The 53,153-nt window shown below is 31.4% G+C and carries 51 protein-coding genes and 1 riboswitch; of the genes, 38 read left to right on the top strand and 13 right to left on the bottom strand.

The features are described 5' to 3' along the window. Positions 1 to 52: 52 nt before the first annotated feature. The gene (locus tag HMPREF3186_RS01485) at positions 53 to 370 is read right to left on the bottom strand and encodes a DUF1904 family protein (protein WP_060913601.1); all 318 of its coding nucleotides are present in this window, start codon (positions 368 to 370) and stop codon (positions 53 to 55) included. Positions 371 to 670: 300 nt separating this feature from the next. Between HMPREF3186_RS01485 and HMPREF3186_RS01480 the strand changes: the two genes are divergently transcribed. The 3 genes from HMPREF3186_RS01480 (at position 671) to HMPREF3186_RS01470 (ending at position 2,121) form a co-directional block, all read left to right on the top strand. Continuing rightward, complete coding sequence (locus HMPREF3186_RS01480) at positions 671 to 1,078, top strand: VanZ family protein (RefSeq protein WP_331709131.1); 408 nt, start codon at positions 671 to 673, stop codon at positions 1,076 to 1,078. Positions 1,079 to 1,172: 94 nt separating this feature from the next. Then, positions 1,173 to 1,847: a response regulator transcription factor gene (locus HMPREF3186_RS01475; protein ID WP_060913599.1), complete on the top strand. Its 675-nt coding sequence runs from the start codon at positions 1,173 to 1,175 to the stop codon at positions 1,845 to 1,847. A gap of 7 nt (positions 1,848 to 1,854) precedes the next feature. Continuing rightward, the gene (locus tag HMPREF3186_RS01470) at positions 1,855 to 2,121 is read left to right on the top strand and encodes a UPF0223 family protein (RefSeq protein ID WP_060913598.1); all 267 of its coding nucleotides are present in this window, start codon (positions 1,855 to 1,857) and stop codon (positions 2,119 to 2,121) included. 3 nt (positions 2,122 to 2,124) lie between these two features. On the opposite strand, the gene HMPREF3186_RS01465 is transcribed toward HMPREF3186_RS01470, so the two are convergent. Together HMPREF3186_RS01465 and HMPREF3186_RS01460 are read right to left on the bottom strand one after the other, a co-directional pair. Then, positions 2,125 to 2,895 carry a class I SAM-dependent methyltransferase gene (locus HMPREF3186_RS01465; protein WP_060913597.1) on the bottom strand — a complete coding sequence of 257 codons (771 nt, stop codon included), beginning with the start codon at positions 2,893 to 2,895 and terminating at the stop codon, positions 2,125 to 2,127. Then, the gene (locus tag HMPREF3186_RS01460) at positions 2,870 to 3,436 is read right to left on the bottom strand and encodes a 5-formyltetrahydrofolate cyclo-ligase (protein ID WP_060913596.1); all 567 of its coding nucleotides are present in this window, start codon (positions 3,434 to 3,436) and stop codon (positions 2,870 to 2,872) included. The genes HMPREF3186_RS01465 and HMPREF3186_RS01460 overlap by 26 nt, the downstream gene beginning before the upstream one ends. A 496-nt stretch (positions 3,437 to 3,932) precedes the next feature. Between HMPREF3186_RS01460 and HMPREF3186_RS01455 the strand changes: the two genes are divergently transcribed. The 8 genes from HMPREF3186_RS01455 to guaB all read left to right on the top strand — a co-directional run bounded on the left by HMPREF3186_RS01455 (position 3,933) and on the right by guaB (position 11,963). Next, complete coding sequence (locus HMPREF3186_RS01455) at positions 3,933 to 5,150, top strand: ABC transporter ATP-binding protein (protein ID WP_060913595.1); 1,218 nt, start codon at positions 3,933 to 3,935, stop codon at positions 5,148 to 5,150. Beyond that, positions 5,150 to 5,971, top strand: coding sequence for an ABC transporter permease (locus HMPREF3186_RS01450; protein ID WP_060913594.1), 822 nt, complete (start codon positions 5,150 to 5,152; stop codon positions 5,969 to 5,971). Before HMPREF3186_RS01455 ends, HMPREF3186_RS01450 begins: the two co-directional genes overlap by 1 nt. 28 nt (positions 5,972 to 5,999) lie before the next feature. Next, positions 6,000 to 7,178, top strand: coding sequence for a helix-turn-helix transcriptional regulator (locus tag HMPREF3186_RS01445; protein ID WP_060913593.1), 1,179 nt, complete (start codon positions 6,000 to 6,002; stop codon positions 7,176 to 7,178). 163 nt (positions 7,179 to 7,341) lie between these two features. Next, positions 7,342 to 8,115, top strand: coding sequence for a type III pantothenate kinase (locus tag HMPREF3186_RS01440; RefSeq protein ID WP_060913592.1), 774 nt, complete (start codon positions 7,342 to 7,344; stop codon positions 8,113 to 8,115). A 120-nt stretch (positions 8,116 to 8,235) separates the two neighbouring features. Continuing rightward, a complete protein-coding gene (locus HMPREF3186_RS01435; protein WP_060913591.1) occupies positions 8,236 to 8,781 on the top strand; it encodes an LOG family protein in 546 nt (181 codons plus the stop codon). Positions 8,782 to 8,907: 126 nt separating this feature from the next. Next, positions 8,908 to 9,783, top strand: a complete 876-nt coding sequence (gene hslO, locus HMPREF3186_RS01430; protein WP_060913590.1) for an Hsp33 family molecular chaperone HslO — start codon at positions 8,908 to 8,910, stop codon at positions 9,781 to 9,783. Between the two features lie 108 nt (positions 9,784 to 9,891). Further along, complete coding sequence (locus HMPREF3186_RS01425) at positions 9,892 to 10,482, top strand: xanthine phosphoribosyltransferase (protein ID WP_060913589.1); 591 nt, start codon at positions 9,892 to 9,894, stop codon at positions 10,480 to 10,482. A gap of 17 nt (positions 10,483 to 10,499) precedes the next feature. Continuing rightward, on the top strand, positions 10,500 to 11,963 hold the full coding sequence (gene guaB, locus HMPREF3186_RS01420; protein WP_060913588.1) for an IMP dehydrogenase: 1,464 nt from the start codon (positions 10,500 to 10,502) through the stop codon (positions 11,961 to 11,963). Between the two features lie 60 nt (positions 11,964 to 12,023). Here the strand turns inward: guaB and ribE are convergent, their stop codons facing one another. The 6 genes from ribE to aldA all read right to left on the bottom strand — a co-directional run bounded on the left by ribE (position 12,024) and on the right by aldA (position 19,019). Further along, positions 12,024 to 12,485 carry a 6,7-dimethyl-8-ribityllumazine synthase gene (gene ribE, locus HMPREF3186_RS01415; protein ID WP_004263049.1) on the bottom strand — a complete coding sequence of 154 codons (462 nt, stop codon included), beginning with the start codon at positions 12,483 to 12,485 and terminating at the stop codon, positions 12,024 to 12,026. A gap of 13 nt (positions 12,486 to 12,498) precedes the next feature. Continuing rightward, a complete protein-coding gene (locus HMPREF3186_RS01410) occupies positions 12,499 to 13,674 on the bottom strand; it encodes a bifunctional 3,4-dihydroxy-2-butanone-4-phosphate synthase/GTP cyclohydrolase II (RefSeq protein ID WP_060913587.1) in 1,176 nt (391 codons plus the stop codon). Continuing rightward, complete coding sequence (locus HMPREF3186_RS01405) at positions 13,667 to 14,278, bottom strand: riboflavin synthase (protein WP_004263116.1); 612 nt, start codon at positions 14,276 to 14,278, stop codon at positions 13,667 to 13,669. Before HMPREF3186_RS01405 ends, HMPREF3186_RS01410 begins: the two co-directional genes overlap by 8 nt. Beyond that, complete coding sequence (gene ribD, locus HMPREF3186_RS01400; protein WP_060913586.1) at positions 14,263 to 15,333, bottom strand: bifunctional diaminohydroxyphosphoribosylaminopyrimidine deaminase/5-amino-6-(5-phosphoribosylamino)uracil reductase RibD; 1,071 nt, start codon at positions 15,331 to 15,333, stop codon at positions 14,263 to 14,265. The genes HMPREF3186_RS01405 and ribD overlap by 16 nt, the downstream gene beginning before the upstream one ends. 172 nt (positions 15,334 to 15,505) lie before the next feature. After that, positions 15,506 to 15,630, bottom strand: a riboswitch (FMN riboswitch). Between the two features lie 107 nt (positions 15,631 to 15,737). Beyond that, entirely contained in the window at positions 15,738 to 17,081 is a 1,344-nt protein-coding gene (locus HMPREF3186_RS01395) for a sodium-dependent transporter (RefSeq protein WP_060913585.1), read from the bottom strand. Between the two features lie 486 nt (positions 17,082 to 17,567). Continuing rightward, on the bottom strand, positions 17,568 to 19,019 hold the full coding sequence (gene aldA / locus HMPREF3186_RS01390; RefSeq protein ID WP_060913584.1) for an aldehyde dehydrogenase: 1,452 nt from the start codon (positions 19,017 to 19,019) through the stop codon (positions 17,568 to 17,570). A gap of 445 nt (positions 19,020 to 19,464) precedes the next feature. Here aldA and gnd point away from each other — a divergent pair, with 445 nt between their 5' ends. From gnd to HMPREF3186_RS01290, 20 genes are all read left to right on the top strand, one after another. Then, positions 19,465 to 20,877 carry a decarboxylating NADP(+)-dependent phosphogluconate dehydrogenase gene (gene gnd, locus HMPREF3186_RS01385; RefSeq protein WP_060913583.1) on the top strand — a complete coding sequence of 471 codons (1,413 nt, stop codon included), beginning with the start codon at positions 19,465 to 19,467 and terminating at the stop codon, positions 20,875 to 20,877. Further along, positions 20,849 to 22,240 (top strand): glucose-6-phosphate dehydrogenase, encoded by a 1,392-nt coding sequence (gene zwf / locus HMPREF3186_RS01380; RefSeq protein WP_084812627.1) that lies wholly within the window; start codon positions 20,849 to 20,851, stop codon positions 22,238 to 22,240. Before gnd ends, zwf begins: the two co-directional genes overlap by 29 nt. 155 nt (positions 22,241 to 22,395) lie before the next feature. Continuing rightward, on the top strand, positions 22,396 to 22,971 hold the full coding sequence (locus HMPREF3186_RS01375; protein WP_060913582.1) for a beta-class carbonic anhydrase: 576 nt from the start codon (positions 22,396 to 22,398) through the stop codon (positions 22,969 to 22,971). A gap of 15 nt (positions 22,972 to 22,986) precedes the next feature. Continuing rightward, positions 22,987 to 23,949: an asparaginase gene (locus HMPREF3186_RS01370; protein WP_060913581.1), complete on the top strand. Its 963-nt coding sequence runs from the start codon at positions 22,987 to 22,989 to the stop codon at positions 23,947 to 23,949. Between the two features lie 99 nt (positions 23,950 to 24,048). Continuing rightward, complete coding sequence (locus tag HMPREF3186_RS01365; RefSeq protein WP_060913580.1) at positions 24,049 to 24,675, top strand: hypothetical protein; 627 nt, start codon at positions 24,049 to 24,051, stop codon at positions 24,673 to 24,675. Between the two features lie 219 nt (positions 24,676 to 24,894). Beyond that, positions 24,895 to 25,893 (top strand): sugar-binding transcriptional regulator, encoded by a 999-nt coding sequence (locus HMPREF3186_RS01360; protein WP_231724137.1) that lies wholly within the window; start codon positions 24,895 to 24,897, stop codon positions 25,891 to 25,893. A gap of 13 nt (positions 25,894 to 25,906) precedes the next feature. Then, on the top strand, positions 25,907 to 26,914 hold the full coding sequence (gap, locus tag HMPREF3186_RS01355; protein WP_060913578.1) for a type I glyceraldehyde-3-phosphate dehydrogenase: 1,008 nt from the start codon (positions 25,907 to 25,909) through the stop codon (positions 26,912 to 26,914). A gap of 96 nt (positions 26,915 to 27,010) precedes the next feature. Beyond that, positions 27,011 to 28,207, top strand: coding sequence for a phosphoglycerate kinase (locus HMPREF3186_RS01350; protein WP_060913577.1), 1,197 nt, complete (start codon positions 27,011 to 27,013; stop codon positions 28,205 to 28,207). Between the two features lie 26 nt (positions 28,208 to 28,233). Continuing rightward, complete coding sequence (gene tpiA, locus HMPREF3186_RS01345) at positions 28,234 to 28,998, top strand: triose-phosphate isomerase (RefSeq protein WP_060913576.1); 765 nt, start codon at positions 28,234 to 28,236, stop codon at positions 28,996 to 28,998. Positions 28,999 to 29,063: 65 nt separating this feature from the next. Further along, complete coding sequence (gene eno / locus HMPREF3186_RS01340) at positions 29,064 to 30,380, top strand: phosphopyruvate hydratase (RefSeq protein WP_060913575.1); 1,317 nt, start codon at positions 29,064 to 29,066, stop codon at positions 30,378 to 30,380. 566 nt (positions 30,381 to 30,946) lie between these two features. Continuing rightward, positions 30,947 to 32,050: an ABC transporter ATP-binding protein gene (locus HMPREF3186_RS01335; RefSeq protein WP_060913574.1), complete on the top strand. Its 1,104-nt coding sequence runs from the start codon at positions 30,947 to 30,949 to the stop codon at positions 32,048 to 32,050. Between the two features lie 54 nt (positions 32,051 to 32,104). Then, positions 32,105 to 33,406 (top strand): ABC transporter substrate-binding protein, encoded by a 1,302-nt coding sequence (locus HMPREF3186_RS01330; RefSeq protein WP_060913573.1) that lies wholly within the window; start codon positions 32,105 to 32,107, stop codon positions 33,404 to 33,406. 71 nt (positions 33,407 to 33,477) lie between these two features. Beyond that, positions 33,478 to 34,383, top strand: coding sequence for a carbohydrate ABC transporter permease (locus tag HMPREF3186_RS01325; protein WP_060913572.1), 906 nt, complete (start codon positions 33,478 to 33,480; stop codon positions 34,381 to 34,383). Between the two features lie 11 nt (positions 34,384 to 34,394). Further along, the gene (locus tag HMPREF3186_RS01320) at positions 34,395 to 35,222 is read left to right on the top strand and encodes a carbohydrate ABC transporter permease (RefSeq protein ID WP_060913571.1); all 828 of its coding nucleotides are present in this window, start codon (positions 34,395 to 34,397) and stop codon (positions 35,220 to 35,222) included. A gap of 4 nt (positions 35,223 to 35,226) precedes the next feature. Beyond that, a complete protein-coding gene (locus tag HMPREF3186_RS01315; protein WP_060913570.1) occupies positions 35,227 to 35,919 on the top strand; it encodes an N-acetylmannosamine-6-phosphate 2-epimerase in 693 nt (230 codons plus the stop codon). After that, the gene (locus tag HMPREF3186_RS01310; protein ID WP_060913569.1) at positions 35,919 to 36,215 is read left to right on the top strand and encodes a hypothetical protein; all 297 of its coding nucleotides are present in this window, start codon (positions 35,919 to 35,921) and stop codon (positions 36,213 to 36,215) included. The genes HMPREF3186_RS01315 and HMPREF3186_RS01310 overlap by 1 nt, the downstream gene beginning before the upstream one ends. Positions 36,216 to 36,758: 543 nt before the next feature. Next, a complete protein-coding gene (locus tag HMPREF3186_RS01305) occupies positions 36,759 to 37,694 on the top strand; it encodes an FAD:protein FMN transferase (RefSeq protein ID WP_060913568.1) in 936 nt (311 codons plus the stop codon). A gap of 57 nt (positions 37,695 to 37,751) precedes the next feature. Continuing rightward, a complete protein-coding gene (locus tag HMPREF3186_RS01300) occupies positions 37,752 to 38,465 on the top strand; it encodes an NADPH-dependent FMN reductase (protein WP_156438950.1) in 714 nt (237 codons plus the stop codon). 17 nt (positions 38,466 to 38,482) lie between these two features. Beyond that, a complete protein-coding gene (locus HMPREF3186_RS01295; RefSeq protein ID WP_060913567.1) occupies positions 38,483 to 39,748 on the top strand; it encodes an NAD(P)H-dependent oxidoreductase in 1,266 nt (421 codons plus the stop codon). Between the two features lie 155 nt (positions 39,749 to 39,903). Next, complete coding sequence (locus HMPREF3186_RS01290) at positions 39,904 to 40,977, top strand: PTS sugar transporter subunit IIC (protein WP_060913566.1); 1,074 nt, start codon at positions 39,904 to 39,906, stop codon at positions 40,975 to 40,977. Between the two features lie 190 nt (positions 40,978 to 41,167). On the opposite strand, the gene rplS is transcribed toward HMPREF3186_RS01290, so the two are convergent. Continuing rightward, complete coding sequence (gene rplS / locus HMPREF3186_RS01285) at positions 41,168 to 41,512, bottom strand: 50S ribosomal protein L19 (RefSeq protein ID WP_004263065.1); 345 nt, start codon at positions 41,510 to 41,512, stop codon at positions 41,168 to 41,170. Between the two features lie 138 nt (positions 41,513 to 41,650). Continuing rightward, positions 41,651 to 42,010 carry an arsenate reductase family protein gene (locus HMPREF3186_RS01280; RefSeq protein WP_060913565.1) on the bottom strand — a complete coding sequence of 120 codons (360 nt, stop codon included), beginning with the start codon at positions 42,008 to 42,010 and terminating at the stop codon, positions 41,651 to 41,653. Positions 42,011 to 42,183: 173 nt separating this feature from the next. Here HMPREF3186_RS01280 and HMPREF3186_RS01275 point away from each other — a divergent pair, with 173 nt between their 5' ends. Next, positions 42,184 to 42,885, top strand: coding sequence for an ABC transporter ATP-binding protein (locus tag HMPREF3186_RS01275; RefSeq protein ID WP_060913564.1), 702 nt, complete (start codon positions 42,184 to 42,186; stop codon positions 42,883 to 42,885). A gap of 4 nt (positions 42,886 to 42,889) precedes the next feature. Further along, a complete protein-coding gene (locus HMPREF3186_RS01270) occupies positions 42,890 to 45,505 on the top strand; it encodes an FtsX-like permease family protein (RefSeq protein WP_060913563.1) in 2,616 nt (871 codons plus the stop codon). A 352-nt stretch (positions 45,506 to 45,857) separates the two neighbouring features. Here HMPREF3186_RS01270 and HMPREF3186_RS01265 read toward each other — a convergent pair whose 3' ends face one another. Further along, the gene (locus HMPREF3186_RS01265) at positions 45,858 to 47,045 is read right to left on the bottom strand and encodes a TVP38/TMEM64 family protein (RefSeq protein ID WP_060913562.1); all 1,188 of its coding nucleotides are present in this window, start codon (positions 47,043 to 47,045) and stop codon (positions 45,858 to 45,860) included. 24 nt (positions 47,046 to 47,069) lie between these two features. After that, entirely contained in the window at positions 47,070 to 47,750 is a 681-nt protein-coding gene (locus HMPREF3186_RS01260) for a YdjY domain-containing protein (protein WP_060913561.1), read from the bottom strand. Positions 47,751 to 48,175: 425 nt separating this feature from the next. Here HMPREF3186_RS01260 and HMPREF3186_RS01255 point away from each other — a divergent pair, with 425 nt between their 5' ends. The 5 genes from HMPREF3186_RS01255 (at position 48,176) to HMPREF3186_RS01235 (ending at position 53,064) form a co-directional block, all read left to right on the top strand. Then, entirely contained in the window at positions 48,176 to 50,095 is a 1,920-nt protein-coding gene (locus HMPREF3186_RS01255) for an ABC-F family ATP-binding cassette domain-containing protein (RefSeq protein ID WP_060913560.1), read from the top strand. Further along, positions 50,088 to 50,471 carry a hypothetical protein gene (locus tag HMPREF3186_RS01250; RefSeq protein WP_060913559.1) on the top strand — a complete coding sequence of 128 codons (384 nt, stop codon included), beginning with the start codon at positions 50,088 to 50,090 and terminating at the stop codon, positions 50,469 to 50,471. The genes HMPREF3186_RS01255 and HMPREF3186_RS01250 overlap by 8 nt, the downstream gene beginning before the upstream one ends. 23 nt (positions 50,472 to 50,494) lie before the next feature. Next, a complete protein-coding gene (gene argS / locus HMPREF3186_RS01245; protein ID WP_060913558.1) occupies positions 50,495 to 52,129 on the top strand; it encodes an arginine--tRNA ligase in 1,635 nt (544 codons plus the stop codon). 29 nt (positions 52,130 to 52,158) lie between these two features. Further along, entirely contained in the window at positions 52,159 to 52,638 is a 480-nt protein-coding gene (gene rpoE / locus HMPREF3186_RS01240; RefSeq protein ID WP_060913557.1) for a DNA-directed RNA polymerase subunit delta, read from the top strand. Positions 52,639 to 52,863: 225 nt separating this feature from the next. Continuing rightward, positions 52,864 to 53,064: a cold-shock protein gene (locus HMPREF3186_RS01235; protein WP_003144740.1), complete on the top strand. Its 201-nt coding sequence runs from the start codon at positions 52,864 to 52,866 to the stop codon at positions 53,062 to 53,064. Positions 53,065 to 53,153: the final 89 nt, after the last annotated feature.

The following is a 53,153-nucleotide window of genomic DNA, read 5'->3' as shown; positions in this document are numbered from 1 at the left end:
TTTCCATGCCCCGGATTTAGTATACAACCTTTAAATCACTCTTTTTTAATAATTATTTTTTGAATACAAATTCGTATGCTAAGTCAATATCTTTGAATGAAATCATTACTGTTTCATAACCAAGAGGTTTAAATAGTTCATTAACAGCAGTAGCAACTTTTTCGCAAACTTCAACAGGGCGGTGAACCCATCCGATTTCTAGGTTTGCTCTGCTAATTTCTTCTCCATCAAGAATAGCAATACTTTCAATTAAATCTAATGTAAAAGCTTCACGTGGTCTTTCGATTATTTCAGCAATAGTATCGAAAAGTTCAGCACTAACTTTTTTTAAATCTTCTTTTTTAAATCCTCTAGCAACTATACGTGGCATAATAGACCTCCATTATTTGAATTCGTTTTCCTTAATTATAACATAATATATATTATTTTTGTTAGAAAAAGTTTAGAACGAGAGAATTTTAAAGTATATAGAATTAAATTTTTATTTATAATAAATAGTAATGACTTCTACTATATCTGTAATTTAAAGAAAATATTGTGTTTTTTAGATGGTTTGTAGAAAGCGAAAAGTAATTTATTGATTATTTTACTTACAAATATTATCATTTATTAGAATAATATGGTATGATAGAAAGTAGGAAAAAAATATTAAAATAAATACTAAGGAGAAATTTTTATTAAACTTTTATATAAGAAATACTTTTCATTAATAATATTAATTTTAGTTTGCCTAGTGATATTTTTATTTTCTAGTCAACCAGGTGAGGAATCATCAAAGATTTCTAATGATTTAATCATAAGAAAATTAGGCCACTTTAGTGAATATATGACCTTAGGTTTTTTCTCTTTTTGTTATTTATCTAATTTTTTCATAGGAAATAACAAGAAAAAAGATTTAAAAAAAACTGTTATATTAAGTTTTTTATTTTCTGTTATCTATGCCTCTACTGATGAATTTCATCAAACTTTTGTGGTAGGAAGAGATGGAAATATTGTTGATGTATTAATAGATAGTAGTGGATCTTTAGTAGGGATATTACTTTCTAGTATTTTATATTTTCTTGTAATGAAAAAATAGCAAAAAATATTGTGGTTTTTAGTTGTATTTTTTTTAGAAAAGTTATAAAATAATTATTTAGATAAATAAAATTAAATTAAAGGAGGAGTTATTGATGATTAAAGCGCTTATTGTAGAAGATGACAAATTATTAGCTGCATCATTGAAAGCTGCAATTTCAGAAAAATTTGATGCTGATGTTTGTTATAATGGATTAGATGGACAAAAACTTGTAAATGAGAACGTGTATGATTTTGTTATAGCTGATAGTATTTTACCAGGAATGGGCGGAATAGATTTACTAGATTACATTCGTGAAGAAAAAGAACTTAAAACACCAGTAATTGTAATAACTATAGCTGAATCAACAGAAGAAAAGGCTAGAGTTATGAAGCATAGAGTAACAGAATATCTACCACGTGTAGCGGATGCTTCTCTTTTATTGACAACAATGTCAAACTTACTTCAACGTGAAAGTAATTTGAAAGGTGAGAATGAGATTACTTATAAAGATTTAGTATTAGATCTTAAAAATGAACTGGTATCTTCAAATGGAGGAACATTAGACACTATTAAAGGAAAATACCTTGAATTATTATCATTCTTTGTAATCAATAATAATATCGTACTGGAAAAAGAAGAAATCTTCGATCGTGTATGGGGTGTTGATTCAGAAACAACTATTAATGCTATTGAGGTTTATATTTCTGGATTAAGAAAAGAATTAAGAAAAATTGGTTACGATAAAAATCTAAGAACGGTTCGTGGTGTTGGATACACATTTGAGTAGGTAGAGTATGGAATTTAATTATCCGATAGATTATACATTATATAATACTGATGAGATAACCATTATTATTAAATTTTTAGATTTAATTGAAGAATGTTATTTGACAGGGGTGGAACTTACAGAGTTTAAATCTGCATATAAAGCATTTAAAAGTGTAGTTCGAGCTAAGTCTGAGGAAAATACGTTATATCGTGAATTTAAAGAAATTACTGGATATGATGGTTATCAAGCAGTAAAAGAAATGAAAAATGAAAAACCAAAAATTAAGCTGTAATGCTTAGTTTTTGGTTTTTTCATTAATTTCAAGAAATCCGAAATGAAACTTAGTGTTTTTTCTAACGATTCTAGTGAAATTATATTTTTCAAATATATTGTCTTTAAAGTGAGCTTTAATAATTATTTTATCTTTTCCGACGCGACTAGCTTCTTTTATGAATTCTTCGTATGGGAAACTTTTATCAGCTAACGTAGTAATCCCTGATAGATTTTCAGATTCTTTAATATTATGTGAGAACATTGGATCAAAGTATACTATATCAAATGAATTATCAGGTGTTCTCTTTAAATAATCTATACAATCGTAGTTATAAGTTATGATCTTTCTCATCGCTTTGTTTATTTCCTCGCTAGGAGATATGTAATTTTTAAGTCCATTGCTCGTAATTAGATGTATAATCTTATTCTTTTCAATAGAAGTAACATTATGTCCGTAATAACTTAATAAAATACTGTCACCTGCAAGCCCCATTGTACAATCTAGAACATTTTTCTTTTCTTTACCTGTTATTTCAACTAAAGGTTCATTGTCTGAATTTTTTATTTTTAATGCAGTCGTGTCCAAATGGAAGAAAAATTCTGAATCATTTTCGAAGTAACTTAGTTTATTTTTATAAACGACTATTACACCTTTTGCCGTTTCTAGTAACTGTTTGATAGTAGTTTTATTCCTTTTGACATATTCCAAATTTAATTCATCGGCTAGTTTTTGTGCCGAGTCATTTAATTCTAAGGTTGTTTTTACACTAGTTGTTACAATTATTTTTTTCATTTATTATTAAAGTTTTCTCCTCTGTAATAATAATATCTACATTTTTATCGTACTGATCGACTGGAACTTTTTCTTGGAGAAGCTTATCATATGATAAACCTATACTTGTTTTATATTTGTTTTTTGCAAAATATTTATCATAGTAGCCTTTCCCATAACCAAGTCGATAGCCATTCTTATCGAAAACAATAGAAGGAGTGATTACTAGGTCAATATTCCCGTTAAAATACTCGCAACTTGTTGGTTCGAGTACCCCGAAATGGCCTTCAGTTAATTCCTTCAGAGACGTTATATGTACAAGATTCATAGTATTATTGTCAATTTTTGGAACAAAAATTTGCTTTTTATTTATCCACTTTTTTATAAAAGGTATAGTTGCTATTTCACTACCAAAGCCAACATAGATAAACACCTTTCCAGCTAATTTGAATAATTCGTTATTCTCAATTATTGAAAAAATTTTAGTAGATGCATAGTCTCGATACGCTTCAGATAGCTTGTTTCTCTCAATAATAAACTTTTTTCTAAGTTCTTTTTTCATAGTAGATTCACCTCAATTTATATTATATCATAAAATTAAATACAATTTTAATTTGATTGCAGTATACGGGACATCTGAGGTTATGTAAATGAGAAAAAGTATATTTTATGTGTAATAAAAATTTTTAGTCTTTATTATTTCTAAAAGCTAATATAAAAACAAATATGGATTTTAATAATAAATATATTTATGATGGAAGTGTATTTATTATGTATTAATTTTTAGAATTTTTATAATAATGTATGTACAAGTATAATCAAAATTTTAAGAAAATATAATTAAATGTAAAATCAATGAATATTGATACAAAAGGATTTCAAATTTCCACAATACTAGGGGATTTATAGAAATAAAAAAATCTTAAATTATGATTTGAGATATGTAAAGAAAGAAAGTAGTAAAATAAAAAATAATTATTCATTATTTAATGGAAATAATAGTATAAATATGATATAATATAAAAGAAAATTTATGAGAAAGGAATCTTCTACAAATAATGACAAATTCAGAAAAAAATAAAGATATATTAAGCACTGATGAATTAGGAAAAAATAGTAAAAAATCAGATGATTACTTAAGTTTATTAGAAAAGATTAGAAAACAAGTAGACATAGAAAATTCTTCTACTTACACTAGAAAACCGCATGATGAACAAGCAAATCTTGAAGAAACAGTTGTGATGCCCACTGTAAGTGAAGAAGTAGATGTTTATGCAGAAACAGTTGTACTAGATAGAAATGAGTTAGTTCATGCGATAGAAAGTGAACAAGCAAAAGAAATGAAAAAAGAAGAAGTGAAAGAAAGCTCCACTGTACTTGAAGTTTTAGGGTTAAAGAAACGTATAGGACTTAAAACAATTGTTGAGGATATCACTTTTGATATGCATGAAGGTGAAATTATAGGATTATTAGGTCCGAATGGAAGTGGTAAGACAACTATAATGAGAATGATGGTAGGATTAACTAAAGCGTCAAAAGGTGATGTTTATTGTTTTGAAAAACCTTTAGGTATAGGTAAGACTGCTATGCTTAAAGAAGTTGGAGCGATGATTGAAACACCTGAATTTTATAACTATATGTCAGGATGGGCGAACTTAAAACAAATTGCTCGTGTTTGTGGTAAAAAAGTAACAAGAGCGCGTATGAAAGAATTGGTTGAATTTGTTGGTCTAAGCAAAGTAATTAGAAAAAAAGTTAAAACTTATTCTCTAGGAATGCGCCAACGTTTAGGATTGGCTCAAGCATTGCTTAATGATCCTAAAGTTTTAATTCTTGATGAACCTGTAAATGGTTTAGATCCACAAGGAGTTCAAGATTTCCGTAACAAACTTAAAGAAATCGCAGCGACAGGAGTATCGATTTTAATTTCATCACATTTACTAGATGAAATCGAAAAAGTTTGTGATAGAGTTATCGTAATCGAAAAAGGTAAAATTATTGCAGATGATAAACTAGAAAATCTTGTAGCAGATGAAATTATTAAAACATTAGTAAAAACACACGATGTAGAAAAAACGGAAAGATTAATAAGAGAACTAGGTATTAAATATGAATTAACTAAAGATGGATTTGTATTTGAAAATCTTAATCGTGAGGAAAAATCTCGTATTATTTCATATTTAGTTACTAATAATGTTGAGTTAGATACAATTCGTGAGTTACATACATCATTAGAGGATCGATTCCTACAAATTACAGGAGGGGAGAGAAAATAATGAAATTATTAATAAATGAATTTATAAAAGACTATAAAAAGAAAACTACGTGGCTATACTTCTTACTATCATTTGGGATTGTTTTACTAAATAGTTACTTTACAAAAAAACAGTTTGAAGATGGGATAGATGCTGTGAAAGTCTTAAGCGGAATAACAGTAGTTTCAGGTGCACTTGCTATGGTGTTCTCACTAATTATGTTAGCTAATAATTTATCTCAAGAATATTCAAAAGGAACTATTAAGTTTTTATATACAAGACCTAAATCGCGTTCTGCAATATTAACTGCAAAAATAGTTTTAGCGTTTATCAACTACATTATTTTCTTAGTAGTAGGAACAGTATTTGACTTTTTAACAAAATATTATGTATTTTTTGATAGAAAAGTAGGTTTAAATCACTTGAATGATACTATTGAAGAAGGGTATTTTGGTAGAACAGTTGCTAAACAATTAATTATTACGAATTTAGCAGACTTAGCGGTGTTTATATTCTTTGTAGCTATGGTAGTACTAGTTTGTGTAGTATTTAAAACACAAATTCTATCGTTGGTATTAGTTATGTTATCACTTTTAGGAACTGGATTAATTCAATCTTTAACAATATTTGCAGTTTCAAAATTCTCATGGGCGAAATATCACATGTTTGATGTACCATTATTTAGCTCATATTATGCAAGTGAAGCAGGACGTAACACTGTAAAAGAATTCTTTAAGTTTGATAATGCAAATGCATTAATTATTATGCTTGTAGCGTATAGTGTTGTATTCTTTACAATTTCATATATTGTAAATGCACGACGCGATATTACAATCGATTAAAATATTAAATTGTTAGGAGGTAGGTAAGATGAGAAGTTCATTTAAAAAAATTGAGAGAATTAAGGATATTTTAGATTTAAATGGAGACGTATTGACTTTTAAATACATTGACGAAGAAATATATTTTAATCTAGGAGAAGAACAATTAAGTAGTATTTTTAGTAGATTTATTAAGAGGAATTTACCAAAAATTAAAGAAGGATTACATGAAGGCAAATTAGTAAAATGTCAAAGTGGATTGGGAATTTCTTGTTTATTCATACCGAGTGAAAATGAAGAAGAGTTTTACTTAATCACTCCATTTTTAGAGTATTTAATACCAACAAAATTATTTCAAGAATCACTAACTAAGTATGGTGCAAGTATTAGTGAATTAATTCGTGATGTATATTTTTCATTACCAATCACGCCAAGAAAAAAATTCAATTATTTAATAGAATTATTGGTTGAAGATGAGAATGTTGATTTCTTAAATGCAATTATTTTAATTGAAGATTCAAGTGTTAAAAATGTGAGAAGATCATCTTCTAGAAAAAATACATACTTAAACGGAATTTTAGAGAGTGAAGTCAAATTCAAACATGAAATTTTAGAAGCGGTAGTAGATGGAAATATTTCTCGAGTGAATATGCTATTTGATCTCCGTCATAGAAATCATGGAGTAGAAGAAAATCATATTGAGCAAGGTATCAATGTTCGTCGTAGAAAATCATATAATATGAACGATTTATTACGTTATGCTTTAGAACAACATAATGAAGATTACCTAGGAATTGAAGAACTATGGGTTAAGATTAAAAATAAACTTGATAACTACGATTTATCAGAAGATGTTATAAGAAGTTATTGCTTACTTGTAGATAGAAATAAATATAAAGATAAGCAAGCTGTAGTGCGTAACTGTATAGCATATATTAATGATCGTATTTCAGAGAAAATCAGCTTAGATAACGTAAGTGATTACTTAGGTGTTAACAAGAGTTATCTATCTTCGATTTTTAATAAAGACATGGGGATTAGTATCGTAGATTATATTCACGATAAACGTATTTCTAATGCTTGTTATCTATTAGCGAATACTGATTTTTCTATCTCAGAAGTAGCTGATTATATTGGATACTTTGATACAAGTTACTTCATTAGAATATTCAAAACTCTAGTGAAAATGACACCTCTTAAATATAGAGAGTCATTATCGAAAAGATAATAATAAAGAGATTGTTGGCTAATAAATTAGTCAATAATCTTTTTTTGTTTTTCTAGTAGTTTAATTTATTGACTTTAATATATTTGTATTTTGCTATTTGCATTAGAATAATTGTGGTATAATATAATCATTCTTAAAATAAGTTAATCATAGGAGATTGTAAATGATTTTTGCATTAGATGTTGGAAATACGAATATTGTACTTGGAGTATTTGGAAGTGATTATAAGATGCTGCATTCTTGGCGCATTGCGACAGATAATACTAAAACTGAAGATGAACTTTATGTTATTATTCGAAATTTCTTCATTGATAAAGGGATAAAGTTTGAAGATTTTGATGGAGTAGTTATCTCAAGTGTAGTGCCTAAGATGATGTTTGCTCTAGAACTATTGAGTAAAAAATATTTTGAAAAAGAACCGGTTATAGTTTCAGCAGAAATTAACACAGGGATAAAAGTACCAGAACCTTATAGTAGTAAACTTGGAGCGGATCGAGTCGTTGATATCGTAGGAGCGAAAGTTAGTTCATACTTACCTGCAATTGTTGTAGATTTTGGAACAGCAACGACATTTGATTGTGTAGATGAAGATATGAATTACCATGGAGGAATTATTTGCCCAGGAATGAATATTAGTGCAGAAGCATTGTATGCAAGAGCTGCTAAGTTACCAAGAGTAGAATTTGAAGCTGTGAGCACTTCATTAGGTTTAGATACAACTAGCCAGATGCAAGCGGGATTATTCTATGGCTTCTTAGGACAATTTGAAAATATTATTAAGCATCTGAAGCAAGATTTAGGTAAAGATTACAAAGTAGTATTAACAGGCGGTTTATCTAAATTTATAGCTAAATATAGTGATGTAGTTGATATAGTTGATGAAGAATTAACACTAAAAGGTATTATTGAATTATATAAAATGAATAAAGAAAAATAATAATTATTAATACTTTCCATATACTAAGGATTTACCACTCTATTTTTGGGGGAATCCTTTATATCGAGTGTAGAAAAAAACTAAGATATTATTATGTTTTGAAAAAGGAGATAAGTTGGAATGAAAATTACTGTTTTTTGTGGAGCTAATAATGGTAGAAATGAAGCATATAAAGAAAATGCTATAGAACTGGGTAAATGGATTGCTGACAATAACTACACTCTAGTTTATGGTGGAGGTAGAGTAGGTCTAATGGGTATTATAGCTGATACTGTATTAGAAAATAATAGTGAAGTTATCGGTATAATGCCTCAATTTTTAGTAGATAGAGAAATTAGTCACACTGGTATTACTGAGTTTATTATTGTCGACGACATGTCTGTAAGGAAGGAAAAGCTTGTTAATTTAGGAGATGTATTTGTCGCTTTACCGGGAGGTCCAGGAACATTAGAAGAAATTTCACAGGTAATTTCATGGGTTCGAGTAGGTAAAAAAGATGCACCATGTATTTTAATGAATGTTGATGGATACTATGATTTTCTAGAACAATATTTTGATAAGATGGTTGAAGAAGGATTTTTAACTAAAGAAAATAGAGAAAGAACGTTATTTACTGATAGTGTAGCTGAGATGAATGAGTTTATCACAAATTATAATAATAAATAAGAGAAGGCGTAGTTATTTTATCGTTAATTGTTATTAAAATAAATAGACAATAATAAAAATTAAATGTATAATAGAAAATCGTAAGAAATTTTTAGAAGTATGAGAATTTGAAAGGAATTAATTTTAATGAAAGATTATTTAATTAGAGGGTTAGCCTTTAATGATGAAATTAGATTTTTTGTAACAAAAACTACAGATTTAGTAGAAGAAATTAGACAAAGACACGATGCGTATCCAACGGCGATTGCAGCAGTAGGACGTACTGCTACGGTTACTACTATGATGGGAGCTATGCTTAAGAGTGGAGATAGAATTGATGTAGCTGTACGAGGAGATGGACCTGTAGGGACTATATATGCTTCATCAAATGAACTAGGAGAAACTACAGCATATGCGAAAAATATGCAAGTTCATATTCCAAGTAATGCACAAGGGAAACTTGATGTAAAAGGAGTAGTAGGTGGTGGTAATATCACAGTAGTGCGTGATTTAGGATTAAACGAGAAGTATACTACTACATCACCAATTGTATCTGGAGAAATCGCTGAAGACTTCACATATTACTTCGCAGCTAGTGAACAAGTACCTTCAGCAGTCTCTTTAGGGGTATTAGTAGAAACTGACAATTCTGTAATAGCTGCAGGTGGATTTATTCTACAAGTACTTCCGAATGCTACTAACGATACTATAACTAAAATAGAACAAGCGATAAGTAACATTAAACCAATTTCTACGCTTATTCATGAAGGAAAAACTCCAGAAGAAATTGCGAATATTATCTTTGGCGGAGAAGAAAACTACCGTATCTTACATAAGAATGACGTTGAGTTCAAATGTACATGTTCTAAAGAACGCTATGCTGACGCTTTAGTAACATTAGGCAAAGAAGAGTTGGAAGATATCGCTAAGCAAGAGACAACAGAATTAGTTTGTGCATTTTGTAAAGAAAAATATCATTTCTCTCAAAAAGAAATAACTGACTTATTAGAAAATTTAAAATAATATTATGAATAAAGAGCCTTAATGAATAACATTTCATTAGGCTCTTGAATTTTCAATGAAAGTTTGGTATCATAAGTAAAATTACTCAAAGTTTATATAGGAGGAGTTATGGAATTACTAAGAGAAATGGTTATTACCGATGGTAAAGTTTATGATAATAATGTCCTTAAAGTTGATTCATTTTTAAACCATCAAATCGATGCTGGTTTAATGATGAAGATGGCAGAGTCTTTTTACGAGTATTTTAAAAAAGAGAAGATAACGAAGATTTTGACAATTGAGGCAAGTGGTATTGCACCGGCAATTATGGTTGCTAATTTATTTAAAGTACCGATGGTGTTTGCTAAAAAGAGTAAGCCATCTACTTTGAAAAATAGTGATGTGTATACTGCCGAGGTTCATAGCTATACTAAAAATATAACTAATACTATAGTAGTTTCTGAAAAATTCATTAATAAAGATGATAAAGTTCTTATAGTCGATGATTTCCTTGCTAATGGGCAAGCTACATTAGGGCTTATGGAAATAGTGAAACAAGCTGGTGCCAAAACTATAGGTGTAGGTATCCTAGTTGAGAAAAGTTTCCAAGATGGTAGAAAATTATTAGATGAAAGAAATGTGAATGTATGTTCTTTATGTAGAATAGCTTCTCTTGAAAATAACGAAGTTAAATTTAATATATCAGATGACGAAAAATAAGAAAGGATTTTAATAAAATGTGGGAAAATAAATTTCAAAAAGAAGGTTTAACATTTGATGATGTACTTTTAGTACCAGCAAAAAGTGATATCTTACCTAAGAAGGTTGATTTAAAAGTTAGTTTAACGGAGAAAATCAAATTATCAGTACCTGTTATTTCTGCTGCAATGGATACAGTAACAGAACACAAAATGGCGATCGCAATGGCACGTGAAGGTGGTTTAGGTGTAATTCACAAAAATATGAGTATTGAAGAACAAGCTGAGCAAGTAAAAAAAGTTAAACGTTCAGAAAGTGGAGTAATAACTGATCCTTTCTTCCTTACACCAGATAGCTTAGTATATGAAGCAGAAGAGTTAATGCAACAATACAGAATTTCAGGTGTACCTATTGTAAACAATGAAAAAGATATGAAAGTAGTCGGAATCATCACTAACCGTGATATGAGATTCTTAACTGATTTTGATATTAAAATTAGTGAAGTAATGACTAAAGAGCACCTTATTACTGCTCCAGAGAAAACTACTTTAGAAGAGGCTAGTGAAATCTTACGTAGCCACAAAATTGAGAAGTTAATCTTAACTAATGAAGAAGGAAAATTAACAGGATTAATTACAATTAAAGATATTGAAAAATTAGCTAAATACCCTAACTCAGCAAAAGATGCAAAAGGACGTCTTTTAGTTGCAGCGTCTGTAGGGATTACAAATGATACGGTTGAACGTGTTGATGCTTTGGTATCTGCAGGGGTAGATGCTATCGTAGTAGATACTGCTCACGGACATTCTAAAGGGGTATTAGATGCAGTTAAAACATTAAGAACTAACTATCCAGACTTAGATATTATTGCGGGTAACGTTGCAACTGGAGAAGCTGCTCGTGATTTATTCGAAGCGGGAGCAGATGTTGTTAAAGTTGGTATTGGACCTGGATCAATCTGTACTACTCGTGTAGTTGCAGGGGTAGGTGTACCACAAATAACTGCTATCTATGATTGTGCAACAGTAGCTCGTGAATTAGGAAAAACAATCATAGCTGACGGTGGAATTAAATATACTGGTGACATAGTAAAAGCTATCGCAGCTGGAGGACATGCTGTAATGTTAGGATCTATGCTTGCAGGTTGTGAAGAATCACCAGGTGAACTAGAAATCTTCCAAGGTAGAACATTTAAAGCGTACCGTGGAATGGGATCAATTTCTGCAATGGAAAAAGGATCTAAAGACCGTTACTTCCAAGAAGATGGTAAAAAATTAGTTCCAGAAGGAATTGAAGGACGTACACCTTATAAAGGTGCTGTTTCTGAAACAATTTACCAAATCATCGGTGGATTACGTGCAGGTATGGGTTACACAGGTTCACGTGATTTACGTGCACTTCGTGAAAATTCACAATTTGTTCGTATGACAGGTGCAGGATTAATCGAATCTCACCCACATGATGTTCAAATTACAAAAGAAAGTCCAAACTACTCTAAATAATAATATGAATAATAAAGAAGGTAGGAGCTTTAATTTCAAGTTCCTACCTTTGTTTATTTACTAAATTTGTTTAGTTAAATCTATCATTTCAAGAAGACCTTGGGCACAATCGCTACCTTTGTTTCCTGCTTTTGATCCCGCTCTTTCAATAGCTTGATCGATATCTTCAGTAGTTATTACTCCAAACATAACAGGAATATCACTATTAAGACTAATATGACCAACACCTTTTGCAACCTCATTGCAAACTAGGTCATAGTGACTAGTACTTCCACGAATAACACTTCCTAATGTAATAACACCATCGTATTTATTTGTAGCTACTAATTTTTTAGTGATAAATGGAATTTCAAAAGCTCCTGGAACCCAGTAAACATCGATATTTTCTTCTTTTACTTCGTTTCTAATAAGAGTGTCTTTAGCTCCTCCTAACAATTTTGACGTAATAAATTCGTTAAAACGAGCTACTACGATTGCTACTTTAATATCTTTACCTATAAATTTTCCTTCAAATGTTGTCATAATAATATTCTCCTTATATATCTAATAAATGATTAAATTTGATTTTTTTTGTTTCTAAATAATATTTGTTTTCTTTTTGCGGTTTTATGTTTATTGGAACACGGTCTACTACATTTATTCCTAAAGAACTTAGCTGTTCTACTTTATCTGGATTATTAGTAAGAAGTTTTACCGATTTAATTCCTAAGTAATCAAGCATGTCTACTGCTATAGTATAGTCTCTTTCATCGGGAGCAAAACCTAGTTGAACATTAGCCTCGTAAGTATCAACCCCTTGCTCTTGTAATTGGTAGGCAAGAAGTTTATTTCTTAATCCTATTCCTCGTCCTTCTTGTCGTAGATAAAGAACAGCGCCACGACCTAAGTCAGAAATTTTTTGTAGAGCCGCATGTAGTTGTTCACCACAGTCGCATCGATGAGAAGTGAAGACATCTCCAGTTAAGCACTCTGAGTGAACTCGTATTAATAAAGGTTCTTCAGAAGTTAAATCACCTTTACTGATGATTAGGTGTTCTTTATTAAATTCATCTTCGAAGAGCTGTAAATCAAAATCACCAAATTCTGTAGGTAATTTTACTTTAACGCTATCTTCAAATGACAAAAAACGTGTTAACTCATCCAAATCCACTACCGTTAAATTCCATTTTTTAGCGAATTCATACAAGTCATCTCTTCTAGCCATAGTACCATCTTCATTCATAATTTCACAGATATATGTTGCTTCTGAACAACCAGCTAGTCTAGCTAAATCTAAACTTGCTTCTGTGTGTCCGCGACGAACTTTAATTCCACCATCACGACCAATAAGTGGGAACATATGACCAGGTCTATTGAAATCCTCTGGTTTAGAATTTGGATTTGCTAATTCTTTTATAGTTGTTGCTCTTTCAAAAGCTGAGATTCCCGTAGTTGATGTTTTATAATCAACGCTAACTGTAAACGCAGTCTGGTGTGGATCTGTATTTTTATCTAACATAGAGTGTAGATTCAATCTTTTAGCTATGTCAGTTGAAACTGGGGCACAAATTAAACCACGAGCATGTTTTGCCATAAAATTAACAGTTTCACCAGTAACGAATTCTGCTAGTCCTACTAAATCTCCTTCAGCCTCTCTGTCATCATCATCGATAAGAACGATTAATTTTCCAGCTTTTAAATCCTCTATTGCTTTTCTTACGTTATTAATCATTAAATTTTCCTCCAAATAGTTTTAATTGAGCTTTAATATATTTTGCTAATATATCTGTTTCTATATTTACACTATCACCAATTTTTAATTTTTCTAAGTTTGTATGCTTAGCTGTATGTGGAATTAGCGACACTGTAAATTTGTTGTTATCACAAGTTACTACTGTTAAACTTATTCCATTAATTGTAATAGATCCTTGGTTAATTATTTCACCTTGGAATTTACTAGGATATGAAAAAGTAAGTAGAATGGCATTTTCATCTTTTTGCCTTGCTGCTAATTGAGCTAGTCCATCACTGTGGCCAGAAACTATATGACCTTCGAATCTGTCTGAATGCCCCATTGCAGGTTCTAAGTTTACAGCATCATTTATTTTTAAATCTTTAAATGTGGTTCTTTTATAAGTTTCTGGCATAATATCTACAGTAAACTGCGATGAACTTTTTTGAACACATGTTAGACATACACCGTTTACCGCCATACTATCACCAATTTTGTACGTTTCTAGTAAATTCTTACTTGCTTGAATAGTCAGTTTTATACTATGACTAGATTTAATAATTTTTACTATTTTACCTTGTTCTTTTATTAATCCTGTAAACATTGAGAAACTCTCCTTCCTGAGATACGTATATCTTCACCAAGTTTAGTAATCTTAGTATTGTTAAGTTGTATTTTTTCACTTGTTATCCTATTACTAGTGAATGATGAAGTGTTATTTCCTCCTAAGAGAATAGGGGAAATATAGGTTATGACTTCATCCCAATAACCGCTAGCTAAAAATTGATCATGAATGCTAGGTCCACCTTCAACATAAATCGATTGAATACCGAGTTTGGCTATTTCAGATAAAATTTCTTTTATGCTGAATTCTTTAGGTGTAATTAGAGTTACATGTGAAGGTAAGTTTTCGTGTTTAACTTTTGTGAAAACTATAACTTCAGATGAACTATTGTTAAATAGATTAAGATTACTTTTTTCAAAGATAGCCCCGTCAGCGTCTAAGACAATTCTTTTTGGTGGGAACAAGGATGTATTAGCTCCTGCTAGTTTTGGATTGTCTATTAATACAGTCTTGGCACCTACGAGAATTGCTTGATAATTATCTCTTTCAGTTCTCACGAAATCATAGACTTCTTTACCAGTAATTTGAGTTCTCTCGTTGGTAAAGGCTAGTTTTCCGTCCAGACTAGTGGCTTGCTTTAAGACTACATAAGGTCTCTTCTCACTATGAAATAGGTTATAAGTGTAGTTTAAGTTATAAGCTTCTTTTTCAAGGACACTAGTTATTACTTCTATACCGTTGTCTTGTAAATATTTGATACCTTTTCCGCTAACGATAGGATTAGGATCTAATTGAGCAACAACTACCTTAGAAATACCCATTTCTACAATAGCATCTGTACAAGGTGGTTGTTTACCTTCATGGTTACAAGGTTCTAAAGTAACGTAAAGTGTTGAATTAAATAATTTTTCAGGAGTTTTGCAAGTAGAAATTGCATTTTTTTCAGCGTGTTCGCATCCATAGCGAAGATGTGAACCCCTTGCGATAATTTCATTATCTTTTACAATAACTGCTCCTACCAAAGGGTTAGTATATGTGTATTTATCACCACGTTTGGCTTCAAGTAGAGCAAGTTTCATAAAATATTCATGCATAATTATCAACTCCTCTCTAAATAATAAAAATCCCAATTACATTTGAAGTTCAAATTTAATCGGGATTGATGGTTAGTTTTATATTTAATTAATAGACCTTAGTGTTTTTAGATACACTATAGGCTATAAAAATATTCTCAATAAGTATTAGGTGTTTTTATCCTAATATTACTAATTTCTTCTCCCATCCAGACTATACTGTCGGTTCTGGAATTTCACCAGATCAGCTTGCGCTCACGGACTTCTAGTAAACTAGTCACCGCCGGTTGGGACTTTCACCCGACCCCGAAGAAATATTTAATTCATGACTTAATATTAACACTAATGAAAACGGTTGTCAATGATAAAAAATAAAAACTATCACAAAATATAAAATATACAATGTGATAGTTTTGTTTAATTTATTATAAGAATTGTGCTAAACAAACGATAAGTATAATAATTGGTAGTACATATCTTAGTAAGAATAACCATACTTTGAATAATACTAAGCTAGATTTTTTATTTTCATCAATGTGTAATTGCTCTAAAGCTACTTTTTTATCAAGTACATATCCTGTGAATATCGATAATGCAAGACAACCAAGTGGCATTAAAATATTAGAAACTAGGAAATCCATTAAATCAAAAACTGTTTTTCCGAATATTAATGTATTAGATAGTGAACCGTAAGATAAGGCAGAAGGAATTCCAACGATGAAAGTTAAGATTCCGATAATTACACTAAATTTAGTACGGTTAGTATTTCTTTGATTAGTAATGTTTCCTACATTAATTTCTAACATAACTACTGATGAAGTAATAGTAGCAAATAAGAATAATATTAAGAATAAGATGTAGAAAATTTTACCGAATGCCATATTGTTGAATAACTGAGGTAGCACGATGAATAATAAACTTGGTCCACCTTCAGATTCCATACCGAATGAACTCATCGCAGGGAAAATTGCTAATCCAGCCATTATTGAAACTGCAATGTTCATTAATACAACTGAGATACCAGATTGAACTAAGTTTGTTCTTCTATCAAGATAAGAAGCATATGTAAGCATAGCTGTAACCCCGATTGATAATGCGAAGAATGATTGTCCTAGTGCGAATAAAATACCAGAACTTGTGATTTTAGAGAAATCTGGTTTTAAGAAATAAGTAACACCGCTCATCGCGTTAGGTAATGATAATGATCTTGCGATAATTACTAGGAAGATAATGAATAATAGTGGCATCATAATTTTTGATGCTTTTTCAATACCTTTTTGAACCCCACGAGATACTATATAAATATTCAATAAGATGAATAATGCTTGTGCTCCTAAGGCAATCCAAGTGTTAGAAATGATACTAACGAAAAGTGCTGCATGATCAGTAGTAGAGTGGATACCAAGGGCGTCTGCGATTGAAATACCAAGATATACTAAAATCCATCCGCCGATAACACTGTAGAATGATAGTAAGATGAATAAGGCGAATCCACCGATATAACCAATAACATTGTATTTTTTATTTTTTCCTAATTTACCGAAAGTTCTAATCGCTGCAACACCAGCGCCACGACCTAGTACAAATTCAGCTAGAAGAAGCGGTAAACCAATTAATAATGTAAAGATAAGGAAGACTAGTAAGAATCCACCTCCACCATTCGCTGCGGTCATATATGGGAACTTCCATACTGCACCTAGTCCTATTGCAGAGCCAGCAGAAGCAAGTATGAATCCTATTTTAGAACTCCATTTTGAATTATCTGACATAAATTTTTCCTCCTAAATTTAATTTTAAAAATAAGTAAAAGCTATTTAGAAAATACTAAATAGCTTTTTAGAAATATATATTATTATACCCAAGGCCATTTAGTATTTTTACCAATGGCCGAAAAACAAACTTAACTAGCCATTGTAGACATCGTTGCACTTATATCTACAATGCTATGAGATATAAGTGCTGCTAAAATGGCACGAAAAAGTATTCTCTGTTACTAGTTAAAATAGTGTTTTTCATTATTGAGTAGCTCCTTTTATAATTGTTGTTAAAATCTTAACATTTATCTGATAATTTGTCAATTATTTTTTGGAAATCTTTATGAAAAAAATAAAATGGGGATTAAATTTTCAATTCTTATCATAGATATTATATAAACTGATGTAATCCATATTTTAGGGATTACATATAGTTTTTTCTGATATTATTTAAATATGAAAAAACAGACTCTAGAAATCTAGAATCTGTTTTTTCAATTTTTATTCGTTATCTAATTGCATGTAAACAACCTGAGTTGTTAAGTATTCTTCTAAACCGTGTTTACCATCTGCTCCACCGATACCAGATTTACGACGTCCAGCGTGGAATCCTTGCATTGCTTCGAAGTTTTCACGGTTGATATAAGTTTCACCGAATTTTAGCCCATTAACAGCTTTAAATGCAGTGTTTAAGTTAGTAGTGTAAACTGATGAAGTTAATCCGTATTCTGAATCGTTAGCGTATTCTAATACTTCTTCTAAAGTTTTGAATGTAGCAATTGGGATTACAGGCCCGAATGTTTCTTCTTTCATGATGTTCATTTCGTTAGTTACGTTTGTTAATACAGTTGGACCAAAGAAGTATCCAACTTGTTTTTCATCACGAGTTCCACCGTAAGATAGGGTAGCACCTTGTTTAACTGCGTAAGCAACTTTTTCAGCAACAGTATCTAAAGCGCGTTTTTCAATAAGTGGTCCGTAGTCTACGCCACCTTCTTTATTAGGGTCACCGAATTTAACTTTATCAAGTTCAGCGAATAATAATTTTTCGAATTCATCTTTAATATCTTCGTGCACATATACTCTTTCTGCACAGTTACATACTTGTCCAGAGTTAATTACACGAGAAGCTACGATTGCTTTAGCAGCAAGATTTAAGTCTGCATCTTTAAAGACGATAGCTGGTGCTTTTCCTCCAAGTTCTAGAGAAACATTAGTAATGTTTTCAGCGGCAGCTTTCATAACTTCTTGTCCAGCTGTTAAGCTACCTGTTAAGCTTACTAATCCAACTTTAGGGTTAGAAGCTAATCTATTTCCAACTACAGATCCACGACCGTGGACAATGTTTAGGATACCTTTAGGTAGACCTACTTCCACACAGATTTCAGCGAAAATATTTGCATTAATTGGTGTTAATTGACTAGGTTTAATAACGATTGTATTCCCTGTAAGTAAAGCTGGTGCAGCTTTTCTAGCGATTAAGAAGAATGGGAAGTTCCAAGGTAAGATACCGGTAGTTACTCCGTGAGGGCGTTTGAATAAGAAGATGTGTTCATCTTTTCTATCACTTTGAATAATTTCCCCTTCATATCTTCTAGCCCACTCAGCCATATAATCTAAATAATCAGCTGTAAATAATACTTCAACTTTAGCTAAATCGAAAGTTTTCCCACCTTCGTTAACAATAGTTTGTGTAATTTCTGGTTCGCGTTCACGAATACGATCCGCAATTTTTCTTAAGTACGCTCCTCTTTCGACAGCAGGTAATTTCTCCCAATCACGTTGTGCAACTTCAGCGATATCGATAGCGCGGTCTACATCTTCTTTTGAAGAAGAAGGAACTTTTGCGATAACTTCTTCTGTTGACGGATTTAATACGTCAAGATAATCATAATTTGAATTATTTTCGAATTCCCCATTGATAAAATTTTTTAAAACTTTTACTTCACTCATAGTTTAGTTCTCCTTTTTCTTTTCTAGTAAGTAAACGTTACCATTTCTTGCTAACATTATATATTATGAAAAAGTATAAATCAAGTGTTTTGTTTAAGTTTTTGATATATATTTATATATTTAAAGATTAAATTCGATAATTTTAATAAAAAAATTGTATATGTATATTTTCAAAAATAAGTGTTAATTAATGAGAGAGGGGGACAATCAAAAAAATATAAATATCTGTAATATAGCAAATAAAACGCATACATAAAAGAAGAAGATTATTGATTTACAAAAATTAAATTTTTGTACTTGTTACAGATTAAGATTGAATTTAATATTTAATACATTAAGTAATTAAAGTAAATAATAAGAAAAAATTTTTCCGAGCAAAATTATTTCCATATTCAATATGTTTAGTGGTATAATCTTAGGTAAGAAACAATTAGGAGGTTCATTAATGAAACAGAATATAGGAGTTATTGGTTTATCAGTAATGGGAAGTAACTTAGCTTTAAATATCGCGGACAATGGATTTAAAGTTGCGGTATTTAATAGAACAACAACAGTTGTTGATAAAATGCTAGAGGAGCATCCACACAAAAATGTAGTAGGAAGATATTCACTACAAGAGCTAATTGACGGTCTAGAAAAACCTAGAAAAGTTGTTTTAATGGTCAAAGCTGGGTTTGCTGTTGACAGTTTAATAGAACAATTAACACCTCTACTAGAAAAAGGTGATATTATTATCGATGGAGGAAACTCATTCTTCAAAGATACTCAAAGAAGATACGACTTATTATTAGAAAAAGGAATCAACTACTTCGGTGTTGGTGTATCAGGAGGAGAAGAAGGTGCAAGATTTGGTCCTGCTTTAATGCCTGGTGGAGATGAAAAAGCATATGAAGAAATTCGTCCAATTTTAGAAGCTATTGCTGCTAAAGTGAATGGCGTTCCATGTTGTAGCTACACTTCAACTGGTGGTGCAGGTCACTATGTGAAAATGGTCCACAATGGAATTGAGTATGGAGATATGCAATTAATCTCTGAAGCTTACAAAGTTCTTAAACACTTAGGTGGATTTACTAATGAAGAATTACAAGAAACTTTTGAAGAGTGGAATAAAGGTGAATTAGAATCTTATCTAATTGAAATCACTGCAAATATCTTCAAAGTTAAAGAAGAAGATGGAAGCTACTTAGTAGATAAAATCTTAGATAAATCTCAACAAAAAGGTACAGGTAAATGGACTAACGAACAAGCTATTGACTTAGGAATCGATGTATCAGTTATTACAGCTGCTTTAAATGGAAGATATATGTCAAATCTTAAAGAAGAACGTGTTCGCGCTGAACAAGAATTCACTCGTAAACCTTATGCAGTTGTAGAAGACAAAGAAAGATTAAAAAATATTGTAAAAGATGCATTATTCATTTCAAAAATTGTATCATATGCACAAGGATTCAAATTACTACAAGCTGCTGAAAAAGAATACAGCTGGACTTTTGATTATTCACAAATCGCTAAAATTTTCCGTGGTGGATGTATTATTCAAGCGAAAATTTTACAAAACATTATCGAAGCGTACCAAAATAATCCAAAATTAGAAAACTTAATTTTTGATCCATTCTTCAAAGAAGTAATCGAAACAAGACAAGATAGTTTACGTGAAGTTGCTGCATTAGCAATTACTAACAGATTACCACTAAGTGCTATGACATCTGCAATTTCATACTTAGATATCTACACTACAGCAAACAGTGGTGCTAACTTAATTCAAGCGCAACGTGACTATTTTGGAGCACATACTTTTGAAAGAACTGATAAAGAAGGAAGTTATCACTATGACTGGGTTGGAAATAATGGAAAATAAAACAGCTATAACACTTTTTGGGGGGACAGGAGACTTAACATATAGAAAACTGTTACCTGCATTATATAACTTAAATGCATTAGCTAAATTAGCCGATGATTTTAAGATTGTTGTAATTGGACGTAGAGAATACTCGCAAGCGGATTATATTAATATTGTTCGTACTTGGGTAAAAGAACATGCTCGTACCAAGTTTGATGATGAAGAATTTGAATCTTATGCTAAGAGAATTATTTATTTCAAAATGAATATGACAAATGAAGATGATTATGAAATGCTGCAAAACTTCTATGTTGAGCAAGATATTCAAAATCACGTATACTATTTTGCGGTAGCACCTTCATTTTTCATGACTATAACAAATGGTCTTCAAAAACATTGTTCAGAAAATAATGCGAAGGTTATCATAGAAAAACCATTCGGAGAAGATTTAGAAAAAGCAGGATTATTAAATGATGAACTTGAAAAATTCTTCAATCAAGATGAAATTTATCATATCGATCATTATTTAGGTAAAGAAATGATTCAAAACATTCTTTCTTTACGTTTTAAAAATATAATATTCAAAGGTATTTGGAATAAAGACTTCATCGAAAATGTTCAAATTACTGCTGCTGAAACAGTAGGTGTAGGAACTAGGGCTAGTTATTACGATAAGAGTGGTGCTTTAAAAGATATGGTTCAAAACCATTTATTACAAGTGTTGTCGCTAGTGGCTATGGAAGAACCTAAGGGGACAGAAAGTGTCAGAATCCACGAAAGTCAATATAATCTTCTTTCGGCGCTTAAACCAATTGAAGATGTTCGAGACAGTTTAGTAATGGGTCAGTATGAAGGATATCTACAAGAAGAAAATATTCCTATAGATTCTAAAACGGAAACATATGCAGCTCTTAAATTATATATAGATAATGAGCGTTGGGAAGGGATACCATTCTTTATAAGAACAGGTAAGAAAATGGATAACCGTGAAACTCAAGTTGTTGTTCAATTTAAAGCTGTTGGTGATGTTCCTGGTAATGTATTGATAATTAGAATACAACCAGATGAGGGTGTTTATTTCCAATTTAATGCGAAAAAACCGGGAACAGAGCAAGAGCTTCAGCAAATTTCACTAGATTTTTGCCAAAGTTGTATTTTAGAAAATAGAATAAATACTCCTGAAGCATATGAAAGATTGTTGGATGCATGTTTTAAAGGGGATCGTTCGTTGTTCTCACAATGGGATCAAATTGTAGCTTCATGGACTTTTGTTAATAAGTTAATAGCTAAATATGAAGAACAAGGTTCTCCATTATATACTTATGAACAAGGTTCAAAAGGTCCTAAAGAAGCTGACGAACTTGTTAATTGGGTTAAATAGATTATTAGATGTATTGTGTGAGTAAAGTCATACAATACATTTAATTTTTATAATTTGAAAATTTAGGCGTCAGAATTGCAAAGTTTACGATATCAGATAAGTGTAGTATAATGAGAAGATGAATAAAAATAGAGAGTTTGAAAAGGAGCAATAAAATGAGACTTTTAGATTCAATGTTGGAGTATAATGAGTATTTCGTAAGGTTTGAGGAATATCAAAAATATAAAACTGAAGATAAATACCCTGCAAAGAGAGTAGTGATGTTTACATGTATGGATACAAGATTAGTTGAGTTAGCGACAAAATCACTAAATTTATCTTCAGGAGATGTGAAAGTGGTAAAAAATGCTGGTGCAATTTTGACTCATCCATTCGGTTCTATAATGAGAAGTCTGATAATAGCTGTTTATATGCTTAAAGCAGATGAGATTATCGTTATGGGACATCATGATTGTGGTATGCAAAATATTGATACTAATTTAATTATGGAAAAAATGCAGAGTAGGGGTGTAGGTAAGGAAACTTTAGATATTTTGCAGTATTCAGGACTTGATTTGAGTTCGTGGTTACATGGTTTTGATGATGTTAATGAAAGTGTAGCTCATGACGTAAATATGATAACGAAACATCCATTGATTCCAAAAGATGTACCTGTTCACGGGTTGGTTATCAATCCTGAAAATGGGAAAGTAGATTTAGTAGTTAATGGTTATGATAATTTAAGGAAATAGGAAGGGGAGCGTAAGTTGAAAAAAATATTAATACTAAATACAGGTGGCACTATTTCTATGAGTGAGGATCAGAAAACTGGGAAAGTTGGTCCTACAGAGACTAATCCTATAGGAGTAGGTGGGAATATATTTTCGTATATTGCCGATTTGTATGTGGAAGATTTATATCATCTAGCATCACCTCAAATAACGCAAAATGAAATGTTAGGTATTAAAAATAGAATAAATAAAGCTGTTCAAGAAGGGTATGATGGTGTAGTGGTTACTCATGGTACAGATACGCTTGAAGAAACAGCATATTATCTAGAGTTAACTCTTGATGTAAATATTCCAATTGTTATAACTGGAGCTATGCGTTCAAGTAATGAAATAGGAGCAGATGGGCTAGCCAATCTTAGAAGCTCTTTAGTAGTTGCTACTGATGAAGAAAGTAGTGATAAGGGAGTTTTAGTGGTGATGAATGATGAAGTTCATACAGCGACCTATGTCACAAAGACTCACACAACCAATGTTGCGACATTCCAGACACCAACATTTGGTCCGATAGGACTTGTGTCGAAAAATAATGTTATATATTTCCAAAAATTGATTAAAGAGGAACATTATGAGGTAAATACTACTGAAAAGAAAGTATATTTACTAAAAGCATATGCTGGAATGGATGAGAAGTTGATTAATGCTGTTTGTGATTTAGGTGCGGATGGTTTAGTTATAGAAGCTTTAGGCGCAGGGAACCTACCACCACAAACTGTTTCTGCTGTTAGAAACTGTATTAAGAAGAGTATACCTGTAGTTTTTGTTTCTCGTGCATTTAATGGAGTTACTCAAGATGTTTATGACTATGAAGGTGGAGGAAAAAGATTCCAACAAGATGGAGTTATTTTTACAACGGGACTAAGTGGTCAAAAAGCTAGAGTTAAATTAATGATTTTACTGGAGGCAGGTATATCATTTGAAAAACTAAGAGAACTGTTTTAATAATTGTTTTAATTACTATATTATATGTTTATAAGGTTGAATAATTTTTATAATTATGGTAGTATATTAAATGATTAAAATTAGGAAAGAGGTGTAAAATTGAAATTTAAATATCACAAGTCGTATCGCGGTTTTTATCTACTTGATGAAAACAAATTTAAACGACCATACCAAAAATTAGATCAAGAGAAAACATTAAAAAACTTAGGTAATAAGACTGAGTTTAATAAAAATGAAATAATAGAAATAGAAGATAAGTTAGTAGTCTTTTTTGAAAAAAATGCTGAACAATCTACAAAACAAAATAATACAAAAAAACAAAAAAATACAAAAAAAATTGAGGAAATCGATTTTGAAGTACTAGAGTTAAAGTACAAAATCCCGAGACTTTTATTGAAAAAATTATACAGCGTTATTGCGGAAAATTCTAAAAAAGCAGCTTACGATCTACAATCAGTATTATCTGTTTTAGAGAATATTACACTAGCTGATAGTTTATTTTCTTCAAAAGTTAAGAAAATATTCTATTATAGTGATAGTGAATTAGAGAACTTACTTGCTAGATACAATTTTGATAATATTAACGTAGCTGACTTGAAAAAAGATATTGAAGTAAATTATCCTAGTCAATACATCTCTGAGTTACCAATAGATTACAAGGAATATGAAATGATATTTGTATTTTATTTCATAATCCAAATTGAATTACTAACAATCTTAAAATAGAAAATGAATTTTTTGATTAAAATCTTTCTGTAAGGACTTGATTTTTTGTTAAGTCTTTGCTATAATTTTAATCAGAAAGTTTATTTTTTTAAAACAAGTTGGTCGAAAAACGACCTAACCGGACAAAAGGTGTCCACAAATAAATTTTCAATTCTATAGGGGAAACATAAGATGGATATTTTACATTTGTTACATATGCAAAGTAGACTCGTACCTGAAATGTTTATGAAATTTAATAATAGATATGAACTGTTGGTTACTATTAAAGTTAATCAACCTGTTGGTCGAAAAACATTATTGAATTTTATCAATATGACAGAAAGGCAATTACGTACAGAATGTGAAGTTTTATCCAAGTTAGGGCTAATTACAAAAAACGCTACAGGGATGAGTATTACTGAAAAAGGAGAGATTCTTCTTTTAGAGATAAAAGAAGCGGTTATAAACGATGTCTTTGCAAAAGAAAGAAGTTTTATAAAAAATCATTTTTCAATAAAACAAGTTCATATAGTTGCGGGTGACTTTATTAATAATGAAGCCACTAGAGAAGAAATGACAAGCCTACTTTTGGATAAGGTTAATGCTAAAATAACTAAAGATTGCGTAATTGGAGTCAGCGGAGGAAGTACAATGTACTACATAGCCGGCAAAGCTAATGCAACATTTGGTTATGGGAAAAATGTTACTATAACACCGATAAGAGGTGGCCTATCTGTCGTGGATACTGAGTATCAAGCAAATGATATAGCGTCTAAAATGGCTAAAAATTCAGGTCATGCATATCAATTGTTACACGCACCAGATAATATAGGACAAAAGGCATTAGAGGAACTTGTAAAAGAGCCTGTTGTAAAAAATGCACTTGATGTTATAGAAAAAACATCCATAATTATCCATAGTATAGGAAATGCTTTTGAAATGGCAGAAAGACGTAAGTCGTCTAAAGAAGTTTTAGAAGTATTAAATGAGAAAAAAGCTGTTAGTGAATCATTCGGAAGTTATTTCGATGAGAACGGCAGTGAGATATTTAAAACCTCTACTATAGGTATGAGTTTTAAAGATGTTAATGGCATTGATAATGTCTTTACGATAGTTGGTGGAGAGGCAAAAGCTGATGCGGTATACAGTTACTTAAATACTAATCCAGCGAATGCAACACTGATTATTGACGAGGCTATTTGCAAAAAAATAATAAAAAAAGTTAATAAAAATTTTTAGGAGGAACTAAAAAATGACAGTAAAAGTAGCAATTAACGGATTTGGACGTATCGGACGTCTAGCATTAAGAAGAATCCAAAACGTAGAAGGGATCGAAGTAGTAGCAATTAACGACTTAACACCAGTTGCTCAACTAGTTCACTTATTAAAATACGACACAACTCAAGGTCGTTTTGACGGAGAAGTATCTGCAGCAGAAGGAAGCATCGTAGTAAACGGTAAAGAAATTAAAGCTTTCGCTAATCCAAACCCAGCTGAATTACCATGGGGAGAATTAGGAGTAGACGTAGTATTAGAATGTACTGGTTTCTTCACTTCTAAAGAAAAAGCTGAAGCTCACATTAAAGCAGGAGCTAAAAAAGTTGTAATCTCTGCTCCAGGTGGAAACGACGTTAAAACTGTAGTTTACAACGTAAACCACGAAATCTTAGATGGAACTGAAACAGTTATCTCTGGTGCTTCATGTACTACTAACTGTTTAGCGCCAATGGCTAAAGCATTACACGATAACTTCACAGTAGTTGAAGGATTAATGACAACTATCCACGGATACACTGGTGACCAAAATACACTAGATGCTCCACACCCTAAAGGAGACTTACGTCGTGCTCGTGCTGCAGCTGCTAACATCGTACCTAACACAACTGGTGCTGCTAAAGCAATCGGATTAGTAATCCCAGAATTAAGCGGTAAATTAGATGGAGCTGCTCAACGTGTACCTGTACCAACAGGATCATTAACTGAATTAGTAGCAGTAGTAGAAAAAACTGTTACAGCAGAAGAAGTTAACGCTGCTATGGAAGCTGCTTCTAACGAATCATTCGGTTACAACGTAGACCCAATCGTATCTTCTGATATCGTAGGAATTTCTTACGGATCATTATTCGATGCAACTCAAACAAAAGTTATCACTGTTGGTGACAAACAATTAGTTAAAGTTGTATCTTGGTACGACAACGAAATGTCTTACACTGCTCAATTAGTAAGAACATTAAAATACTTTGCAGGATTAATCAAATAATCTAATTAGGTAATAAATAAGAGTAGATAAGATATAAGTTGATTTTGACTTATATCTTGTCTCATATATTCCAAAAATATTTAAAAGGAGCTTTCCATGAAGAAATCTATTAAAGACTTAGGTAACTTACAAGGGAAAACTGTCTTAATGCGTGTTGATTTCAACGTGCCTTTAAAAGATGGTGTAATTACAAACGATAATCGTATTACTGCAGCATTACCAACTATTGAGTATGCTTTAAATCAAGGAGCTAAAGTAGTAGCGTTCTCTCACTTAGGACGTGTTAAAGAAGAAGCTGATAAAGCTTCAAAAAGTTTAGCGCCAGTTGCTAAAAGATTATCAGAACTATTAGGTAAAGAAGTAAAATTCGTAGCTGAAACTCGTGGAGCTGAATTAGAAGCAGCGGTTAAAGGATTAAATGAAGGTGAAATCTTAATGTTCGAAAACACTCGTTTCGAAGATGTAGATGGTAAAAAAGAATCTAAAAATAATCCAGAACTTGCTAAATATTGGGCTTCTTTAGGTGATGTATATGTAAACGATGCATTCGGTACAGCTCACCGTGCTCATGCTTCAAACGTAGGTATTGCATCTAATATTGGTGAAGGAAACTCTGCTTCTGGATTCCTAGTAGATAAAGAAATTAAATTTATCGGTGGAGCAGTTGATAACCCAGAAAGACCACTTGTTGCAATCTTAGGTGGAGCAAAAGTTTCTGATAAAATTGCAGTAATTGAAAACTTATTAGATAAAGCTGATAAAGTAATCATCGGTGGAGGTATGGCTTATACTTTCATGAAAGCACAAGGTAAAGAAATCGGAATTTCACTTTGTGAAGATGATAAAGTTGAATACGCTCGTGAACTTATGGCAAAAGCTGGTGATAAATTAGTATTACCAATCGATACAGTTGTAGCTAAAGAGTTCTCAAATGATGCGCCTAGCCGTGTTGCTGAAGGTGATATTCAGCCTGATGAAGAAGGATTAGATATCGGTCCTAAATCTGTTGAATTATTCAAAAACACTCTTGAGGGAGCAAAAACTGTAATTTGGAACGGGCCAATGGGTGTGTTCGAAATGCCAAACTTTGCAAAAGGTACAATTGGTGTATGTGAAGCTATTGCTCACTTAGAAGGAGCTACTACTATCATTGGTGGTGGAGATAGTGCAACAGCAGCTATTTCTTTAGGATATGCAGAAAAATTCTCACACATTTCTACAGGTGGGGGAGCTTCTCTAGAATACCTAGAAGGAAAAGTATTACCAGGAATTGATTCATTATCAAATAAATAATTTTTTAACTCAAGGAGAGTAACATTATGTCAAGATTACCATTTATCGCAGGAAACTGGAAAATGAACAAAAACCCAGAAGAAACTAAAGCTTTTGTTGAAGCAATCGCTGGGAAATTACCATCAGCAGATAAAGTTGAAGCTGGTATTGCAGCTCCAGCTGTTGATCTAAGTGCATTACTTAGCGCTGCTGAAGGAACAGGATTAAAAGTTGCAGCTCAAAACTGTTACTTCGAAAATTCTGGAGCTTATACAGGTGAAACTTCACCAAAAGTATTAGCTGAAATGGGAGTTAATTATGTAGTAATCGGTCACTCAGAACGTCGTGAATATTTCCACGAAACAGATGAAGATATTAATAAAAAAGCAAAAGCTATTTTTGCAAATGGATTATTACCAATCATCTGCTGTGGTGAAACACTTGAAACTTATGAAGCAGGAAAAGCTGCTGAATTCGTAGGAGCTCAAGTAAAAGGAGCTTTAGCTGATTTAACGGCTGAACAAGTAGCATCATCAGTTATCGCTTATGAACCAATTTGGGCTATCGGAACTGGAAAATCAGCTACTAAAGAAGATGCACAAAAAATGTGTAAAGCTGTTCGTGATGTAGTTGAAGGACTATACGGAAAAGAAGTTGCTGAAAAAGTTCGTATCCAATACGGTGGTTCAGTAAAACCTGAAAACGTAAAAGAATACCTATCATGCCCGGACGTAGATGGAGCATTAGTAGGTGGAGCTGCTTTACAACCAGAATCATTCTTAGCTCTTTTAGAAGGCGGAAAATTAGATTAGGTTTAGCAATTTTAAAAAAATTGTAGTATAATAGAAATATAAATTAAACAACAAGGAGAAAATTAATGTTAGCAAAAACATTTGATATTATCGCAGAAGTATATGCAAGAGAAGTTTTAGATTCACGTGGTAACCCAACTGTAGAAGTTGAAGTAACAACAGAATCAGGAGCGTTTGGACGCGCACTAGTACCATCAGGAGCATCAACTGGACAATACGAAGCAGTTGAATTACGTGATGGAGACAAAGGTCGTTACTTAGGTAAAGGTGTAACTAAAGCTGTAACTAACGTTAATGAAGAAATTGCACCATTATTAGAAGGTAAATTCGACGTATTTGATCAAGTAGGAATTGACTATGCTATGATCGAATTAGATGGAACTGAAAATAAAGGACGTCTAGGAGCTAACGCTATCTTAGGTGTATCTTTAGCAGTAGCACACGCTGCAGCTGATTCTTTAGGAGTACCTCTATACAGATACTTAGGAGGAACAAACTCTAAAGAATTACCAACTCCAATGATGAACATCGTAAACGGTGGATCTCACTCAGATGCTCCAATCGCATTCCAAGAGTTCATGATTTTACCAGTAGGAGCACCTACATTTAAAGAAGCTTTACGTTGGGGAGCTGAAGTATTCCACAACTTAGCTAAATTATTACACAACCGTGGTTTATCTACTGCAGTAGGTGACGAAGGTGGGTTCGCTCCAACATTCGAAGGAACTGAAGATGCTGTAGAAACAATTTTAGCTGCAATCAAAGCTGCTGGATTAGAACCAGGTAAAGATGTATTCTTAGGATTCGACTGTGCATCATCTGAGTTCTACGAAAACGGAGTATACAACTACGCTAAATTCGAAGGTGAAGGTGGAGCAGTTCGTACTTCAGAACAACAAGTTGATTACTTAGAAGAATTAGTAAACAAATACCCAATCATCACTATTGAAGATGGTATGGATGAAAATGACTGGGAAGGATGGAAATTACTTACAGACCGTATCGGTGACCGTGTACAATTAGTAGGAGACGATTTATTCGTAACTAATACTAAGAAATTATCACAAGGTATCGCTCAAGGTGTAGGTAACTCAATCTTAATCAAAGTTAACCAAATCGGTACTTTAACTGAAACTCTAAACGCTATCGAAATGGCTAAACGTGCTCGTTACACAGCTGTTATTTCTCACCGTTCTGGAGAAACTGAAGATTCAACAATCTCAGACATCGCAGTTGCTACTAACGCTGGACAAATCAAAACAGGTTCTCTTAGCCGTACAGACCGTATTGCTAAATACAACCAATTATTACGTATTGAAGATGAATTAGATGCAACAGCTGTATACCCAGGTGAATTAGCATTCTACAACATCAAACGCTAATTAGTATAAAATAGATTTAAAAAGGTAAAAGTCTAAGGCTTTTGCCTTTTTTTATTTATATCTATATGATTCACCTGAAAAAATTATGTTTATGTCTATCATTATTTATAAATATATTAAGGATATTAGATATCTGTTTTTCACTAATATAAAGTAATAGTTTTACTAAGTGTATCTTAATTTCCATTATGTAAAACAAATTAGAGTTTATTTATTAATATAGGATATGATTTTTGTTTAAGAATAGTTATAGTAAAAGATTTTAAAAAGATGATTATAATTATACGAGTATTAATGTATTAAATTAAAATCTCAATATAATAATAAAATACATTAAAATGTCGTGAGATAAAATGTTCGATTTAAAGTGCATAATGTGTTTTTTTAATATATTTTATATAATATTTTTAAAAAATAAGTTTGTTTATTGTTTAAATAAAATGAAAAAATAATCAACTATTTTGAAGATCAAAACATTAAATTTCTAGATTTTTATCTTTACAAACGCTTTCAAATATGGTACTATTTTTGATGAAAAGATAAATATCAATTTATAGGAGGTTAATATGGCAAGTTTATCATTAAAAAAAATTTATAAAAAGTATGATAATGGCTTTTGCGCGGTAACTGATTTTAATTTGGAAGTGGCTGACAAGGAATTTGTTGTATTTGTTGGACCATCAGGGTGTGGAAAATCTACTACCCTTAGAATGATTGCCGGTCTAGAAGATATAACAGAAGGTGAGTTTTATATAGGGGATAAGTTAGTAAATGATGTTGAACCTAAAGATAGAGATATCGCAATGGTATTTCAAAGTTATGCGCTATACCCACATATGACAGTTTTTGATAATATGGCATTTGCTCTAAAACTAAGAAAAGTTCCTAAAGATGAAATAAAAGCGAAAGTTGAAGAAGCTGCAAAAATTCTTGGATTAGAAGAACTTTTAGATAGAAAGCCAAAAGCACTTTCTGGAGGACAACGTCAAAGGGTTGCACTAGGAAGAGCTATTGTAAGAAGTCCGAAGGTATTCCTTATGGATGAGCCACTATCGAACTTAGATGCTAAATTAAGAAGTAACATGAGAGCGGAAATAATTAAGATTCATAATACTTTAGGTGCAACTACAATCTATGTAACGCATGACCAAACAGAAGCTATGACAATGGCGGATAGAATTGTAGTAATGAAAAAAGGTATTGTTCAACAAGTTGGAAGCCCTAAAGAGATTTATGATCACCCAGAAAATTTATTTGTAGCAGGATTTATCGGAGCACCTACAATGAACTTCATGAGAGGTAGAGTTGCTGAAGGTAACTTTGTAACTAAAGATGGAGGAGAAATAGAAATTCCAGTAGGACACTTTGATAGATTAAAAGAACTAGGTTATGAAGGAAAAGAAGTAGTTTTAGGAATTAGACCAGAAAATATCTCTAATGATCCACTTGTACTAGAGACATATTCACATGCCAAGATTACTTCAAAAGTAATTGTGGCAGAGTTATTAGGGTCTGAATATATTGTTCATACTGATTTAAATGGAGAAAATATTAAAGCAATTGTACATTCAAGACAAAATATTAAAATGGGAGATGAACTAACATTTGCTTTAGATATGAATAGGGCTCATTACTTCGATGTAGATACTGAACTTAGTATCTTAGAATAATTTAATTAAGACGTCAAATTTTTATAAAACATACAAAATAAGGGGGCTCATATTATGAGAAAATTAAATAAATTGTTTGCTGTAGCAGCAACAACAGCTCTTGTTTTAACAGGGTGTGTGGGCGGAAAAAAAGAAGAAAAGCAAGCCGATCCGAATAAAAAAGTAGAAATTACTTATTGGGACTTCCCACAATTTACAAAAGATAAAGAATTCAAAAAAACTGAGGATTTTGATGCAGCTTTAATCAAAGCGTTTGAAGCGAAAAATCCAAATATTAAAGTTAACTATCAAAAAATTGAATTTACAGATGGACCAGCAAAAATTGAAACAGCTATTCAATCGAAAACAGCTCCAGACGTAATCTATGATGCTCCAGGCCGAGTAATCGCATGGGCAGCCAAAGATTTATTGGTTCCATTAGATGATGTTGATAAATCTAAATTAAATGAAGCAGCAGTTAAAGCATCTAGTTACAAAGATAAACTTTATATGTATCCACAAGGGGTAGCACCATTCTTAATGGGTGTAAATAAAGATTTAACAGATAAATTAGGGGTAACTGATTTACTACCTCTAAATAAACAAGATAGAAGTTGGACTGTAGAAGAATATGAAAAATTCTTAAAAGCAGTTAAACAAAAAGATTCAAGCATTACTCCAGCTTTATTCTACACTAAATCACAAGCAGGAGATCAAGGACCAAGAGCATTTGTAGCGAACTTATACAATTCTTGGATTACAGATGATGCAAACAGCAAATACACTATTAACGATGCAAATGGTGTTAAAGGATTAGAGTGGGTTAAAAAAGCTTACGATGATGGTTTATTAGGACAAGGTGTAGCATTAGAAGCTAAAGATGCTCTAGAGGCGTTCAAATCAGGACGTGCGGCAACTACAATCTTATTCTCTCCTGGTATCGCAGCTTCACACGCATCTGGATTTAACTACAAATTCTTACCATTCCCTAACAATGGAGGAAAAGCTAAATACGATTACCTAGTTGCAGGACCAGCCATCTTTGATAATGGTGATGCAGATAAAGCAGCAGCGGCTAAAAAATTCGTTGACTTTATGGTTAATGATAAAGATTGGGGTAAACGTACTCTATTAGCATCTGGTAACTTCTCAGCTAAAAAAGGTGAAACAGGATTATATGATTCAGAAGAACTTAAATTTGCTGAAGGACTAACTGGACAATACGCTCCATACTATAACACAATTCCAGGATTCGCTAAAATGAGACCGCTATGGTTCAACATGGTTCAAGGTGTATTAAATGGAAAAACTACACCTAAAGAAGGATTAGATAAGTTTGTAGAAGATGCAAATAAAACAATAAAAGAAGCATTGTAATTTGACGTATGAAGGGATAGAGTTGCTTCTATCCCTTTTTTAGATAAAAAATAAACTTTTTAGGAGGTTCTATGAAAACTACTAAGAAAAGAAAAAAAATAGACTTTAGTGCATATCTGTTTATTTTGCCGGTTAGTATATTTTTTATAACATTTGTTTTAGTGCCAATGTTACGTGGACTGCAGTTATCATTATACAGTTTTGCTAAAAAGAATCCAGTATTCGTTGGACTTAAACACTATTCAGACTTAATGTTCAGTGGAAGTGGAGCAACAATCCACGAACCATTCATGAAATCACTTATTAATACGATTATTGTGACGGTAGTTGCAGTACCCATAGTAGTACTAGTATCTATATTTGTTGCAGTAACGATTTACAATAAGAGTGCAGTAGTAAGATCATTTTTCCGTGGAGTATTCTATATTCCAGCGATTTCTTCTGTAGTTTCTGTTACTGTAGTTTGGGCTTGGATCTATCACCCAGAATATGGGATTTTAAACTATGTATTTAAATCGATGCATTTAATTAAGGATAATGTTGACTGGTTAGGAAATCCGAGTACAGCATTATATGCTATTATTACGATTTTGATTACTACTTCATTAGGTCAACCGATAATTCTTTATGTTGCTGCTTTAGGTAACGTGCCAAAAGAATTATTAGAAGCTTCAGAGATTGATGGAGCTACAAAATGGCAAGTGTTCACAAAAATCACTTGGCCGCTGATTAAACCAACGACATTATATATTGTAGTTGTAACTACAATTAACTCGTTCCAAATTTTCGCACTTATCCAGTTATTAACTGCTGGGGGACCGAACTACGGAACAAGTACAATCATGTACCTAGTATATGAAGCGGCAATAAAAAACGGAAATCATGGTGTAGCTAGTGCGATGGGTATTATCCTTGCTGTAATTATTGGAATAATTTCAATACTACAATTTAAGTTTCTATCTACAGACAATGATTAGGAGGATTTAGAATGAAAAGTATAAGTATTTTTAAAATAGTATCAATGATAATATTACTTGGGTTAACTATATTCTTTATTTTTCCATTTTATTGGATTGCATCAGGGTCATTTAAATTACAAGATGTAGCAATAACAATTCCACCAGAATGGTGGCCATCTACTCCAACATTGGAAAACTATGAGAAGTTATTTACATCGAATACATTAAGATGGTTCTTTAACTCAGTATTTATTTCAGTAATGACAACATTCTTAGTTTGTGCTACGTCAGCATTAGCAGGATATGCGCTAGCTAAGAAAAATTTCCCGGGTGTTAAGATAATATTCATGGTGTTTGTGGCAGCAATGGCATTACCAAAACAAGTAATTTTAATACCTTTATTAAACTTAATCACTGAATTTAACTTAATGAATACATACTACGCGTTAATTCTACCTGCGGTAGGTTGGCCGTTCGGGGTATTCTTAATGAGACAATTCTCTCAAGCAATTCCAACCGAACTACTTGAATCAGCAAGAATAGATGGTTGTGGTGAAGTAAGAACATTTATAAATATCGCTTTACCAATCATTAAACCAGGTATCGGAGCATTAGCGATCTTTACTTTCATCGCCAGCTGGAACGATTACTTCTCACAATTAATCTTCTCTAATACACCAGACATGTCTACATTACCTTTAGGGTTAGCAGCGTTAGCACAAGGTCAAGAGTTCTCTAATGACTACGGATTACTAATGGCAGGGGCATCATTAGCATCATTACCGATGATAATCGTGTTTATTTGTTTCCAAAATTACTTTACTCAAGGTGTTACTTTAGGAGCGGTGAAAGGATAATCTTATGGATAAACAACAATTATTAGAATATCTAAAAGGAGAAATGATAGTTTCTTGTCAAGCATTACCAGGTGAAGCTTTATATAAAGAAGAAGGTGGAATAATGTGTTTAATGGCACAAGCTGTTAAGAATGCAGGGGTAAAAGCTATTAGAGCTCAAGGAGTTTTAGATATTAAACAAATAAAAGAACAAACGAATTTACCAGTAATTGGTATAATAAAAAAATCATATGAAGGATATGCTTCATATATAACTGCTACAATGGATGAAGTCGATAAATTAGTAGAGGCAGGTTCTGATATAATAGCGTTAGATTGTACGAATAGAGAACGAGGGGATGGTAAAACACCTAGTGGATTCGTGAAAGAAATAAAAGAAAAGTATCCTAATGTATTATTGATGGCAGATATTTCTAATTTAGAAGAAGCTATAGAAGCGGAAAGAGCAGGGGTGGATTTCGTAGGGACAACGATGAATGGATATACACCGTACACAGCAAATTCAAAAAAATTCAATCCAGATTTAGTAAAAGAAATCGTAAAAAATGTAAAAATTCCGGTTATAGCAGAAGGAAAAATTCATACTCCAGAACAAGCAAAACAAGCATTTGAAGCGGGGGCATATTGTATAGTGGTTGGTGGAGCGATAACTAGACCGCAAGAAATTGCATCAAGATTTTTAAGTGAGTTGAGATAATGAGTATAATAGTTTTATTGGCATATTGGTATACCTATAGTAAATGGTATATATTAGGATCGTGGTTTATCACATATATTTTAAACATAGCATTTAAGAAACTATGGCTTTCACCATTATTAATAAATGCTCTTGCATTGGGAGTGTTATTCATAGGTATATACTATAAGTTAATAGTAGGGCAAGAAGTAGGAGCGTCAGTATTAAATGTGTATATGCCGATAGTATTTTCTAGTATTATAATGAATTTACTAGTATTTATTACTAGGAAAATAAAATTAAAAATTAAAAATTAAAAACAAACTATTAATTAGTCGAAAATGAAGGATATTTTTTAATGTTTAGACTGATTAATAGTTTTATTTTATAACAGTATATACATACTTAATATGATACAGATAGGTAAATGAAAATGAATATCAATGAAAATGAAAGTTGTACTATTACATTTTTATTTTTTTTTAGTTTATATTTGTATTTTTAGAAATTTATAATAAATATATTTTGATAAATTTTAAATAACTTAAAAAGCTGTAAAGTGTTGTTAGATTAATATTTTTGGATGGTGAAGATTGAACATAAAATATATTTTTTATTTTTTTTATGAAAAATTAAAATAAGGATATTACTTATTATTGTGTTTTTTAATGAAAATATTGTGTTGACCTCCTTTATGAGTTAAATATTTTATTGATTTGAAGAGATTTCTGTTATATAATGTAATTAAAGTATTAATCATCTATTATTACTTTGTCTTTTAATAACAGGTTTCTTGTAGATGTATATAACATATTTAGTTATCTTAAGCAAATAAATTTTTTATTGTAAGGTGTAAAAAAATGGAATTAAGAAGAAAGTCCTTAAAATTAATGGGTTCTCATATAGATATTCTTATTTTTGATAGCGTTGATGCTGAAACTATTTTAGATGATGCTGTAGAAATGTTGAAGGTGTATGAACATAGATTTAGTGCAAATGACGACAGTTCTGAATTAATGGAAGTTAATCATAATGCAGGTGTCAAAGCAATCAAAGTCCATCCGGATTTATTTGATTTGATAAAAATAGGGAAAAACCATAGTTGTGCTTCTAATAGCTTTTTAAATATTGCTATTGGGCCAATTGTACAGACATGGAGAATAGGGTTTAAAGATGTAAAAGTTCCTACTAAACAAGAAATTGATAATTTATTAGAAATAACTGATCCTAATCAAATAATTTTAAATGAAGAAGAGCAATCTGTCTATCTTGCAAGAAAGGGTATGGCTATTAATTTAGGTGCTTTAGCAAAAGGATATATTGCTGATTTTATGATTGAATATTTGAAGAAAAGAGGCGTAGATGCTGGATTAATTAATTTAGGTGGTAATGTATTAGCTTTTGGTGATGCCAAGCATAATCAAGATTTAATGTGGCGCATAGGTATACAAAATCCAGTAGAAACAAGAGGGAATCATTTATTTACTATAGGGATAAAAAATCAATCGGTAGTAACATCAGGGATATATGAACGAAATCATACAGAAAATGGTAAAACGTATCATCATATATTAAATCCGAAAACTGGTTATCCCGTTGAAACAAATGTAGCAGGATTATCCATAATCTCTAGAAAGTCAGTAGATGGAGAAATCTGGACTACAAGATTGTTTGGAAAAGATATCAAAGATATTTTAGAAGAAGTGAACAATTTACCTGATATAGAATGTGTTATTGTAACAACTGAAGGTAAAGTCTATTATACAAGCGGAGTGCTAGATAAAATAATATGTTAAATAAAAATATCTTGAAGAATACTGAATATACTATTAATTTAAGGAGGCTCTATTAAAGTGGCTGAAATAAAAAACAAAAAAAATGTTAAAAAAACAAGACAAGAAAATCTAGATACAAATAAAGTAGATAGTACAAAAAAAGAGAGAGGAAACAAAAACATGGTAAAATTAATTGGTCTAGTTGGTACAAACTCTAAAAAATCTACAAACCGCCAACTTTTACAATATATTCAAAAACATTTTGCAGGTAAAGCTGACATCGAATTAGTTGAAATTAAAGATCTTCCTTTATTCAACAAACCAGCTAATAAAGAATTACCTGAAGGAGTTAAGGAAATTGCAGCTAAAATTGAAGCAGCTGACGGGGTTATCATCAGTTCACCTGAATATGACCATGCAGTACCTGCATCATTAATGAGTGCAATCGCTTGGTTATCTTATGGAATTCACCCATTACTAGATAAACCAGTAATGTTAACAGGAGCTTCATACGGAACTCTTGGTTCATCTCGTGCGCAAGCTCACATGCGTCAAATTATGGATTCACCAGAAGTTAAAGCACGTGTAATGCCAAGTTCTGAGTTCTTATTAGGACATTCTTTACAAGCTTTTGACGAAGCTGGAGATATTTCTAACCCAGAAACAGTTGCTAAATTAGATAGTTTATTTGCTGATTTCTTATTATTCATCAAAATTACTGAAAAATTAATTAATGCACATAAATTAGCTGAAAAAGAAATTGAAAACTTCTCTTGGGAAGATTTAAAATAGGATAGGAGTGTAGACACATGAAATTAGTAGGTATCGTAGGTTCAAACGCGGAAATTTCTTATAACCGCAAATTAATGGAATTTATAGCAAAAGAATATAAAGATTTATTCACTTTAGAATTATTAGACATTACTAACTTACCAATGTTTAACCAAGATGAAGATCATTCAAGAGAAAACAAAGATTTATTAGTAATGAACCGTAAAATTTTACAAGCAGATGGTGTTATTATCGCAACACCTGAGCACAACCACACAATTACAGCTTCTCTTAAGAGTGCTCTAGAGTGGTTATCATTTGAATTACACCCACTTGAAAATAAACCAGTAATGGTACTTGGTGCTTCTTACTATGATCAAGGATCATCTCGTGCTCAATTACATTTACGTCAAATTTTAGACGCACCAGGTGTTAACGCAATCGTATTCCCTGGTAACGAGTTCCTTTTAGGTAGAGCTAAAGAAGCTTTCGATGCTCAAGGTAACTTAGTAGATGATCGTACAGTAGGGTACTTACGTACATGTTTAACTAAATTCGTTAAATTTGCTACAGTAGCGCAATCATTAGCAGAAAGAAAACCAACACCACCAGAAGACTTAACAGCTAGTGGAAAATGTGATACAACAATTGAAGGTGTTGATGGAAATGCTGATGACTGGTATGAAAAAGCAGCTGAAAAAGTTAACGCTGTATCTGGAGATACATATGTTAAACTTGATCGTGGTATCTTAACAGTAGACCAACTTAACTACTTCTTAAACTCTATGCCAATGGAATTAACTTATGCAGACAGCAATAACCAATTCTTATACTACAACTACCACAAAGAAGATTACGAAATGCTTGCAAAACGTCGTCCAGTACAAGTTGGATGTTCATTAGCAAATGTTCACCCAGAGCACCCAGAGAGAATACATAAGAGTGTAAACTGGTTAGTAGGATTACTACGTTCAGGACAAATTGATGTATTCCGTACACACGTACCAACTCACGGACCAGATAAATATGTTGTGCACAACTACCAAGCTATGTACGACAAAAATGGTAAATACGCAGGTATCAACGAGTACATCTTAGACTTCAAACCAATCGTAGATTGGTACTTAAAACAAACAGGTCAATCATTAGTTAAAAATGGAGTACCTGTAGGTCACGGATATGCAGCAGCACCAGCTCCTGCAGCGGCAGATGCAACAAGTGGAGCTTCTGACGCTGGTCATGGTGGAGCAGCACCAGCAGCGCCAGCACCAGCAGCGGATGCAACAAGCGGAGCTTCAGCATAATAAGTTAGAAAAAATGATAAAAAGGCTTAAGGATTATTCTTGAGTCTTTTTTATTTCTAGAGCATATCTAGAGAATATTAAGAAATATTAAGTTATAATATAAAATAAATACACATTAGTGTAAAATAATATTTACTAAATACGGAGAGTATTGTATGAATAAAAATAATGTTCTATCTAAATTATTTCATAGGTATTTTATTGTTGCTTTGAATGGAATGGCCTTAGGGTTGTTCTGTACTCTAATTATTGGATTGATTATTAAGCAGATTGCTATAAGCTTGAGTGGAAGTTTATCGAGTTTCTTACTTGTTATAGCGAGTATCGCAATGGCATTAACAGGTCCAGTTATTGGTATAGGTGTTGCGCATGCGCTTAAAACTCCTAAATTAGTAATCTTAGCTTCTGGTGTAGTCGGATTTTTAGGTGCATTTGGGTCAAATCTAGGTACTAATAATTTGCTAGATCATGGTAAATTGATAATTAGTGGTTCTGGTGATCCTTTAGGAGCTTTTATAGCGGTAGTTATAGCTGCGGAAATAGGTAGATTTATTTTTGGGAAAACTAAAATAGATATTATTATCACGCCATTTGTTACAATAATCATTGGAGGAATAATTTCTTATTTAACAGGACCATATTTAATAAAAGGGATGAAAATTCTTGGTACATTTATAAGAGAAGCAACTGAATTACAGCCGTTTATTATGGGAGTAGTTGTTTCAGTTGTTATGGGAATAATTTTAACATTACCTATAAGTTCTGCAGCGTTGTCTATCATCTTGGGGTTGTCTGGAATAGCAGCAGGTGCATCTACTGTGGGATGTGCAGCTCAAATGGTTGGCTTTGCAGTAATAAGTTTTAAAGCTAATCGTTGGAATGGATTACTTGCTCAAGGTTTGGGGACGTCTATGTTGCAAGTTCCTAATATTATGAGAAAACCAGTAATTTGGATTCCTCCAATAGTAGCGAGTGCTATCTTAGGTCCTATAGCAACCATTATTTTTAGAATGGAAAATAATCCAGCTGGTGGTGGTATGGGGACATCAGGATTAGTTGGGCAACTTATGACATGGCAAACAATGTCATCTTATACAGCTCATTCGGTGCTGTTAATTGAAATATTGTTACTACACTTCATATTACCTGCGATTATTTCATATGTGGTATATTACTATATGGAGAAAAAAGGTTTTGTAAAAGCTGAGGATTATAAATTAGATTTATAAAAATTTAAGAACTAGCTATAGAAAAATATAGTTAGTTCTTTTTTTACGTTTATAGGGAGTTAGTAGAAAATCATGATCTCGGAGAAACAAGATTTTGTGGATTTTATTAAGACATGGCATTAAAATGGTATTGAAAATAAAAAAAGAAAGCCCTGTTACTGATGTAATAGGGCTTTTAAGCTTCTTCTTATTAACGTACTTCTTTAATACGAGCAGCTTTACCACGTAAGTTACGTAGGTAGTATAATTTAGCACGTCTAACTTTACCTTTACGTACAACTTCAATTTTTTCAACTTTTGGAGTGTGAACAGGGAATGTTCTTTCAACACCAACACCGTTTGAAATTTTACGTACAGTATAAGTAGCAGAGATTCCTCCACCACGACGTTTGATAACTACTCCTTCGAATTGTTGGATACGCTCACGTCCACCTTCAACGATACGAACGTGTACTCTTACTGTATCCCCAGCTTTAAATTCAGGAATGTCTGATCTTAATTGCGATTTAGTGATCGCTTCAATGATTTTGCTCATTATTCTTTCTCCTTTTTTTACAAAATGTTCATTACTAATGCTTGATTAACAGAGGAACATCGTAATTTAATGTTTTCACATCTCGACTATTATAACATTATTTAAAGTAAATATCAATAGAAAACTTAATAAAATTTATTATAAAAGAGCTTTTTCCCAAGTTTCTTCTTTAAATCCTAGAAGAAGGATATCATTTTTTAAATCGAATGCTAAAGGACGTTTAATTAACATACCATTTTCATGAAGTAATGTTAAAGCCTCATCAAGAGATAGTGTTTCTAATTTGTCTTTTAATCCTAGCTCTTTGTAAACAAGACCGCTAGTGTTAAATAATTTCTTTAAGGGTAGATCGAATGTCTTAATAATTTTTTTAAATTCTGCTACTGTTGGTGTTTTTTCTTTAACATTGAAATATGTTGCTTCAATATTGTTTTCTGTTAAAAGTTTTTTTGCTTTTCTACATGTCGAGCATGTTGGGTATTCGTAAATAGTTAGCATATAATCTCCTCAATAATTTTTTGTGAATTCTAAATAATTAATTGATATTATAATATTTATTTTTATTAGTGTAAAGAAATCTGTTTAGGATTTAGCATATACGAAAAGCGTTTAGATTAATTCAATAAATAAGATGTGATATAATTAAGTTATAGAAATAAAGGAGAAATACTATGCAAAAAATAATTGTAAAAGATGTTTCTAAAATATATGGAGAAAATAGTAATGAAGTTATAGCAAATGATTCCATTAGTTTTGATATTAATGAAGGAGAATTTGTTGTAATTTTAGGTCCAAGTGGAGCTGGGAAGAGCACACTTCTTAATATTATAGGTGGAATGGATAATGCTAGTAAAGGATCAATTAATGTTTTTGGAAAAGAGATTGTCGGCCTAAGTGAAGCGGAACTAACTAAATATAGAAGAGAAGATATAGGTTTCGTTTTTCAATTCTATAATTTGATTCCAAACCTAACAGTTTTAGAAAATGTAGAATTAGCTGGACAAATTGTAAAACAACCGAAAAAAGCAACAGATATTTTAAAATTAGTAGGATTAGAACATAGAATGGATAATTTTCCTTCGCAAATCTCAGGTGGAGAACAACAGCGTGTTGCTATAGCGAGGGCAATATCTAAGAATCCAAAACTATTACTTTGTGATGAACCAACTGGGGCATTAGATTATAAGACGGGAAAAAATATCTTAAATATCCTAAAAGAGTATAGTGTGGATGAGAAAAAAACTGTAGTTATTATCACTCACAATAGTTCTATAGCTGAAGCTGCAGATAAGGTAATAGAAATTTACGATGCTAAGGTGAAAAAAGTAACACAGAATACTAATCCTAAAAGTATTGATGAAATAGAGTGGTAGTGTTATGAAAGCAATAAATAGAGATATATTAAGAGAAATATCAAAAACAAAATCGAAGTTTATATCGATAATGATAATAATGTTTCTAGGAGTTTTTATCTTTGTAGGGCTAAAAGAGACATCACCAGCGATGGTGAATACTTATAATAAGTACATAGAACGCCATAAGATGTACGATTTGCGAGTGAGTCATAATTTTGGAATCAATGAAGAAGATATGAAAATTGTAAATTCTATGGATAATATTGATTTAAGTGAAAGTTATTTTATAAAAAAACTCCAGATAACTAATAGTAATGAGTTTGTAAATATTGAATCTTTACCTGAAAAATTAGTTTTACCTGAGTTAACTGAAGGTGCTTTACCCAATAATAATCGAGAAATAGCTTTAGTTGAATCACTGCAAGGTAGTTATAAAATTGGAGACGAGATTTCTTTTATTTCAGATAAGAGTGAAAGTAATACTTTAAAACAATATGAGTTTAAAGTAGTTGGCTTTGTTCAAGGAGCAGATCATATAGAGGTATCTAATAATAATCTAGCTAATAAGGACTATTTTGGGTATGTAAAAAGAGATGTTTTTAAATTTGAAAATGTAAGTGGGGTAAATATAAAACTTAAAGATATTAACTATAAATATAGTGATAAAGATTATATTACGGGAGTTAATAAGACTAGAGATAGACTGATAGAAAAATTAAAAACTCAGCAAAAAATTGACGAAAAAAATTATTTAGAAAAAAATAATAAAAAATTAAATGAAAATGAAAAACTAATAAATCAAGCACAAGAACAACTTAATAGTGTTAAAGAAAAACTTGAATTATTAAAAAATGTTGATAGTAAAAGTTATAGCGAACAAGTAGAAAAATTGAATAAAGCTCAAAAAGAGATTGAAGATAATAAAAAGCAACTAAATATTGGGAAAGCTAGTCTTTCAGAAGAAAGTTATCCTAGATTCTCTGTAGAAAATATTAGAGGTTTAAAAAACTATGCTCAATTTATAGATTCTGCGAGTAGTTTAACCTTTGTAGCTAATGTTTTTTCAATATTCTTATTCGTTGTATCGATTTTAGTTTCACTAACAACTTTAACTAGAATGATAGACGAAAATAGGATAAACATCGGTACTCTTAAATCCCTAGGATACAGTAATTATCAAATTTCTAAAAAATATTTTGTATATGGTGGATTATCTACCTTGATAGGTACGATATTAGGTATTATTGGAGCATATTTGGTGATTGTGCCAATAATATATAATTCTTATGCAAGGTTCTTCACTTTTAACACACCGGAGATCGTATCCACTCCAAGTATACTTATCGCAGCTTTTGTAATTTCATTAGGATGTGTAAGTTTAGCTATTTATATCCCACTTAGAAAAAATTTAAGAGAAAAGAGTGCGTACTTGTTACGTCCTAAGGCTCCGAGTGGAGGAAGTAGGATATTTTTAGAAAGAATCCCATTTATTTGGTCAAGGTTAAGTTTTCTAAGGAAGGTAACCTTTAGAAATATTTTCCGTTATAAAATTAGAATGTTAATGACAATATTTGGAGTTGCAGGATGTCTGACTCTTATGTTTATAGGTTTTGGTATTCGTTATGGAGTAATAAATATTTCTAATGAACAATTCAAAGTTATTAATAAGGTTGATATCGCAGCTACTTATAATCCTTATATAGATAATAAAAGTGTAGAAAAACTTCAAAAAGAGATTGATAATAATAAGAATGTTAAAGCTAGCACCAAAATAAATATTCAACTTGCTACTTTTGAGAGTAATAATGAAATTGTTGATTCTGTACAATTAATAACGGTGGATAAAGAAAACTATAAAGACTATATTACATTAATGGATAATAATACCAAAGGTATTAACTTGCCAAATGGTGCGGCTGTTATTAGTGAAAAGCTTGCATATCTTCACAAGTTACAGGTAGGAGATAGCTTTAATGTAGTTGTAAATAATAAAGAATACACATTTAATGTTGGTGAAATTAATAAGAATTACTTTGGACATACAATTTATATAAATAAAGATTATTATGAATCAGTATTCAAAAAACAATATAAGGACAATACATTTTTAATACAAACTACAGGTGGTAAGGAGGTTGTTGAGAGTGTTGTAAGTAATTTAAATAACAATAGCGATATAGTAAACATAAGTGATAATTCTAAAATACAAGAAATACTTGATAATTTTATTAAAGGGATAGATATTATAGTCGCAGTTATGGTGATTTGTTCAGTTACATTAGCGCTTGTGGTATTATATAATTTAATAAATGTTAATGTATCTGAGCGTATTAGAGAATTATCAACGATAAAAGTTCTTGGTTTTTATCCGAGTGAAGTAACTATTTATGTATTTAGAGAAATCTTTTACTTAAGTGGGGTAGGTATTATTTTAGGTAATTATCTAGGTTATAAAATGTATTTGAAAATAATACTAGAACTCGCTGGAAGAGACATGATGTTTAGTAGTAAAGTACCTTTAGTAGTTTATTTATTAGCATCGGGTATAACAATATTGATTACTATAGTCGTAATGATAGTAATGCATAAAAAACTAAAAAAAGTAAACATGGTAGAAGCTCTTAAAGCAATAGAGTAGAATAGGAGAAGAAATGGCAATTATAATAAATGACGAGGCAAAAAAATTATTAAAAGATAAAAATAAAAACTATATATTAGTATCACTATTTCAACAAGCTTGTTGAGGTGGCGGTGTAAATAAAGTTATCGGGGTTTCGATAGCAAGCAAATTCGATAAAGAATTATATTCAAAATATGTAGTTGATGGAATAGATGTTTATATCGACTATAGATTAAATATAGGAGAAAATGTAGAAATAGGTGTAGAAAAATTCCTATTTATGAAATATTTTAACCAGGTAGGGATCACCGCTTTATAAATAAAAAAACAACTAGAGATGAAAAGTATCATTTCTAGTTGTTTTTGTTTATTAGTTAGAAGATGCAATAAGCTCTTCTTCTTTTTTATGTTTATCGTTGTAGATTTTTTTCATAATACCGATAACGATTGATAGTGCAAATAGACACATTAATCCGATGAATAGGTTTCTAGCGCCACCTGATAGTGTACCACCTACATATGAATAAACAATTGTTGCTGGTAGTTGCCCGATTCCTGTAGCGATAAAGAATCGCCAGAAACTCATATTAGTAAGACCAGCGGCGTAACTAACAAAGTCAAAAGATACAAATGGCAATAATCTACAAATAAGAATAGCTTTATCTCCGTATCGTTCGAAGAATACGTCAATACTTGCCATTGCACCTTTACTTGTAAGTTTTTCTACTACATCACGTCCTAATCCGCGAGCAATATAGAAACATACCGCCGCCCCTATCATTGCTGTTGACCAAGATAATACAGCTCCTAGTACCCAACCAAAGATAGCAGCATTTGATAATGTGATTAAAAATGCTGGGATTGGTGCAGCTATTGATTGAAGTACCATTAGTACTCCAGAAACTACCGCAGCCCAAGCTCCCCATCCACGCAAGTATTCGATTACCGCATTTGTATCGAATTGAGATAAAGTAGCGAATGCTGTATTAATACCAGTTTTAAAACTAGGTACTGTGAAATAAACTGCAAAGAAGATTGCAAAACATGCAAGTGTAATATATCTTACTTTTTTACGTTGTACTTTTAATTTTTTCTCTTCTTCAGGATCAACTTCTCTTAAATCACTAAGTTTTACTTCTTTTTCTTTTAATGCCTTAAGTTCATCTTTAGTATAAACTGTTTGATATTTAGAAAGTGTTAAAATAATATAAAGATTTATTAAGTTAACAATTACCACAGTAATAATAAATGGAATTTTAACTTGGTTAAGTGAACTAGCATGTAGAACTTCACGAGCTATATATAGTAATGTTTTTGTTTTACCTGAAAAAATAGCCATTAAAAGTATTATCGCTTCAATTATAAAGAATGTGTACTTGCGATTAATACGTTTGAAATATAAACCTGTCATTATACCATATACAGTCCAAACGAAAATTACAAGACTCTGGTCAGCTAACATTTCGAATTGTGTAAAGAAGAACAGAAGGAAAGCGAAGAAGTAACCAACCGCTATACCAACACTCGTAAAATAAAATAAAAGTCTTAATCGATTCATTTAATCTCTCCTTGTGATTAGCTATTATTTTTTAATACTATAAATAATAGCAGCATATGTTCCATCTTCTGGAAGAACGTCTTCGTTACCTGAAAATTTCACTTCTTTACGAGTTTCAACAGCTCCATAAGTGTAAGTAGTATTTGAGATAATACCAACAGGGCAGCTATCTAAACAAGATAAACATCCTGTATTTTTATCGAGAGCATTTTTCAAGTTGCCACCGAAGCGGAAATCGATTTGTTTTCCATTGCTGTCTTTTACTACTTCGTTAATGTCATATTTTTTGTCAGCGCCGTTCCATGTGATTTCGGCTTTAATTGGAGTTCCTTCAACATGTGTAGTAGTTGCATTATTTGCAGTCATATTGTTTCCAGGTTTTGCACCAATCTCAATTAGAGCGTTGTAGAATTCTTCGGGCTTAGCAAATGCAGTAAATATTGACTTAGCACCATTTGTACCACTTTGTTCTACAGAATTATGTCTTGTTGCTTCATCAAAGTATTTACCGTTAATTTTTGTAAGAACAGTAATAGTACCTGCTTCTTTATCTACTTTAATAGGTTTATCTAACGATACGCCTGCCACATAGTCTGCAGGTTGATTTGAATTTTGTGAAGTTGAATTAGATGAATTGCTACATCCAACAGCAGTAAATGCTAATCCGGCAGCCATAAGGACTGATAATATTTTTTTTGGATTCATAAAAGAAGCCCCCCTTATTCTATAAATTTATTATATATTTGTATTATAACATTTATAGAAAAACTGAACAATATTCTATATAAAATATTCTATGAATTTAATTATCGCTACAGATATACAATTTATAAACATGAGAAAATATTATTATATTTTTTACATCAGTTATGTTAAAAATAGTAAAAATAAAATATATACTGAATAAATAATTTATTATAATTTATATATTTTAGATTATAATACTTTAGAACAACTAAGAAGTAATTTATTGATAATTATTATCGATTATAATAAACAGTTATTTATATAGAAATGAGTATCATAATTATTAGCTAAATAATTGGAAATATGGTATAATAGTTCAGTTATAAACGAAAATTATAAGAAATTTATGAAAAAAAGTAAAAAACTAGAGAAAGGAGAAAAAAATGTTAATTCAATTAAATAATGTAACAAAGAATTTCGTTGTCAATGAAATTTTTTCAAATGTTAAACTAGAAATTAACGATAAGGACCGTGTTGCAATAGTAGGTAGAAATGGAGCTGGAAAGAGTACATTATTAAAAATCATTTCTGGTGCTATTAGTTTTGATAGTGGAGAGAGAACTATTTCAAAAAATACAACGGTCGGATATTTATCTCAAGAATTTATAGTTAGAGAAGATTTGTCAATTTATGAAGAGATGATCACATGTTTTGATGAAATTATTACGTTAGAAGCAGAATTAGAAAAACTTTCATTTGAGCTAACGCCGGAAAATATCGAAAATGATCCAACGCTACTTAATAAATTTGATAGATTACAAAATGAAGTGTTAACACATAAGGACTATCATTATAAGAGTAAGATAGAGAGTGTATTATACGGATTAGATTTCACAAAAGAAGTTTTTGATAAGAAAATCAGTACTTTCTCTGGTGGAGAGAAGACAAGATTATCGATGGCTAAACTATTGTTAAGTGAGCCAGACTTACTAGTTTTAGATGAACCTACCAACCACCTTGATATGGAAAATGTAGCATGGCTAGAAAATTATCTTTCATCATACAATGGTGCAATAGTTATAGTCAGTCACGATAGATACTTTTTAGATAAAGTTGTAAATGTTGTATATAACTTAGAATTCGGTAAACTTAAAAAGTATGTAGGTAACTATTCGAAATTCTTAGTACAATATGAAGAAGATTATGAAAAACAATTAAAAGAATATACGAGTCAGCAGAAGGATATAAAAAAATTAGAAGAATTTGTTCAGAAGAATATAGCAAGAGCATCTACTAGTAAGATGGCTAAAAGTCGTCAAAAAGTATTAGATAAGATGGATCTTATTGACAATCCGAAAAAAGATGATAAGGCAGCAGGCATAGAGTTCTTAATTAAGGAACAAAGTGGTCGTGATGTTCTAACGATTAGTGGTTTACAAGTAGGTTATAATGGAATTAAAGTAGGGCAGAGTTATAATCTTTCGGTGTATAAAGGTGACAGAATAGCAGTAGTTGGAAGAAATGGTATAGGAAAATCTACATTAATAAAAACTATAGCTAAGAGACAAAAAGAAATTTCTGGTTCTGTTCAATATGGAAGTAAAGTGTCGTTAGGATACTATGATCAAAAACAAGCAGAGTTTGAATCTTCAAAAACAATATTAAATGAATTGTGGGATGAGTATCCTCTAATGAAGGAAGCGGAAGTAAGAACAGTGCTTGGTAGATTCTTATTTAGAGGGGATGATGTTCTTAAGATAGTAAGAGATCTTTCTGGTGGAGAAAAAGCGAGGTTACAACTCGCAAAACTGATGTTGGAGAAAAACAATCTCCTTATATTAGATGAACCGACTAACCACCTTGATATTACAAGTAAGCAAGTACTAGAAGAGGCATTGAAAAATTATGAAGGGACTATTCTTTTTGTCAGTCACGATAGGTACTTCATTAATAAGATTGCTAATAAAGTACTAGATATTACTGATAATGGTCATAATATGTACTTAGGAAATTATGATTACTATTTAGAAAAAAGAGAACAAGAGAGAATAGCTCAACAACTAACTAAACAAAATGAAGAAGTAGTTGCTGAAAAAGAAGCGAATAACTACATACTAGATAAAGAAGCGAAAAAACGTGTTCGAAAATTAGAGAGAACCCGCGATGAGCTGATGAATAAAATTGAAACTTTAGAAGAAGAAATACAAGTTGTAAATAATGAACTTGCCAAAGAGGAAGTATATACTGATATGATAAAAACTCAAGAATTTAATGAGCAGTTAAAACAACTATCTTCTGAATTAGAAGAGTTAAATGATTCTTGGTTAGAAATTGAAGAGGAATTAGAGAGTATTAATGGGTAGTAAAATTAAAATAACGACTTATGTTGACTCTGAAAAAATACATGAGGAATCTTGTGTAGGAAGTGTTTCGGAACAGATAAGTAGTGAAAAGATAAGCTATAGTGATAAAAATAATAAAAAAATAGAGATTTTTATTGACAAAATAAAAGAAAGTGTTAGTATAGAAAAAGACGATTCAAAAATGTACTTAGCATATACGAAAACAAGTAATGACTACAGTACGCAATATGGTCAGATGAAATTAGAAACACAGCTTGTAAATATAAGTAAAAAAACAAAAAACAACCTTACTTTATACGAAATAGTGTACAATATACATTTCGGAAGTAATGATAAACAGAAAAATAAATTGAAAATATTAGTGAAAAATATATAGTAAGTAATTAGGAGGGATTTTTGGTGAAAAATAAAATAGTAGAATTAATAAAAAATTCTTTAGCCAAATTAGAAATTGATGGAGTAGATATTCATGTAGAAACTCCGAAAAACACAGATAATGGAGATTTTTCTTCAAACGTAGCGATGCAATTAACAAGAGTTTTACGTAAAAATCCTAGAGTTATTGCCGAGGAAATAATCAGTAATATAGAAGAAGATGAAGCGGTAGAAAAAATTGAAATAGCTGGGCCGGGATTTATTAACTTTTTCGTTAAAAAATCAAGTCTTGGAAGTGTTGTTGGGAAAATCTTAGAAGATGATTTTAAATATGGTGAAAACAACATTGGACAAGGTAAAAAAGTTCTTTTAGAGTATGTGTCAGCTAACCCAACAGGAACACTACACGTAGGTCACGCTAGAAATGCTGCATATTCTGATTCATTAGCAAGAATAATGAAGAAATCAGGATATGATTTATCTCGTGAATACTATATTAATGATGCAGGTAATCAAATTAATAATCTTGTGATTTCAGCGATTACTAGATATAAACAGGCTCTAGGCATGGATGCTGAGATGCCAGAGGATGCATATCATGGTGAAGATATTAAAGTTTTAGGTCAAAAACTAAAAGATGAATTCGGTGAATCATTATTAGAAAGAGAAGACTTAAATGAGTTTATTCGTGAGTATGCAGTAGCGTATGAAATGGAAAATATTAAAAAAGACCTTGGTGATTTTGGTTTAGAATACGATGTATTCTTCAGTGAAAAATCACTATATGAAAATGGTCTTGTAGAAAAAGCTTTAGAATCCCTTAAAGAACAAGGGTTTGTTTATGAAAAAGATGGAGCTTTATGGTTAGAAACAACTGCTTTAGGTACAGGGGATGACAAAGACCGTGTATTAATAAAAGCAGATGGTTCATTAACATATTTAACTAGTGATATAGCGTATCACAAAAATAAATTAGATCGTGGATTTGATTTATTGTTAGACGTTCTTGGTGCAGATCACCATGGTTATGTAGCTAGACTTAAAGCTAGTGTAGTAGCTATGGGGTATAAAGCAGATCAATTAGAAGCGTTAATAATGCAAATGGTACAACTTCTAAATAACGGGGAAGTTGTGAAAATGAGTAAGAGAACAGGTAAGGCAATTACACTTCGTGATTTAATCGATGAAGTAGGAGCTGATGCTGCTCGTTACTTTTTAGTAATGAGAAGTGCAGATAGTCACTTAGACTTTGACTTTGCAGTAGCAAAAGAACAATCAAGTGATAATCCACTATACTATGTTCAATATGCCCACGCTAGAATTTGTTCAATCTTACGTCAAGCAGCAGAACAAGCTGAATACGATGTGAAAAATTGTGATTATGAATTGCTAACAGATGAGTACTCAGTAGACTTACTGAAAAACTTAGCATATTATCCAGAAATAGTTGCACAAGCAGCTAAAAACTACGAACCACACAGAATTTGTAATTATTTACAAAGTCTTGCAAGTTCATTCCACAAATTCTATAATAATAATAAAGTAATAACTGAAAATAAAGAGCAAACTCAAAGTTACTTAGCATTAATCACTGCTGTTAAGATAACTTTAAGAAACGCTTTAGATTTAATCGGAGTATCAGCTCCGGAAAAAATGTAATAAATAAAAAAGAAGGGAATCTAATATAAATGGTAAAGTTAAAAGATTTAAGCGCAGAAAAAATTAAGGAAATGTCACTAATAGATTTATGTTATGCATATATGGTAGAAGAAGGAATTGAAAAATTAAATATTTATGATTTCCTAGATTATATTAAACCATTAAGAAATGTTGACGAGGAAGAATTTACTGCACAAGCAGCGTATTTCTACACTGATCTAAACTTGGATGGACGTTTTGTATGCGTTGAAGATGGTAGTTGGAAATTAAGAGATAGTTTATTTGTAGAAGATATTAAAAACTTTGTTGAACCAAGTGTACAAAAATTTGAAATTGATGATGAAGATGATATTGAAGAGCTTGGAGAAGAAGAACAAGAAGATATCCATGATGAAGTTGATGCTTTAATCGAAGAAGAAGATATGGAAGAGAGTGAAGATGTCTTCGATTTCGATAATGAAGGTATTGTATCGAAATTCAACATAGCAACTGAAGAAGAAGAGTTTTAATAAAAGAGCCGTAAGGCTTTTTTATTTTGTGAGTCTTTTTAGTTGCATATACTTTCCATATGAAGTATAATGGAGAAAGTCAATAAAACATATAGTAAAAATTGTAATACAGGTTCTAAGTTTTTTAAGTGAATAACACAATACACATTTATTTTATTTATTATCTTTAACAGCAAGAATACGATTGATTATTGATAATAAAAAATATAAAGGAGATTGTAACTTATGAAACAAGGTACAGTAAAATGGTTTAACGAGGAAAAAGGATTCGGATTTATCGAAGTGGCAGGAGAAAAAGATATTTTTGTTCACTTCTCAAGTATTAAAAAAGACGGATTCAAAACTTTAAAAGAAGGCGATAAAGTTGAATTTGAAGTTGAAGACGGTGCTCGTGGACCACAAGCAGCTAACGTAGTTGTTCTTTAATTAGAAATGTGAGAAAGTTATAATTAGACTGTTAAGTCTAGTTATAGCTTTTTTATTTGGCTCTTTGTCAAATTCGGGGCATGGAGAAA

This window comes from Gemella haemolysans (genome assembly GCF_001553035.1).
GTDB lineage: Bacteria > Bacillota > Bacilli > Staphylococcales > Gemellaceae > Gemella > Gemella haemolysans_B.
This window is presented reverse-complemented; position numbering and strand designations above follow the sequence as displayed.

Bases quoted from the DNA above. Each gene is read 5' to 3' on its own strand.
- HMPREF3186_RS01280 (WP_060913565.1), bottom strand. From the start codon at position 42,010: ATGCTAACTATTTACGAATACCCAACATGCTCGACATGTAGAAAAGCA.
- HMPREF3186_RS01335 (WP_060913574.1), top strand. From the start codon at position 30,947: ATGGCAAGTTTATCATTAAAAAAAATTTATAAAAAGTATGATAATGGC.
- hslO (WP_060913590.1), top strand. From the start codon at position 8,908: ATGAAAGATTATTTAATTAGAGGGTTAGCCTTTAATGATGAAATTAGA.
- eno (WP_060913575.1), top strand. From the start codon at position 29,064: ATGTTAGCAAAAACATTTGATATTATCGCAGAAGTATATGCAAGAGAA.
- zwf (WP_084812627.1), top strand. From the start codon at position 20,849: ATGACTGGGTTGGAAATAATGGAAAATAAAACAGCTATAACACTTTTT.
- HMPREF3186_RS01305 (WP_060913568.1), top strand. From the start codon at position 36,759: ATGGAATTAAGAAGAAAGTCCTTAAAATTAATGGGTTCTCATATAGAT.
- tpiA (WP_060913576.1), top strand. From the start codon at position 28,234: ATGTCAAGATTACCATTTATCGCAGGAAACTGGAAAATGAACAAAAAC.
- HMPREF3186_RS01320 (WP_060913571.1), top strand. From the start codon at position 34,395: ATGAAAAGTATAAGTATTTTTAAAATAGTATCAATGATAATATTACTT.
- HMPREF3186_RS01260 (WP_060913561.1), bottom strand. From the start codon at position 47,750: ATGAATCCAAAAAAAATATTATCAGTCCTTATGGCTGCCGGATTAGCA.
- HMPREF3186_RS01310 (WP_060913569.1), top strand. From the start codon at position 35,919: ATGAGTATAATAGTTTTATTGGCATATTGGTATACCTATAGTAAATGG.
- HMPREF3186_RS01455 (WP_060913595.1), top strand. From the start codon at position 3,933: ATGACAAATTCAGAAAAAAATAAAGATATATTAAGCACTGATGAATTA.
- aldA (WP_060913584.1), bottom strand. From the start codon at position 19,019: ATGAGTGAAGTAAAAGTTTTAAAAAATTTTATCAATGGGGAATTCGAA.
- HMPREF3186_RS01290 (WP_060913566.1), top strand. From the start codon at position 39,904: ATGAATAAAAATAATGTTCTATCTAAATTATTTCATAGGTATTTTATT.
- HMPREF3186_RS01275 (WP_060913564.1), top strand. From the start codon at position 42,184: ATGCAAAAAATAATTGTAAAAGATGTTTCTAAAATATATGGAGAAAAT.
- HMPREF3186_RS01465 (WP_060913597.1), bottom strand. From the start codon at position 2,895: ATGAAAAAAATAATTGTAACAACTAGTGTAAAAACAACCTTAGAATTA.
- HMPREF3186_RS01255 (WP_060913560.1), top strand. From the start codon at position 48,176: ATGTTAATTCAATTAAATAATGTAACAAAGAATTTCGTTGTCAATGAA.
- HMPREF3186_RS01410 (WP_060913587.1), bottom strand. From the start codon at position 13,674: ATGATTAATAACGTAAGAAAAGCAATAGAGGATTTAAAAGCTGGAAAA.
- HMPREF3186_RS01470 (WP_060913598.1), top strand. From the start codon at position 1,855: ATGGAATTTAATTATCCGATAGATTATACATTATATAATACTGATGAG.
- HMPREF3186_RS01295 (WP_060913567.1), top strand. From the start codon at position 38,483: ATGAAATTAGTAGGTATCGTAGGTTCAAACGCGGAAATTTCTTATAAC.
- HMPREF3186_RS01360 (WP_231724137.1), top strand. From the start codon at position 24,895: ATGTTTATGAAATTTAATAATAGATATGAACTGTTGGTTACTATTAAA.
- guaB (WP_060913588.1), top strand. From the start codon at position 10,500: ATGTGGGAAAATAAATTTCAAAAAGAAGGTTTAACATTTGATGATGTA.
- HMPREF3186_RS01405 (WP_004263116.1), bottom strand. From the start codon at position 14,278: ATGTTTACAGGATTAATAAAAGAACAAGGTAAAATAGTAAAAATTATT.
- HMPREF3186_RS01450 (WP_060913594.1), top strand. From the start codon at position 5,150: ATGAAATTATTAATAAATGAATTTATAAAAGACTATAAAAAGAAAACT.
- gnd (WP_060913583.1), top strand. From the start codon at position 19,465: ATGAAACAGAATATAGGAGTTATTGGTTTATCAGTAATGGGAAGTAAC.
- gap (WP_060913578.1), top strand. From the start codon at position 25,907: ATGACAGTAAAAGTAGCAATTAACGGATTTGGACGTATCGGACGTCTA.
- rplS (WP_004263065.1), bottom strand. From the start codon at position 41,512: ATGAGCAAAATCATTGAAGCGATCACTAAATCGCAATTAAGATCAGAC.
- HMPREF3186_RS01330 (WP_060913573.1), top strand. From the start codon at position 32,105: ATGAGAAAATTAAATAAATTGTTTGCTGTAGCAGCAACAACAGCTCTT.
- rpoE (WP_060913557.1), top strand. From the start codon at position 52,159: ATGGTAAAGTTAAAAGATTTAAGCGCAGAAAAAATTAAGGAAATGTCA.
- HMPREF3186_RS01395 (WP_060913585.1), bottom strand. From the start codon at position 17,081: ATGTCAGATAATTCAAAATGGAGTTCTAAAATAGGATTCATACTTGCT.
- HMPREF3186_RS01235 (WP_003144740.1), top strand. From the start codon at position 52,864: ATGAAACAAGGTACAGTAAAATGGTTTAACGAGGAAAAAGGATTCGGA.
- HMPREF3186_RS01435 (WP_060913591.1), top strand. From the start codon at position 8,236: ATGAAAATTACTGTTTTTTGTGGAGCTAATAATGGTAGAAATGAAGCA.
- ribE (WP_004263049.1), bottom strand. From the start codon at position 12,485: ATGACAACATTTGAAGGAAAATTTATAGGTAAAGATATTAAAGTAGCA.
- HMPREF3186_RS01315 (WP_060913570.1), top strand. From the start codon at position 35,227: ATGGATAAACAACAATTATTAGAATATCTAAAAGGAGAAATGATAGTT.
- HMPREF3186_RS01485 (WP_060913601.1), bottom strand. From the start codon at position 370: ATGCCACGTATAGTTGCTAGAGGATTTAAAAAAGAAGATTTAAAAAAA.
- HMPREF3186_RS01250 (WP_060913559.1), top strand. From the start codon at position 50,088: ATGGGTAGTAAAATTAAAATAACGACTTATGTTGACTCTGAAAAAATA.
- HMPREF3186_RS01350 (WP_060913577.1), top strand. From the start codon at position 27,011: ATGAAGAAATCTATTAAAGACTTAGGTAACTTACAAGGGAAAACTGTC.
- HMPREF3186_RS01445 (WP_060913593.1), top strand. From the start codon at position 6,000: ATGAGAAGTTCATTTAAAAAAATTGAGAGAATTAAGGATATTTTAGAT.
- HMPREF3186_RS01265 (WP_060913562.1), bottom strand. From the start codon at position 47,045: ATGAATCGATTAAGACTTTTATTTTATTTTACGAGTGTTGGTATAGCG.
- HMPREF3186_RS01375 (WP_060913582.1), top strand. From the start codon at position 22,396: ATGAGACTTTTAGATTCAATGTTGGAGTATAATGAGTATTTCGTAAGG.
- ribD (WP_060913586.1), bottom strand. From the start codon at position 15,333: ATGCATGAATATTTTATGAAACTTGCTCTACTTGAAGCCAAACGTGGT.
- HMPREF3186_RS01325 (WP_060913572.1), top strand. From the start codon at position 33,478: ATGAAAACTACTAAGAAAAGAAAAAAAATAGACTTTAGTGCATATCTG.
- HMPREF3186_RS01460 (WP_060913596.1), bottom strand. From the start codon at position 3,436: ATGAAAAAAGAACTTAGAAAAAAGTTTATTATTGAGAGAAACAAGCTA.
- HMPREF3186_RS01270 (WP_060913563.1), top strand. From the start codon at position 42,890: ATGAAAGCAATAAATAGAGATATATTAAGAGAAATATCAAAAACAAAA.
- HMPREF3186_RS01440 (WP_060913592.1), top strand. From the start codon at position 7,342: ATGATTTTTGCATTAGATGTTGGAAATACGAATATTGTACTTGGAGTA.
- HMPREF3186_RS01425 (WP_060913589.1), top strand. From the start codon at position 9,892: ATGGAATTACTAAGAGAAATGGTTATTACCGATGGTAAAGTTTATGAT.
- HMPREF3186_RS01475 (WP_060913599.1), top strand. From the start codon at position 1,173: ATGATTAAAGCGCTTATTGTAGAAGATGACAAATTATTAGCTGCATCA.